The following is a 54,961-nucleotide window of genomic DNA, read 5'->3' on the forward strand; positions in this document are numbered from 1 at the left end:
GACAGAGTGACAAATGTCAGCCCTGCAGAGATCCACAAGAGATTGAGGTCAATATAGTTGAACCGCGCATAGGAATTAACCTGGATCGTGGCGAATTCACTTGGGTCTATCATGCGATAGATAAAGGAGCTCAACGAACGGAACAGCACTCCAAAGATGATCCCGGTGAGCACCATTCTCATAAGGTCTGTTCGATGTTGCCCTATCAAGGTGCCAAACAAGATAAGCGCTGCGCCGATGAGCAAAGAAATATGCGCAAAGAACACAAACTCCGACGGTAAGTGGTTGAACCCAGCAGCACCAATGGAAAACACCACCAAGGCAACAATCAAAGTGTAAAGGGCATCAAAACCCATGATCGACGGAGTTAGAATGTGATTGCGTGAGATGGTTTGAAACAACACCGTCGCCGTGGATACTGCCGCACCAACAATCAGCAGGGCTGCAAGTTTTCGCCCTCGAAACCACAACACGAAGTCCCAATTCCCCTTGGCTCCCAAAGTCATAAACAAGACACAGCTGAGAGCAAGGAGCATTGCGCAAATCAGCGTGGATCTAGCGCGCATGTTTTGGTCCTGAATATAGCAGCCAAAGAAACACACCCGCACCCAAAACACCTAAAATTGTGCCCACCGGAATTTCAAACGGATACCTCACAATACGCCCAACGATATCGGACGACAGCACAAGCATCGCGCCGCAAAGCGCAGTTAATGGCAGGGTGGCCCGCAAATTGTCGCCACACCGACGGCTAATGATATTCGGCACAATCAATCCAACAAAGGGGATGGCTCCAACTGTAATGACAGTTAGCGCAGAGACAACTGAAACGGCCAGTAGGCCGAGGATCATCACTTGATCGTAGTTGAGCCCCAGATTGACACTAGCCTCGCGTCCCAAACCTACGATCGCAAATTGGTCCGCAATCAAATACGTGAGAGCGGCGACAACGGCAGCGATCCACAGCAGTTCGTACCTCCCGCGCATGACACCACTAAAGTCACCGTTGAGCCAAGTATCGATGAATTGAAGCATATCCGCTTGGTAGGCAACAAAAGTCACGCCAGCCCCAATGATACCGCCGTATAAAATAGCGACCAGAGGCACCAACAGTGGTTGCGACGGTGGCAATCTTCGAACGATCAACAGAAACCCCAAGCTCGAAACCAATGCAGTCGCGGTTGCCAAACTCATTTTAACAAAAATCGAAGCTCCCGGGAGAAACAGCGTCACGACAAGAATCCCCAAGGCGGCCCCCTGCCCGGTGCCTGCGGTCATTGGTTCCACAAACCGATTACGCACCAGCATTTGCATGATCATGCCACAGACCGCCAAAGCGGCGCCGGCAATCAAAGTGGCGAAAGTGCGCGGTAGGCGACTATCGAGCACAAGACCAAGCGCGTCACGATCATGAAAAACTGTCTCTGGTCGCAGTGAAATCACTCCCACAAACACGGAAATGGCGGCCAGAACCAAGATTCCAACCGCCAAGAAAAGTGCTGTGGAATGCCTTTGCATTCGGTCTTAACCCGCCGCAAATACGCTAAGAATGACATCCAACGTGCGGTTCATGGACTGAATGCCTCCGCCAGAAATATAGATGTCTGCCGCATTCAGGTAGACAACATTGCCATTTTTCCACGCGGTTGTTTCTGCGACCAGTGGGTTGTCCAATGTGGTCGCTGCACTTTCGCCCGGACGGCCGATTGCGGCCAACCGATCTACAACAATCAAGATGTCCGGGTTCGCCTCTTTGATGAACTCAAATGAGATCGCTTCACCGTGGGTAGTCTGCTCCACGTCTTTAACAGCTTCTTCCAAACCAAGCTTTTCATGTAGCCAGCCAAAACGTCCACCGGCACCATAGGCGGAGATCTTTGGTCCGTTGGTCAATACGACCAACGCGGTGCCTTTTCCGTCCAGCGCGGTCTTTGCGAGTGCTAATTTTTGGGTAAATGCCTCTGCTAGCGCCTCTGCTTCGCTCTCCTTGCCAAAGATCGCTCCATAGGCCTCAAGACGGTCTAGACCCTGACCGACAGTGTCTTCCCAAATTGTCATGTCAATTGTCTGCGCCATGTCAGACATCGCCCTCATGTGCGTTGATGAGCGTCCACCCACGACGATCAAGTCCGGAGCCAAAGCGTTCACCGCTTCAAAATCGGGTTCAAAGATATTCCCGATAGTGGGAACGCCTGCCGTCACATCACTTAGGTAATCGACGTAGACGTTTTCCGGAACACCTGCCAGCTGCACCCCGAGCGCCGCGAGAGTGTCCAACGCTGCAATATCCAAGACCGCGACCTTCGTCGGGACTTCTGAGACATTTTCTTTGCCTACATAGGTGTCAATTTCTGCAGCCTGAAGCGTAGACGCACTTAGCGCCAGCGCGCAAAAAATCCGCTTAAACAATAACCTTCTCCTGTTTTGCGGCGTTTGGCTGGAAAACTGGCTGTACGCTATTTGATGCTTGATTATCCGCAGAAAATCGGCGAGTCCAGAGTAATGCAGTCTTTTAGTCGGGAACCCTTGAGGTGCGGACGCCTTTTGGCATTTTTATCAAGGACCATACGGCCAGATTTCTTGTGCGATTGAGCACGAATTCTGCCCACAAAGTTGAAGGCATCAGTTACGAAGCAAGTCTTAAATACGACGTCCCAATGCGTACCATTGGGATGTGTACAAACATCCTTAGGCATAAAATGACGAACGGGGCCGAAAAAGCCGGAACCTTAGTGCATATCAAAAACGTCATCGACGTGCATTTGGAACGCGATGCATTCCGCGAAGAGTTCAAAAACCTTTATTGGGCAAATTAGAAATCTCTAACAGCAATGCCCCAGCGATTATTGCCAGAGAGCTGACATGACCAACAACAGAGCTAAGATTACGACTCAAACGCCCAACGCAGCATTTTTTGACGACGATGATCCCAACATCGCTTACAGTCGTGTCTGGTTTTATGTCCTGAAGAGCCAGCGCAAGTTCTTTCTGAAATTCTCGCAGGTTCTCAAGGAAGCAGGGCTCGGCGATCCAGTTTGGTATGAAATCTTGTATGAGATTGATCAAGGCGGCGAAGGTGGGAAGCTGATGGGCAACCTCGAAGCCAAATTGCTTTTGCCACAATACGGCCTATCGCGGCACGTGAGCCGAATGGAAACAGCCGGCCTCATTCGCAGAAACTACATTACTGACGGCAGGCGCAAACAGGTTCTCTTTCTGACGGATGTTGGTGCCGCACGGATGAAAGAAGTTTGGCCCCTGTATCTGGACACTTTGAAATCAGAGATGGGGCCATTGCTGCACACCGACGAAGCCTATGACCTCGCTCGGTTTCTGTTGCGCCTTTTACGTTAATTCGCGCGAATGAGGCCCCACCTCCAAGCGAAGATGGAGCCAATGATATTCCTGATGTCTTCTTTAGAAACGCGCGATAGCTTCTATCATGACGCTTCTCCCAGACTCGGCCAAAGGTACAACCGTCGAATAGTCCTGCCCATATGTGGCCCGGTCGGCATATTGCGTGTCAAACAGGTTGTTGATTGAAGCGCGTAGGGTCAGGTTCTCCATGGTTTTGGGCGTGTATTCCGCAAAGATGTTAAATACCGTGTATCCCGGCAACGTCACATCAGAATCCACAAGCGCTTTGTCGTAATCAAGCGCCATATCAATACCGCCGCCAATCAAAAGATTTTGTTGCGGCAAGTATTGTTGCACCTGAAGGGCCGCAACGGTTCCCAATGGTGCACCGTAGTCTTGCAGATACCACGAACCATAGCCTATGCCGTCTCTTTCCACCTCGCTATGTGCCAAACTAATCCGCAGAGATCCATTGGTCCAACCATGCGTCAGCCCGAGATTCCAACCCTTGCTTTCAAAGTCGAAATTATCGCCACCGCTGCGTACATTGTCGATCTGCGTAAGGAAAACCTCACCGCCGACTTTGGTGCGCACGTTGCCCCAATCGAAGCCCAACGTATAATTGTTGGCCCGCGAGGCTTCTAAGTTGGAATAATCCCAAGCTGGCAACTCAAATAGGTAGTTGTCCTCCAACTGAATACCCCCAAATACATTCGACGCACCTGCACGAACCGACAACGCTTCGTTAATGTGATAGCGCACCGAAAGGTTGCCGCTTGCGCCGTTCACAGATTTACTGGATGCGGAATTGCTTGCGGCATCAAGACCTTCAAAACCTTGCCAATCATAGCGGAAACCAGTGGAAATTTCCCAATTTGCTCCAAGTTCAAATCGCGCTTGCGCAAAAACGCCAATGTTGTCGGCTTTCTCTGTCAAAGTCGTAGAACCGGTGCCGCGATACGTCGATTGGCGATCATAGAAATCCACACCGGCGACAATGGTGTTGGTAGGCGACAGATGGAATGTGTTTTGAACCTTGCCAGAAAGTGTCGAGCTGTCGCCCTCGCTTGCGAACGGATCTGGAACGTTTACCAGGCTTTCGGAGAAACCAATCACAACTTCCGGGTCCCAGTTTCCTTGATTGCGAGTGTCCTCATACCGCAATGAATAATTGTTGCGCTGCGTATCATAGAGCCGCGTTGGAGCTGGCGTGCGCCCTGGTACATCCCCAATATTGGCGCGATAAGGGCGCATGTCAGAGTCATTTATGCGCTGCGCGGAGAACTCTACACGGTGCTGATCGTGATCATCAAAGGCGAATTTTAGCAAACCAGACTCAAAATTCGCCGCGGTTCCCTCAACAATGTCACCATTTCCGTCTTTGTAGTCGTCACCTTGCGATGTTCGCAAGTACCCCAACACTTCAAAATTGCCAGAGGTCGCAGCAACAGTCGCAGAAGCGCCGATAGTACTTCCATTGCTGTCAAAGCTAAGGCGAGCGTCCCCACCAATTGACCGGCCTTCTGTGAGGATGTCCGCTGCATCAACGGTTTCCATAATCACCGCCCCCGCAACCGCATTTGGACCGGTATCAGCTGCCGCGATACCGGGGTCGGCACGCACAAACTTCAACATCCCGGGATCGAACACGTTGGCGGAGACATGGTGGAAGGCGCGGTTATTTTGCAAAATGCCATCCATCTGAACCGTCAGGTTCAACATATCGACACCATTCACAAAAATCTTCTGCGCCATAGGGATCGCGCCACCAACGGACACATTTGCCAGACCTGCGAACAAGTCTTTCACGCTGCCGGACCTAGCGCGCTCCAACTCCGCACCCGACACATAAACGGCGGTCGCGCGGTCTGCTGCACCTTCCTGTTCGTCCTGTGCCTCAATTGTAATGGTATCGAGTGAATAGTAGCCGTCTTCCAAATCTTGAGCGACGGAAACCGTCGCCGGAAGCACAGCGGCGAAACAAGAGCCCATAAGTTGGGCTCGACAACCAAATCGTAAAACAGACATGAGCGTAACCTTCTCCTTGTTGGCGTAGTAGCTCTGGCTGTCTCTATTGGAGAAATTCTGGCTGAGATCACCGCGTGGTAGCCACGCGCCCCTTGACATGCAAGTGCATATCTTGAACCGCCCGCAAATTACCCGACAATTTTACATAGTTACCCCCATATGTCGTAATTTTACTACAAAACCTGTGGATACGTCTGCGGCAAAGCCCTGTCCAATTGGGTTAAAACGCCCACTGCCAACGAAAGAAAATAGGTTGGGGCTCGACCAAGAAGTCAGCAAAATCAGAAAGTTGGTTTCTTGAAACCTTTCTTAAAGGACGAAAACATCTATAGCCGAGAAGAACAAACTGAGCAGAAAACTCAAAATTGCCTTATGAAATTTGGCACTCGAGACAGATCCGACCACCTGTGAGTGTCGTGCAGATCGTTGCATGTCCGTTCGAGACAGTGAGCGGTCACTGGACTTTACAAAGCACTCCTCCTGCCAATTGACGTATTTTCAGCTCAAACTCGGCTTAAGGCCTATCTCGGCCCAAAGCCGTCGTGTTGCGCAGCAGCCAATTCGCTTTCAGGCAGGTGCAATCTGCTTTCAGAGCACCTACCGAAAACGTTGGATTTCGTCCGTAGGACCTAGGCGATCTTAGCAAAACCCACCTTTCAAGAGATCTCCCCAACAGTAAGAAGCTTACTTGAACGTCTATTGTAGCCTGTCCTCACTTGATTTCCGGACCTGTCTGGATCAGCGAGTTTGACATTGGGACTTCCTTCGTTCTACCGAAGTTTGTCGACACAAGCGTGGCAGCCCTGAGACAGAACATTTTGGTTTTGTATTTGTTAACTGGCCTGCTGTATTTTAGATAAATTCGAACTGAAACAGGGACAGAGGCCTGTGACTGAACCCAGAACGCCTTTTCTTAGCATATTGGCAAAAATCCCTGGTGCTGATTTACGGCCGCAACAGTTTTCTGAAGATGCTGCGAAGCGGCTGAGACGTCAACAGATACGCGGCACCATTGAGCAAATGCGCATCATGTTGCTTTGTAATACTTTTTTCGCGCCAGCGCTGTCACTTCAAGTATGGAACAGTGGTCTCAATGGGGTGGTCATCGCTTGGACCATGTCGATCCTGATTTTTTCCTGGTCTCTTTTTTGGGTGTGGGGTCGCGAATACAAAACAGATGGAAACGCGCGCGACATGCGCCGCTTTGTGGCTCAAACTTTTGTCAATTCATCCTTTTGGGCCCTTGGTATGGCGCTTTTCTTTCCTGTCGTTGAAGGGGATCAAAAGGCGATCGTGGCCACCATTATGGCGGGGTCGCTTGCGCTCGGGACAGTTGGGTTTTCTCTGGCTCCCTCAGCCGCATTCACTTACCTCGCGGTCCAGACAATCTCAAACAGCCTTGTTGCTTTTTTCACCGGGATGCAGACCGGCTCTACCGCCGACTATTTAGTTTCATTTCTGTGTGTTGCGGCTGGGGTAAGTCTTTTGAATGTGGTGGTGGAACGTGGCAAATCCACAATCGAAGCATTTAGAAATCACGAAGACCTCAGTGAAAAGAGCGAAGTTATTGAACTTCTCCTCAAGGACTACGAAGAGCAAGCAACGCAATGGTTGTGGCAGACGGATGCAACGGGGAAAATCGTCAGATGTCCCGAGCCAATTTTGAACCTTCTCGGTGCCAAAAATGAGCGAAGCGCTCCCTTGGCCAAACTTCTCTCAGACAGGTCGGATACTGTTTCCAATCAGGATGTTATGCGGCTTAATCAAGCACTCTACGACCAAAAAGAATTTCACGACATACGGATTGCGCTTTTCGATCCAGATCTCAACCAAACGCGTTGGATTTTAGTGAAAGGTCGACCGCAATATAACTCCGATCTCTTCATTGGGTATCGAGGGATTTTTGCCGATGCTACCGTCATCGTCCAAGCGGAACGAAAGGTACAAGCAACAAACGACGAACTTCGGCGTGCTTTAGAACAGGCCCAAAGCGCTGACAAAGCCAAGTCAGAGTTTGTTGCAACGATGAGCCATGAAATTCGCACACCGATGAATGGTGTTCTTGGGATGTCTGACCTCTTGGCTGAAAGCGATTTAGACAGTCATCAAAAAGGTCTGTTGGAGATCATTCAGTCCTCAGGCCGGAGCCTTTTGTCTATTATCAATGACATCCTCGACTATTCAAAAATTGACAGCGGGCACCTCAATCTAAGATCCGAGCCGTTTTTGCTTTGCGATCTAGTCGACGATCCGGCCATACTTCTGGCGGCACAGGCGTCACAATCCGACGTTGAAATACTCACTCGTGTTGGAACCGATCTACCCAAACTGGCTGTTGGCGATTTACCTAGGTTAAAACAGGTTGTAACCAATCTTGTTGGGAATGCCGTGAAGTTCACACAGAACGGCAATATCTTCATTGACCTTCACAAAGTAAAAGACAGCGACGGTGGGTTTGTCATTCAGGTCGATGTTCAAGACACAGGCTGTGGAATCCCCGCATTAGACCTCAATGAAATCTTCGAAAAGTTCACTCAAGTGGATAGCTCGCTCACCCGCCCTCATGTGGGCACGGGCCTCGGACTTTCCATAAGCAAAGGGCTTGTAGCACTCATGCAGGGTGACATCTGGGTGGAGTCGCAAGTTGGCAAGGGATCAACGTTTTCTTTCAAAGTTCCGTTGGAGAGAGCAAAGGGCCACGACGCGCTTCGGACACTTCAACTGCCCCAGTGCGATACCGGAAAACACGTTCTTATTATCGATTCAAGCGAGAGAAGCGTCGAAACCAATGAAGAAAGACTGCGGTCCTGGCAATGCAATGTTGTTTCAGCACAGACGGGAGCCGGTGCCATTAAGTTACTGGATAGTCCGTCGCATTCGGCCACCACGTTTGACGTTGTTCTTGTCAACGATAACGTGTCCGATATCCCATTAGACGAGATCGTCGACAGGCTTCGCAAACATCCACGTTCAAAATCTTCGAAGCTTATACAGCTCAGTAAAATTTCAAAGATGCAGCATAATGAAGCCTGGGACAAAAACTGGGATGCGACCCTATCTAAACCGGTAGGGACGCTCCGACTTTTGAATTGCTTCATTTCTGATAGCTCCGACGCAGTAGACGAGGATGCAGAAATTAGGAAAGCCCCGTCCAATAAGCGTGTGCCAACTCGAAACTCGATCGAATCTGAGGGACAGAGTTGGACCGAAACAGGCCACCAGGACACCGCAGACATTCTGATTGTGGATGACAATGCAACGAACCTCAAGTTGCTGGAAATGATCATAAAGCGCATGGGTCACAAACACATTCAAGCCAAGGACGGAGAAAAGGCGGTTGCTGCTTTCGAAAGATACAGACCACGTCTTATTTTCATGGATGTCAGCATGCCAATCATGAACGGTTTGGAAGCAACGCAAGAAATCCGTTTGCTTGAACAAAAATACGACTGGGCTCCCTGTCATATCGTTGGTTTGACAGCGCATTCATTGGAAAGCGACAAGGAAGCCTGCTTGGCTCATGGCATGAATACCCACATGCCAAAACCAGTCTCGCTCGCAGATCTACGACGTACAGTGTCACAAATAGTAGTGCGTCCGTCCTAACAGTGCCGGTCTGCGAAGAGTTCTTTGTTTAGAGTTCCATTGTGCGTGTTTCACGAACGGGTACGATGACAATCTGACTGCATCTTACTCACGATTCCGGTGTGCAGTCTCGGTTCTTTGAAATTGACTGCAATACAGGCTGCAAAATTGTCCACGATCCTAAGATCGCACAAATCTCAACACTTGGAAGGGCGTGTCCGCTGACACCCTGTAGCGTGGCGGTTGTAGTGATCGAAAAAGGCTTCGATCTGGGCTTCGATATCGCCGGGCAGGAAGTAGTTCTCCAGCAGGATGCGGTTCTTCAAAGTCTGATGACGGACACCAAGGGCATAACCGACCCAAACGTTTTCCAAGCGTTTCTGGCGCAGAGTAATTGATCACATGGTGTGACAAGTTGCATGCTCAATCTCTTTTGTCAGCGGTCATTGAGCTCTGGAGAGTTTCAATGATCGCTTTGTCTCGCGATGCAGCCCAAAAGGGTGCGAAACCAATGCACGTCTTGTCGTGGGATAGTTTGACGGGTCTCTTCGATCAGTCTACAGTTTTACTGCAGGTGAAGAAAACTAAGAGATCTTGGCCTCGAAAACTCTGAAAACTAATTGATATTACATCGAATTACTACGAAACCGACTTCGCCAAACCCAATGCAATACTGTCGGAATTTTGAACAGTCAGCACCTTAAGGGCCACGGCACACTTTAACCGCATCTGCGAACGCAATTTTTGGTGTTCCTGAGTGTGGTCCAAGACTTTGATATTTAGATCCCTTCCGACAAATGGAAGCAATGAAGATCGCTGCCCCTCGGATGCACACAGGAGTAACACGCCAATCATAAATGCAATGTTTGAATACTTTGCGGTGCGTAGCGTGCTTGCTTGCGCAGTCGATCATCCGGTAGCCATCACCTCCACCCTAAAGGGGACATTTTTAGGCGAGGTTATTGACTGCACGACGGAGACGGTTGCTGAGAGTTTAGACAATCCCGAGCAGCAATACGACGCAGTTTGTTTTTACGGCAATGTCACCTGGCACAGTCTTCGCGCTATAGAGGCTGCACTGGCGCCCGTTTTTGCCAAAATGGAGAGCGAGAGAAGACGCTTACCAATTCTCGTTGTTGATGCCGGAGTGCCAGATGGTCCGCCAGACTGGTTGGCAGACGAAAGCCTGCCGGCACAGTTTCGACGGGGAATGGCAACAAGGGATGGTGTAAGGCTCGCCTTTGGTCGGCTTGTTGATGGTTATGCGTATTCGCAGCTGTGGGTGCCCGTTCCTACGGTCATTGGACTGGCAGTGCCAAATGAACAATGGAAAGAACTCGGCCCGCTGGCTGCAATGATCGAAAGTCTGTCTAGAGAATTAACCAATGCTGATCAGCGCGCCACCGAAGCCATAGCTTTGGCCTATCAAGCCTCGCTGGTCGAGGATACCGAAGAGGACATTGGATTTTCACCCAAAGATTTTGGCATCGTTTTGGCCAAGGATCTTTCCAGTGCTACCGCAAATGCGAGCGAGGCTGGTGTTGAGGCGGCCAGATTGGTCCGCCGCCCTGATGGGCGAGTGTTTCTTTTGGACTCCGGCAAGCGAAAACACATCAATTCTACACTAGTTGTCAAGATCTTAGCGCGCCAACTTGGCGCGGTTAGCTCCATCTCCCCAGAAGATCTGGAAGCCTATAAAAAAACCAGCTCTGTCACAGTGATCCGAGGGTCTAAAGGAAGCTACCAGATTGTTCTGAACAACAAGCGCATCATGTTGCGCGGCTTCCCAGTGGTTTCTTTTGCCGCGGAAGAAGATCTGGAAAACCTGGAGGTTTTGACAACGATAAGCCTGTCGAAAATAAGTTTCGACGACGAACTCGGAGGCCGTGAAATGCTCCGGCGCGCTATGAGCCGTGCTGCACTTCGGATTAAGTCAAGAGTCGCTTCTGTTTTCCGGTTTGGAGGTTGACCCATGGCTAATGTTCAATTGTCCGTCGTCGTTTTGACTTGGAATAACTTGCCGCTGACCCGTCGCTTTGTTGACAGCATCCGCCAACACACAACTTTGCCCTACGAGCTTATCATCGTTGATAACGGCTCTGACAGCGAAAGCGTTGACTACGGAAAAGATGTTGCAGATATTTTCATCAGTAATGTGCGAAACGAAGGTTTCGCTGTCGGCATGAACCAAGGAATGGCAGCGGCAAACGGAAAGTTCATCTCGTTTTGTAATAACGACACAGTTGTGCCCGAGAACTGGGATAAGTTGCTGGTTCAAACAGCTTCTTCACCGGACGTTGGAATAGTTTTTCCCGCACTCACCGCCGCTACCAACGCACGAACCGTACGAAGTCTACCGGGGCACGAATGCGAGCATATTGCACCCTTCTCTGCCCCCCCTTCCGGCGCTTTTCTTGTTATGTTGACTGAGGTTGCACGCGGGATCGGCGGTTGGGGTGAAGAATACGCGATCGCATCAGGAGAAGACGTTGATCTTGCGTTCAAGGTGTGGGTCAACGATCTGCAACTTGTTCTGGACACCCGTGTTCTTGTTGATCACGTAGACAAAGCGTCCAGCCGCAATCTCGATAACCAGCTCGAACTTTGGCGAAAAAATCGACAGGTTTTCCTTGAAAAATGGACGGGGTCACCCGACATTCCGCGCCTAGAAAGCTGCTCAACTTCGCGTCATGCGACCAACTTGGCCACAGCCAATTCTGCGGCTGGTTGGATGTCGCAATATTTCAGGATGCGGGAACACGCAGATAACCTAGCTTCCAAGGGGCTGCCGTCAAAAACATCCCAGGCCAAAACTGAGCAAAAGAAATTGATCGGCGCAAGCCAACCCGCTCAAGCCAAGAGCGCAGACTTTGCCGCTGAACAACTTAAGGGATTGTGGACAGGTTTTGAGCCGATCGTCGATACTGACGCGCTTCGCGTCACCTATTTTCTTCCAACTTTGCGAGTTGCTGGTGGTGTCTTAGGGGTCATGCAGCTTGTAAGTGAATTGCGGCTGCTCGGTGTGGATGCCTCTATCGTTGCGCTGGGTGACAAACATGAAGTTTATCAATGGCGCAACCTTCAACAACCCATCATCTACAAAGACGACGCTCATCTTCGGCAAGAACTTCCAGAGACTGACGTTCTCATCGCAACGCATTGGAGCACCGCACAAACGGTCCATGATCTTGTTCAAATGGGAAGGGCGCGGACATCAGCATATTTCTTACAGGACTATGAGGCCTGGTTCTTTGATGAAGACGACACCGCCAACCGACAAATTGTTCGAGATACCTATGATCTGATCCCGCATAAAATCGTAAAGTCCGATTGGTTGTCGGCGCTGCTTGAACAGGATGGACACCAGACACATAAGATCCCGCTGGGCGTGGATCTGGATTTTTTTTACCCGAGGACCGTTGAAAAGTCGGACCCGCCGACGGTCATCGCGATGGGGCGGCCCCGCACGCCGCGGCGTGGGTTTGCAACGCTGACAAAAGCATTTGAAATCGTCCACAAAGAATATCCAGAAGCAGAGTTTATTCTGTTTGGTGAAGATATCAGTTCTATGGCGCTGCCTTTCCCATTCCGATGCGAAGGGTTGTTGACCGATCAGGAAAGATTGGCTCGCCTATATTCAAGCGCGACAGTGCATCTGGACGCTTCGGATTTTCAGGCCTTCGGGAGACCTGCGCTTGAAGCAATGGCTTGCGGAACCGCAAATGTCCTTACAGATGTGGGAGGCGTGGGCGAATATGCGCGATCAGGCGAAAATTGCATTCTTGTTCCAGCGCGAGAACCAGAGAAAACTGCCAACGCGATACTCGAACTACTCAATAACACCCAACTGCGCAACTCGTTGATTCAAGATGGTCTTCAGACTGCTCTTGGATACTCTATGCACCGCGAAGCACGGGACACTCTAGCACTTTTTCGCCGGATATTGAATGATGCCGAGGAGCAGTCCTCTGGCGAAAGTTGATTTTATCTAAGACGTTACAAGAGGAAAGAAATGATTTGTGTTATCCCAAGCGCCAGAGAAGTACGGCTAGATTACCTCGAGCCTCTTATTGAAGCTGGATGTCGTTTTATTGTCGTTGATGACAGCCCTGGCAGCATCGAAATCGATCATCCACAGTTCAGCGTTTACAATCACGGCCACCAAGACCGCGATCTAGGTGAACTCGTTCATGCAATTCCGAGGGGAAATGGTGCCTGCCGGAATTATGGTTTTCTTATTGCATGGCGCCAGTCCGAGCCCGGCGAAATTATTGTGGCCCTTGATGATGATTGCCTTGTCGATAGTCACGACTGGGCAAGCGCCGCAGAGGCCTCCTTGTCGGACGCTGTGCGTCCGGTGGTTCAGACCGACAAACGTCACTGGAATGTTCTAGATCTCTACTCAGGAATCGAACCCGACGCCTACCCAAGAGGTTTCCCTTATAGCGAAAGGCTTGGGTACAAACCCTGTGATTTCGTAAAGCCAAGACAATCGAAACCGATGTTTAATCTCGGCCTTTGGCAAAACGTCTTTGACGTAAATGCAATCGACAAACTTGAAGGGCCTGAATATCGCCACCCTGACGCCCAGCTTCAGGAAGCTTCGGTGGTCGTTCCAAATGGATCGCTTGTTTCTGCCTGCTCGATGAATATGATTTTCCGCCGCGAACTCATTCCTGCGGTCTATCAGCTTCCTATGGCTGTCGACGTCATGCCGGGTTGGAAAATTGACCGATACGGCGATATTTGGGGCGGCTTCATCACAAAAATGCTCATGGACCTGCAAGGGCATGATTACACCGTGGGCGGGCCAATGATCACCCACTTAAAGGAAGGAAACAGCATTAGAAACATTTGGCAGGAACACATCTGCCACTTGGTAAATGACGAATTTATCGGATTGGTCGATGGATTTGCCGAGCTGGATCAACCTCAGAACGCAAGCTACCTCGAACTGGTTGCGCACTTCACTGATTATCTCTCCGCAACCAAAGGCAGCGCCCTTCTGGACGGCTACCTACAACATTTGACCCGCTGCATGGACGCATGGGTAAAGGCATTCGAAAAATGAAATGAAAAGCCGTGCAATGTACTCGAACCCACTATTTCACTACATGATTAAAGATATGGATATTTGCTGCAGCGACATCGTTGGAGGCGGCATACCTGCCGCCGACAACGACGCTGAAATATCCCAAACCATTGTGCAAGGTACATGAAGCGCGTTGATTATCACTGAGGTGCTATTGCATAGAGCTGTACGACAACTTTCGCCGTCCTTTTCGGACTGGCCGAAATCCGGAGTGCCTGCAACCAATGCACCTCAAAAACCAGCGCCAAATCAGGGACACCGAAAAACGCAAACCTTCTTTGGCTCCGCTCTTTCGAGGCTGAAACAGGAACGCGATGGCTGCGTCTGCGAGTTGCTCTACCGGCAAATCGATGGTGCTACCGCCCATACCAATCCATGCATAAAGGGACGCATATCAGAGGTCAGACGTATGACACGCTTCTTGAGCAATAGTATTCATGCCAGAAGCCGTATCTAGCCTGCAATTTGGCTGCCCTAAAATGAAACGGATGTTTGCGGCGGCGTCAACAAAACGTGTTTTCTGTTTTACTGCCGGCAACCAAATGGTTCCCCCGCCATCGGTCGGAATGGGCCTCACGATCTATCACACTCTTCCACTTCGAGAAGGTTTTGTGGGATGTTCTGATAGCAAACTGGTCGCAAAAACCGTCGAATGGAAAGTGTTCCGACCGAAGTGGCCCCAAAATTTGTTGATGCGGGGTACGGTCCGCCGTGAACCATTGCATCACTGACTTCGACCCCAGTCGGGAAGCCATTGACCAAAATACGGCCCGCTTTTCGCTCCAGTATCGGTAGCAATTTGCGTGCCAGAGCCGTGTCGCCGTCGTCAAGGTGTAGCGTGCACGTCAATTGCCCTGTGAGCTCCTTTGCAACGGCGATCACCTCGTCTTTGGTCTTGGCAAGCACAACGACACCTAGCGGCCCAAACACCTCTTCTTTCAAATCGTCATTCAGCAACCAGTTCTGAGCCGTGGTCGTAAAAAGCTGAGCTGCAGCCTCTCTTTGCGTGCAAGCTCCAAACAAAACCCGATTGACGTGAGGAGCTGCAGCGATTGCGTCACCTCCCTTTTGATAGGCCGAAGCAATTGCGTTTGTCAGCATGATTTGCGGTGGGGTGTCCTCAAGCTCGGTTTTTGCGGTCGAGACAAACGTCTGCACTTCTGGTCCGTCGATCAGAACCACCACTCCAGGATTTGTGCAAAACTGCCCAGCGCCCATGGTCAGCGATGCGGCCCACCCCTTGGCGATCTCCGCCGCACGCTGAGACAAGGCGTCCGGCAGGACAAGCATTGGATTGATCGAGCCAAGTTCGCCGAAAAAGGGAATGGGTTCCGGACGGGCCGCACAAATGTCAAACAACGCACGCCCCCCACGCAAAGATCCCGTGAACCCCACAGCTCTTATCAACGGATGCTTGACAAGGGCCTCACCGGCATCGAACCCGTACCCTTGCAGCAGGCCGAAAACGCCCGCATCAACACCACAGAACTTGATGGCTGCATCAATCGCTTGCGCCACGATATCTGACGTTCCCGGATGGGCTGGATGACCTTTGACGACCACCGGACAACCCGCTGCGAGAGCGGCGGCTGTGTCGCCCCCAGCGGTCGAGAAAGCCAGCGGAAAATTCGACGCTCCAAAAACTGCAACTGGTCCGATTGGACGCTGAATCATCCGCAATTCCGGCCGTGGTAACGGGATGCGGTCGGGCAATGCGACGTCGAGCCTGCGGTCTAAACAGTCGCCTGCCTCGATGTGATCGGCAAAGAGCTTGAGCTGCGCCGTGGTCCTGCCTCTTTCCCCCACAAGCCGCCCCTCAGGAAGGCCAGTCTCACGACATCCGATCTCGGTAATATGATCGCCACGCGCATCAATTTCGATCGCGATTTGGCGCAAAAATGCGGCCCGATCAGACGGAGAACTGTATCCGAATGTCCAAAACGCGTGCTCAGCTGCCTGCACGGCTTGATCAACCAGAACAGAGTCTGCCACAGCAAAAACATCCGGTTCACCGCTGGTAGGTTGGTTGGCAAATTGCGCAGAAGATTTAATCCATTGACCGGCAATAAGATGTCCCGATTTTAGCATGGTGTTTCCGATCTAATTTTAGAGCAAGTCCCGACGGGCAAGATTGTGCATCAACTCTCTGATGCCAAAGGTCCATTCGCGACAATGCGTCGACAGTTGAACAGTATTGCGCAGCGCGCCGAGGTGCTTTGAAGAGATGGACACCACATCGCCAATCTTATGTGTGAACCCTTCGTTTGGGGTGTCGCGGTCTTGAGTCGGGGCAAAGAGTGTCCCTAAAAACAGCATCAGCCCGTCAGGATACTGGTGATGACGACCCAAGGTTTGTTGCACGAGATTCAGAGGATCGCGGCTGATCTCCTTCATGGAAGAGTTGCCATGTAGGACATAACCATCCTCTGCCCCTGTAACCGTCATATTGAGTTCAGCTGCGCGCACATCATCAAGTGTAAAGCCAGTATCAAACAGTCGTATCATGGGCCCGATAGAACAGGACGCATTATTGTCCTTTGCCTTAGAGAGGAGCAATGCCGAGCGCCCTTCTATATCACGTAAATTAACATCATTGCCTAACGTAGCCCCAACGATCTTTCCCCTAGAAGACACCGCTAGCACAATTTCGGGCTCTGGATTGTTCCATCTTGAAATCGGATGTAGCCCAACCTCTGCACCATACCCGACAGATGACAGCGTTTGGGACTTCGAAAACACCTCGGCATCGGGCCCGATCCCGACTTCGAGGTATTGAGACCAAAGCCCTTCTTTGATCAGAGCCGCTTTAACCCGCTCCGCATCTTTCGAGCCAGCCTTGATGCTTTTCAGGTTTTTACCGATCAACGCACCAATTTTTTGACGAACGGCATTCGCTTTTTGCGGGTCGCCTGCAGCTTGTTCTTCAATCACCCGCTCGACCATGGAGCTGGCGAACGTCACGCCGCAGGCTTTGATGGACTGTAGATCACAGGGCGCAAGCAGGTGCGTTTGTGTCAAATCACCAACCGTCGCGTTCGTGAGGTCTTGCGTCGAGCCAATGATGGTACCGTGCGCCAACGTTACATGACTGACAGGATCATCCATTTCGCAGATGTCGCGGACCAAAGGGGCGGTATTCGACGTGATATCAACGACATCATCGCCACGAATTGTGACAACTGAGGGGCCCTGCACGTCTGCATTCCACACACGCCCAAGAAGAACACCATCTTTTGGAAAATCGGTCATATCGCTGCGTTACCTTTCTGTCTTTGGCTCAAAGTACACATCAATGACTGTCCCTTGGCAAATGGCGCCGTACCTTTTGATAAGTTGTTGCCAGCTCCAGACATCCACCGTCGGAGAGTTGCCCGACATTGGCGCGGTATATTTCTTGCCACGGTGTCTGATTGAACAAATCAGGCGGCGCCCAGCGCGCTTTGCGCTGCTGCCATTCCTCCGGATCTACAAGCGCGTTAAGCGTTCGGCTTTCCAGATCCATCCGAACCATGTCTCCGGTTCGCAGAAAGGCCAGACCGCCGCCAACCGCAGCCTCGGGTGACGCATTGAGCACTGACGGGCTTTCGGACGTGCCCGACTGTCGTCCGTCACCGACAGTTGGCAAATGTTTCACACCATCCTTAAGGAGCGCATCAGGTGGTTGCATGTTCACAACCTCTGCTGATCCGGGATACCCGATGCACCCTGCCCCGCGCATGAACAAAATGGTGTTTTCATCTATCTTGAGGTCAGGATCATTGACCGACGCATGATAGTGCTCCGGTCCATCAAAAACCACGGCCCTCGCATCAAACACGTTTTTTTGTCCAGGTTTGTTTAGGAAACGTCGGCGAAAGTCTTGTGAAATCACACTGGTTTTCATGAGTGCGGAAGAGAACAGGTTGCCGCTCAGGACCATGAAGCCCGCCTGTTCGCGCAAAGGTTTGCTAACGGGAGCAATGACATCGTGATCGAGGCTGCGCACACCTTCCAGCGTCGCCCCAAGCGTTTGACCCGACACAGTCATAACATCAATGTGCAGCAGGTCTGACACCTGCATTTCGCCCATCACGGCAGGAACACCGCCAGCACGATAAAATCGTTCTCCGAGGTGTTTTCCCGCGGGCTGCATATTCACCAAAAGTGGCAAGTCAAAGCCATACTTCTGCCAGTCCGTAACATCGAGTTCGACACCAATGTGGCGCGCGATTGCTTGGATGTGCGGCGGCGCATTTGTCGAACCGCCTATAGCTGTGGCAACTTTGATTGCGTTCTCAAACGCTTTACGTGTCATCACCTTAGAAGGGGTCAGATCCTCATGTACCATTGAGACAATCCGCTTGCCTGTCTCGAAAGCCATTTGCATTCGCTCGCGAAACGGAGCCGGGATTGCGGCGCAGCCGGGCAAGCTCATCCCCAAAACCTCGGCCAGTGCATTCATGGTGCTTGCAGTGCCCATTGTATTGCAATGCCCCAATGACGGAGCAGACGCGCAAGCGCGGCGAATGAATTCATCGTAGTCAATGATACCCTCGGCAAGCTGGCGACGGCTCTCCCAAATTATCGTGCCAGACCCCGCCAGTTCACCTTTCCACCATCCATCTAGCATCGGGCCGCCAGAGAGAACGATTGCAGGCAAATCGACTGTGGCGGCCCCCATCAACATTGCTGGCGTGGTCTTATCGCATCCAGTTGTTAAAACAACGCCATCCAAAGGGTAGCCATGCAAAACCTCGACCAACCCCAGGTAGGCTAGGTTACGATCCAACGCCGCCGTAGGGCGTTTGCCGTTTTCGTGAATGGGGTGGACGGGAAACTCCATGGGAATGCCACCGGCGTCCCGAATGCCGGCTTTGATCCGGTCCATCAAGAATACGTGGATCTTGTTACACGGGGTCAATTCTGAACCCGTCTGGGCAATCCCAATAATCGGGCGACCAGATTGTAGCTCTTCGCGCGTAAAATCGCTGTTTTGATAGCGTTCCAAATGCAACGCCGTCATGCCCGGGTTTTCACGGTTATCAAACCACTCCCGCGACCTCAGCCTGGCCTCGCCTGGCTTTTCTGGGCGGTTTTCCGTCATAAGATCAATCCCTTGTAAGGTAGGTGGCCATAGAATTTTCGGGAATTAGTGGCGTGCCTTGTTTTCGCGCCCGTACACCAAAAGCATGCTGACAATCACGACTCCGTAGATGATTTGGCGGAAGGCTTCGGGCATCTGCATGATCGACAGGACTGAGTTGAGGAACACGATCAATACGACGCCGATAAGTGTTCCTAGAAAACGCCCGCGCCCGCCTAGAATATGTGTTCCACCCAAAACAACGGCGGCGATGGCAGGCAGCAAAAATGGTGCCCCCATACCCTGATATGCTTTGGCAGAATATCCCGCGAGTAAAATGCCAGCCATCGAAGCGCAAAGTGAGGACGCAACAAATGCACCTATGATGACCCAATGTGTTCGGATGCCCGACAAGAAGGCCGCGCTCTCCTTTGCGCCCGTCGCGTAGATTGATTTTCCAAAGCCCGTGCGTGTCAAAATGATGGTGATCACGACCGACACAGCTCCCCAAACGAATACGGCTGCAGGTAAACCCGCAATTTTGTCGGCGGCCAAAAACCGCATCAAAGGCGTTGCTTCAGTTTGCGGAGCAAAACCGCCAGTATGAGCGATCATTAAACCACGCAGAACCGAGTCCACGCCGAGGGTGAAAATCATCGAAGGGATGCGGAGGTACGACACCCCCAACCCGTTGACCACCCCGACCACCAACCCGACACTGAGACCGGCGGGTATGGCCCAAGCGCCCCCGACCGTTGTCGCCATCATCGCGGCGGCAGTCAGCGTCCAAGGCAGGGACAAATCTATGTGACCCAACAAGATCACCATCATCATGCCCGCAGCACAAAGCCCAAGGAAGGAGCCGATTTGCAGCTGTTGTAGCAAGTAGGACATGGTGAGCATCGGGGCTGTCCCCTGCGTCGCCAATGTATACCCTGTGCCAATCAAAACAATGACGACGGTAAAGGCCGCAGCGATAGCGATTGGTCGGTTTTCCGGTGTCACCGAAATGAACGTACTCATCGAAACAACTCCAACTTGTTTTTGACTCGAAATGTGCGGATGGCCCCAATGCTTACAGCCGCCAAAAGCACAAGACCTTCGATCAGAGATTGCAAAAGCGGATCGATGGACAAAATGCGGAAGTAAAATGAGATAACGCGCAATATCCCGGCCCCAACCAAAGATCCAATCGCACCGCCAACCCCACCCAGTAGCGACGTGCCCCCCAAGACGACCGCTGCAATGGAGTTGAGCGTATAGGCACCTGCCTGATTGATGTCGGCGTTTCCTGAAGAGGTCTGGATGGCCAAATACAAACCCGCGCAGGATGCAAAAAAGCCTGCCAATGTGAAGGCCGCAATTTTTGCACGGGCCACAGGAAGCCCTGACATATACGCAGCGCTCTCGGCTGACCCTACTGCGTAGACCGTGCGGCCGGTAACTGTCCGTTTAAACGGCACCCAAACGCATACTCCCAACACAAACAGAATGACCAAAGGCACGGGCACATTCGCAATTGGCTGTAACCACGCAGCGTTCCCGTTGTCGGCAAAACCATAGGTTTCGGCAAAATCAAAAACCGCGTTGGTAAGAGCCCAGTTCAGATCACTGCTGATATCTCCCCCCGGAGAGGGGCGAACCAACAACGCCAGTCCGCTTGCTATGGCTCCTGTGGCCAATGTCGCGATGATGGGCTGAATGCGCCCAAAGACAACAATCAAACCATTCATCAGCCCAAAGGCCGTCCCTGCAGACAAGGTGACAATCATCCCGCCAACCATTTGTAGCGGTGACCCTGTCACAACATGCGATGCAATTGTATTCGTGAGCGTCATAACCGCGCCTACGGATAAGTCCAGACCTCCCATCAATACTGGAACGGTCTGTGCCATTGCGAGAAACCCGATAACCACGCTTTCATTGGCGTTTTGGATGAACACGCTGGTCGAAAATCCACGGGGATGGAGAATGTGGTAGCCAATAAACAGCACCGTAAAGAGCAGCAAAGCCCCTGTGAAACCGCGGTTCCGCCCGACCCATGATTTGAAACGGATCATCATGCCACTTCTTCCGATTGAATGTTGAGGGATGCTGCGACAATGGCTTGCTCGGTAAGCTGCGCGCCTTGCAGCTCACTAACCACAAGCCCGTCGTACATGATCGAGACCCGGTCGCAGCATCCGATCAATTCCGCATAATCTGTTGAATACAAAAGGATCGCTTTTCCCGCATTTGCGAGGTCACGGATCAGGCTGTAAATCTCTTGCTTGGTACCGACATCAATGCCTCGCGTCGGATCATTGAGTAAAATCACGTCTGGATTCAGCGCCAGCCATTTGGCAATTACAACCTTTTGTTGATTGCCCCCCGACAAAGTTTCCACAGCCACGGCCGGACTTGAGGTTTTGATTTGCAGCTTTGCAATTGCGTCGTCGATCTCGCGCGCTGCAAGGTTTGCATCTATCAATGCACCGCGAGACACGCCGGAATAGTTGGGCAACAAAAGGTTGTCCGCGATTGAAAGACTCAACATCAAGCCTTCGGTTTTTCGATCCTCCGGAACCAATGCCATTGCAGCGTTTTTGCATGCAGATGGTGATTTTGGAGAAAACGGCGTGCCTTTTAGATCAACGGCCCCTGTGACCCCTTTCAGAACGCCAAACAATGCGAGAAGAAGCTCTTTTTGCCCCTGTCCATCCAAGCCACCGAGCCCGACAATCTCACCCTTTCCAATGGATAAGTCGACGCCGGTCAGGCTGTTTTCCCAATGCAATTTTGACACAGAAAGTGCAGGGTCCGTAGCCCTTTCCCGTGCCGGTTTTGCTGGATACTGAGCGTCTATGTCCCTGCCAATCATCAGGTGAACGATCTCGTTTTCCGACAGATCCCCTTTGTCAAAACTCCTGATATGACTGCCATTTCGAAACACCGAAAGCCGATCGCAAAGCGCCTCGACCTCTTGCATGCGGTGGCTGATAAACAAGCTTGAAACGTTGTTGGCGGTGAGTTGGTCCAGCAGTTCATAAACAGTTTCCACGTCCCGACTGGTCAACGCCGAAGTTGCCTCATCCAAAATCAAGACCCGTGGGTCTTTGCTAATCGCCTTTGCGATCTCGACCATTTGGCGACGTGACAAGCTAAGGTCGCGGACACGGGCATCAGGATCTACGTCTTCGCATTTGATCCGCGCGAGCACTTCTTCGGCCATGCGCCGCTGCGCTGACCCGTCGATGAGTCCAAACCTGCGCGGAGGATTATCAATGAAAATATTCTCGGCCACAGACAGGTCAGGTATCAGCGAAAGCTCTTGAAAAATGCACACAATGCCGTCTTCTGTGGCCTCGGACGGAGACCGATACTGTACCGGTTCGCCATCCACCAACACCTGGCCCTCGCTTGGCGGCAGCACGCCGGATAATATCTTTATGAGTGTCGACTTGCCTGCGCCGTTTTCGCCCAAAATACCGTGCACCGACCCTGCACGGCAGGAAAAATCCACATCTTTTAAGGCAGTTATCCCACCGAAATAGCGAGATACATTGTCGAGGCGAACTATTTCAGAGGTTTCGTGCATTAGGTAAATTCTTTCAAAATGTGGTGGGGCGCAGCAATGCGGCGCCCCAACAATTCAGACGTCGATTAGTTCAAATCTGCTTCGTCCTGTGCCATAATGGCCGGACCGGAAATGTTGACGTCACAAGGTGGGAATTCGTTCACCGTGAAGAAGTTATCCGGCAGACCCGTCCAGAAATTCTTGCCATCCTCCAGCTGATCATAGGTGGCTGTCGGCAAAGGCACCGAAATCAGCTGCGGCATAACATTGCCTTCGAGTGCTGAAATCGCAGCCTTCATTGCGATGGCAACCAACCCTGGAGATTGACCAATCGAGATCCCTTTGAGGCCTGCATCTGCGTGCTCCGACATCAATTTGCGGAAACCGTTTTCTGCTTCGCCAGAAACCGGAACCATCGGATGGCCCGCGTCAAGCATTGCGCGCACAACACCGGTCGTGCCGCCTTGTGCAAGAACAGCGTCAAATTCACCGTGAACCGCGATTGCGTCCGCGACGACTTTTTGCGCGGTGCCATCATCCCAGTTTCCGACAACGCTAATGCGCTCCCAGTCTCCACCAGATTCGTCCAGCACCGTGTTGATACCAATAGAACGATCACGATCAACCGAGTTGCCCGCCAGACCACGCACTTCGAGAACTTTGCCCGACGTTTTGCCAATTGCAGCCAGTTCCGCCAGAACATGGGTCGCATAAGCACGGCCCATAGCAAGCTGGTCTTCGTTCACCTGCATGACCTTCTCGGTGTCCAACACGTTGTCAAAAGGCACCAAAACAACATCATTGCGATCAGCCAAGCGGATCACACGGTCAAAGCCATCTGGGCTAACGGCGATGGTGATAATCGCATCGTAACCTTGGTTGATAAAATCTTCGATCGCGCCAAGCTGTGCAGGGGCATCAGTGCCCGTTGACACAACCTTGAAATCCGAAATTTTGTCAGCAATCGTTGGATCCTGCGCAAATGCTTTTGCGGTTTTGATCATCTGAATGCGCCAAGTGTTGCCAACAAACCCATTCACGACCGCCACACGAAATGGACCTTCGCGTGCATCCCACTGCATATATGACGTGCTGTCATCCCACGGGGCAAAACAAGAAGGATTGGCGCCTGGGCCTTGGACTGATGTCGGTCCTGCGAACGCCGTGGACGCTGCGAACAGAGCGCTCACCGCCGCAGCCATTATTTTCACTTTATGTGTCATTAGGATCTCCCGTAGATTTCAGTTTGAAGTTTGTGCCAGCGACACTGGCTGTGATTTGGACGCTTGCCAGTGGACTGGGCGCCTTCTGTTATTTTGATGTTTCTGGGAATGGGTCGGTCTCGTTGAAATGAGCGTATCCGGCTTCAAGGTGCGTCTTCATCCGGTACTGATAAGCAATGCGGTCACGAGCCTCGATGGCATCGATGACCGCTTCATGCTCGTGGTACGTATCTGTCTCGAAAGTGCGCCGTGTTTTTCCGTTTTGAATGATTTTAAGGATCACCGGCTTCATCAAACCGTAGACATCCAAAATCGCCTTGTTTCGCAACACGCCGATCAAACGTGTGTGAAACAGGAAATCCTGCTCTGCTGCATTTTCGATCCCACTGGCCGTCAACAGCTTGGAATTTATGGCTCGCAGGTCTTCGATGTCCTTTTCAGTGATGTTCTCCAACACCTCCTCGACCGAGGAAACCTCGAGCAAACACCTAAAACCCTGAATATCGGAGAAGGTTTTTCGCGAGATGTCCATGACGTTGAACGAGAACATCTCCATTGCCGATGACATCCGATTGTCGACGATCGTTGCACCAATCTTTTGGCGCACCTTGACGACACCGTAGGCCTTCAGAATGCGCATCGCCTCGCGAACCGTATTGCGCGAAGCACCGAAAATTTCACAAAGCTCTTTTTCCGTTGGAAGTTGATCCCCGACGGTCAAACCACGTTCACTTATCAAATCGCGCATCTGCGCTACGACGTCATCAACGACGGACCGAGGTTCAATCTCTTCAATATCTGAAGTCGAGGCGGGCATAAAACTTCCTTCACAAGTGAGAGCCACATTTTGCTGATTCTGTTTGGAACTTAATTGTCCAACAAATACGAGTCAATACAGGCGAACTTCGCCGCATATTGACATATACGTGGATAATCTTGCATATTTGCCCAACAATTGACTTGCGAATTGGAGAGAGGTGGGCCAAGCCTTGTAAGGACGAAGGACAATTCTCCTTCGCCCATCCCCCAAGAAGTCGACAGACACCACCTGTCTGAAAGAGGAAACTAAACGAGGCCAACTTGGTGGCAGCAGGAGGCAATGAGGATACAGTGCAGATTTCGCGATTAGGTTCACGAAACAGAAATCGCGTACGCAGCACTTGGGTATTCGGCAGCTCGCAAGCCCCGCACTATGTGCATGCAGTTTTGCGGTTAACTGAATCCCCGCGAAGGAACCAAGCGCTCGAAAAGCGCAAAGATACCGTCTTCGCGATGCGTTCATTGCCCAGCGCGCCTACGTGTGAATCCAAGTCTCTCGCCTGTTTTGGGTCCTGAAATTTTTGGCAGAGCGGCTACCCTGCGCGTTTCAAAATTGAATTTACCAAACGGTGGGTTTTTCGGCATACTCATCATACCTGTTGACAATATGACGATGTGAGGAAAAGGTATCGGCCAATCGGCACGCGAAAAGCTGGCTGTGATTTTAGGGAGGACTACCAATGAACACGAACCGTCGTATTTTTATGTCTGGGCTCGCAGGGGTTGTAACACTCGCAAGCACAACATTGAGTTTTGCTCAGGGCAAGGGGCTGATCGCCATACTGACGCCAAGCCACGACAACCCCTTTTTCAAGGCGGAAGCTGTCGGTGCTGAAGCGCGCGCCATCGAGCTGGGCTATGACACTATTGTGCTCGTCCACGACGATGACCCAAACAAACAATCGGAGATGTTTGACACCGCTATTGCAAGGGGGGCTGTTGCGATCATTCTTGATAATGCAGGTGCTGATGCAACTGTCGCTGCTGTCCAGCGTGCCAAGGATGCGGGCATTCCCTCGTTTTTGATCGACCGTGAAATCAAGGAAACTGGCATTGCCGTCAGTCAGATTGTGTCCAACAATTATCAGGGCGCGCAACTGGGTGCCGAGGAGTTCGTGGCCATTATGGAAGAGGCCGGAAATTACGTAGAGCTTGTGGGGCGCGAGGCGGATACAAATGCAGGCATCCGGTCATCCGGATATCATGACATCATCGATCAATACCCCGACCTGGTCATGGTCGCACAGCAATCTGCGAACTGGTCCCAGACCGAAGCCTTTGAAAAAATGGAATCAATTTTGCAGGCCAACCCCGATATCAAAGGGGTGATTTGTGGAAACGATACAATGGCTATGGGCGCATGGGCTGCACTTGAAGCGGCTGGCCGCGACGACGTCATTGTTGTCGGCTTCGATGGGTCCAACGATGTACGAGACAGCATCCTTGCAGGGGGCATAAAAGCGACTGTTCTTCAACCAGCATACCGCCAAGCTCAAATTGCGGTGGAACAAGCTGACCAATACATCAACACCGGCACAACCGGTCTTGAGGAAAAACAGCTAATGGACTGCGTATTGATCAATGCGGACAATGCCGCCCGCCTGGAGACATTCCAACTATCGGCATAACCCAAAAAGACCATAGAGAACCCGGCGAACGCGTCGGGTTCTTTCACTTCCGAACGAGGGCCATATGCGTCGATCATTCATTTTCACTACCATTCCATTTGGTGCGTTGGTCGCTCTAACAGTTCTGACGGGCTGCAAAGTTGTCAAAAATGTCGATCCAAACAGTGAGAGCGAGATTGAAGCCGCTCTGACAGATGCCGAGCGGATGGCAATCTATGCCCGCGAGATTTGGGAAACAGACGTACTTCCAACCGTGTCAAAGCACGTGGTTCCCCTTGCGGAATTGCGCTCAGCTTTGGCTGACGATGTGGATGCTGCAGGTATGGCGTTTGGATTGCGCCCGGAAGGAGAAGCCAATCCATGGAACTTTGCAATCTCAGGAACGGGGATAATCCTAACGGCTAAGACGGCAAGCCGTGCGGCGAAATTGCACGTCGATACAGATGAAGATGGCCAAGCCGACGTAACAATCCAGTTGGGGCCGATCGTACGAGGAACGTCTTTAAGAGATGCGATGCCATTTCTGCTTTTCAGTAACTTCCGCGACCAAATCGAATTCGCCAAGCTGGCCGGTGGATTGAACGCCATGGCTCATGAACGTCTGACAATACCTGAAGGGGACTTAACGGCGCAGCCAGTAAAATTTGAGGGCGTATTCACGTTCAAAGACATCTCGAAAGAGATAGAACTCGTCCCGACAACACTCACGTTTGGGGAAGAGTGATGGCGCATTCTATTGGACTTTCGATACGAAATGGCACCAAAATTTACCCAGGAACAGTCGCCCTAAATGCGGTGGATTTCGACCTGCGCATGGGGGCGGTCAACGTGCTTGTCGGAGAAAACGGCGCAGGGAAATCCACCATGATGAAAGTCATTTCAGGTGTGGAACAGCTTACGACCGGCCAAATTCTGATCGACGACGAGCCTGTTGTATTAAAAACAACAGAGGCAGCGCGCCGTTACGGAATTGGCATAGTTTTTCAGGAGCTCAACCTGTTTCCAAATCTGACGGTTGCAGAAAACATCTTTATCGCCCGCGAAAAGACGCGTGGCCGCATAGATATCGATAAAACCGAGCAGCGTGCACAAACCCGTGCGCTCATGGAGCGGTTGGAGCAAGACATAGATCCGGACGACATGGTTGGTGATTTACGCGTCGGGCAGCAACAAATTGTCGAGATCGCCAAGTCTTTGGCCCATGATGCTAAAATCCTGATCCTTGATGAGCCAACTTCGGCTCTGTCCTCTGCGGAGGTTGAGATCTTGTTTCGTGTCATCTCGGATCTCAAAGCCAATGGGGTCGGCATCGTCTATATCTCCCACCGCCTCGAAGAATTGATCAAAATCGGCGACTACGTCACGGTTCTACGAGATGGGGTCATTACGGGCGCACGCTCAATGAACGGTGTCGATGTCGATTGGATTGTGCACAATATGATTGGCGGGAACGGTAAGGATTTTGCCAAGGAGATCGAACACCCTTTTGGCGATGAAGTGTTTCGGGCCGAACATGTGTCTCTTGGCTCGCAAGCCGGTGGACTCTTGGTTGATGACGTTTCCCTGTCGCTGAACAGCGGCGAAATCCTTGGCGTTTACGGATTGATGGGGGCCGGCAGGTCCGAGTTTTTGGAATGCGTCATGGGGCGTCATCCGCATGCCAAGGGTCAGTTCTTTGTGGATGGCGTGGCTTTGAAGCGATCTGGCGTCGCGAGCAGGATTGAGCACGGCCTCGCTCTCATTCCTGAGGACAGAAAGCATGACGGGTTGGTCGAAATTTTGTCCATCCGCGAAAACATAACCCTTTCCAGCCTGAAACAATTTACGCGCGGGATCTTTATGAGTCTGAGCAAGGAGCGCGACGCAGTTGCGGACTTTGTCAAACGCATGACGATTAAAGTCGCGTCGTCAGAACACGCAGTCTCGTCCCTTTCAGGCGGCAATCAGCAAAAAGTGGTTATCTCAAAAGCATTGATGACCCGTCCCAAAGTTCTGTTGATGGATGAACCTTCACGCGGAATCGACATAGGTGCCAAAGCCGAAGTGTTCCGCGTCATGCGACAGTTGGCGTACGAAGGTTTGGCGATCATTTTCGTAACCTCTGATCTAGACGAAGTGATGTCACTGTCTGACCGAATTCTGGTGATGTCTAACGGACGTGTCACCGGTGAGTTTAGCCGCGAAACCGCAACAAACCGGGCGCTCGTAGCAGCCTCGGGTGTTGGCCACACCACTGCCCCGCGCCACAAGGAGCCAGCGTAATGACTGACCACGCAATGCCCGTCCCAAAGGCATCAAGCCAAAACATGCTTCTAATAGTGTTGAAGGCCAGAACCTTCATCGCGCTCATTTTGGTGTTCAGCTTTTTCGCTCTTAACGCACCTAACTTTTTGTCCACTGCCAATATGATCATTATGTCTAAACACGTCGCACTAAACGCGTTTTTGGCCATCGGCATGACATTTGTGATCGTGTCGGGCGGGATCGATTTATCAGTCGGCTCCATTGTCGGGCTTTGCGGTATGGTCGCCGGCTATCTGGTTTTGAACGGAATTGATATTGGGCTCGGTTGGTCCATTCAATTCAACACCTTTGAGATTTGTTTGTTGGTCATCGGCGTCGGCGTCTGTATCGGCGCCTTAAACGGCTTCTTGATAACCAAGCTAAACGTGGCTCCCTTTATTGCCACTTTGGGTACACTTTATGTCGCGCGCGGTGCCGCAATGCTAAGCTCGGACGGTCGTACTTTTCCAAACCTCAACGGAAACCCAGAATACGGATCAGACACTTTCCGGTGGATTGGCGCTGGCGAGATCTTGGGCATTCCCGTCTCAATCGTCATGCTTATCGCCGTCGGACTACTGGCCGCCTATATTGCCGCAAGGACCCCGCTTGGGCGTCATATCTACGCGGTGGGCGGCAATGAACGGGCCGCAGCGTTGTCAGGTATCAAAGTCAATCAGACAAAATACTTTGTCTATATCTTTTCCGGTTTCTGTGCGGCACTAGTTGGACTTATTATTTCTTCGCAGCTGGTTGCCGCACACCCTGCGACGGGAAACACGTTCGAGCTGAATGCCATTGCCGCCGCCGTTTTGGGAGGCACCTCGATGTCAGGGGGACGTGGCCGCATCGGTGGCACAATTATTGGCGCTTTTGTCATTGGGGTTCTGTCCGACGGGCTGGTGATGATGGGTGTTTCATCGTTCTGGCAAACGGTTATCAAAGGCGTGGTTATCATTGCTGCTGTGGTCATTGATCAAGCCCAGCAAAAGGTACAGGCCCGCGTTGCACTTCAAGCGCAGTCTGCGATTGAAACCTAGGAGGGCATCGACATGAAGGGCGCAGTAATTGGATGCGGGTTTTTCGCACAAAATCAGTTGCAAGCTTGGCGTGACATTGATGGCGTGGAGATTGTGGCAATCTGCGATCTGGATGCAGAGAGAACGAAACAGTGCGCCGCCGCCTTTGGCATTTCACGAACCTATCAAGACGCTGAGAAAATGCTGGCAGATGGCGGATTTGATTTCGTTGATATCGCGACCACAGTCGGCTCTCACCGCGCGCTGGTCGAAAGCGCAGCAGCGCACAACGTCCACATTGTCTGCCAGAAGCCTTTCGCTGAAAACCTGGAAGATGCCCGCGCAATGGTCAACGCGGCTCATCGCGCAGGCAAGACCCTGATGGTGCACGAGAACTTTCGCTGGCAATCCCCCATACTGGCCGCCTTGCAAGTCGTCCGATTGGGAAAAATCGGCGAGCCATTTTTTGGCCGTGTCAGCTTTAGGTCGGGCTATGACGTGTTCTCCGGCCAACCCTATCTGGCCGAGGGCGAACGCTTTATCATCGAAGATCTTGGCATCCATATTCTTGACATAAGCCGCGCCTTCTTTGGGGATGCCAAACACATTGCCGCAACGACACGTCGTATCAATACACGCATAAAGGGTGAGGATGTTGCAACTATGCTGATCACTCACAAAGGCGGCGCGACAAGTGTGGTTGATTGCTCCTATGCGACCCGTCGAATGCCTGAAACCTTCCCCCAAACGCTGTTGGAAATCGACGGATCCAAAGGCACTTTGCGGCTGGATGCCGACTACAAACTCATCGTACAAACCGACAAGGAAGCGGTGATTGATGTCTCTCCACCTGTGTTGGCTTGGGCGCAAAAACCATGGCACAATATTCAAGAAAGCGTGCTCACGATACAACAGCACTTTGTTGACTGTATTGCATCCGGTGTAGAACCTGAGACCTCGGGGGCGGACAATCTAAAAACCCTCACCCTAGTCGAGGCCGCCTATTTGTCCGCGGCGCAGGGTCGGACCGTGCCAGTGTCAGACCTATGACAAGAAACGCAGACCTTTACGGGACAAATCAACCACCTCTTGAACGCCACCACCACCATATGGGCCCATGGACGTTCTCGACGGAGGACGGCGCAGTTCGTCACATCAAAATACATGACATCGAGGCCATTCGATGTATCGCATTTTTGGTCAGAGATCGTGACTGGGGCACGCTTACCCCGCTCATTTCTAACGAGGTGATGATCCAATCCGAGGCCAATCTGCGCTTGTCATATGATGCTGAATTCACCACGTCCGATGCGCGGCTCAAGGTTCACATCTCACTCGAAACGACCGAACATAAGTTTACGGTGAGGGCCCAAGGCCTCTCCGAAGGCCGCTTTGAAACAAGCCGCGCCGGCTTCACCGTCCTGCACCCGATCACAGATGTGGCAGGGCGCCCGGTGAGCGTTGCACACAGCGATGGTACAATCGAGCACAGCTGCTTTCCCGATGAAATAGTGCCATGGCAACCATTTCAAGACATCACCGCCCTTACACATTCCGTCGGGTTAACCAAGGTCGCTTGCACGTTCCAGGGCGACACTTTTGAAATGGAAGATCAACGCCAATGGGGAGACGCCTCGTTCAAAACCTACAATCGTCCACTGGCGATGCCCTGGCCATACATCATTGAAGACGGCGCGCGGATTGATCAATCAGTGACGCTGACGTGGGAGGCAGACACAACCAAGCCTGCAACACCTTCCGAAGCGCTACCAGAGTCGGCGATGCCTCCGAGCACCTTCCCCGAAATGGCGTTGGTCATCACGCCCAACGACGCGCTCCGCCTGTCAAATCGACCTGACGACATAGGCCCGGTCAATCCTCAAAGACTGCTGTGCCAGTTTGATGCAACCCTTGGTAACACCGAAGCACAATTTGAAGCGTTCTGCACCGCACAGGACGTCTGTTCTGGTCAGCTTTTTGACCTTGAAATGGTATGCAAGTTTGATGGGGCGCCAGCTACAGAACTTGAGGCGCTTGCCATTCAAATGAAACGCAGCGGTTTTGACCCTGCGAGCATCCTTATCTGTCCGGCGGTGGATCTTCAGTCAACGCCACCCGGATCAAAATGGCCAGATTGCCCCCCTTTAGAAGATATCCACAGGGCCGCGGCGCATGCCTTCCCGGATACCTATCGTGGTGGCGGAATGGTAAGCTTTTTCCCCGAACTCAATCGCAAGCGCCCGCCTGTAGAAATGCTGAGTTTTGTCAGCCACGGGTTGTGTCCCATTGTACACGCCGCCGATGATTTGTCCGTCATGGGGACACTAGAGGCCATCCCACATATTACGCGATCTGCTCGCGCCATCATTGGTGATCTGGACTATCGTATTGGTCCTTCAACAATCGCCATGCGGCATAACCCGTATGGCAACCGGACGCTTCCAAATCCCAATCAGCAACGCGTTGCGATGGCGAACGATGACCCACGCCACAAAGCCAAATTTGGAGCCGCATATACGATGGGCCTGGCGGCGGCGTTAGCTCCGGCAAATGTTGCAATCTGGACACCCGCAGCGCTCTATGGCCCCCGAGGGATTGTCAGCGAACGCAAGGCGTGGCCGATTGTCGAGGTCTTGCGCTCTTTGGCTCTTATGGCACGACAGCCCGTCAAATCCTCTCAGATTGGTCAGGGCCTCGCCCAACTTCAGGTGGCGGACACGGAGTTCTTAGCGAACCTTACATGTGAGCAGCAAGGTGACCTTGGTCCGTTTGAGTGGAGGGTTAAATTACCGTGAAGTCACTCTTTTACGGCCGAAGAAAAATTGGATTTTGATCGATTTAGGTGATCTTCCATGGCGCTGGCAGCGGCTGCTTCTTCGTTGGACCGCAAACAATCGACAATGGCGGCATGTTCAATCAGGGTTGTCTCTTCGCGGCCAGACCAAAGCAACAAGGACGAATGATATTCAAACAGCCACGTCAGCATCATTTCGGTAATTGATTGGATCAATGGGTTTGCGCTAATCGCGGCAAGACGCGTGTGAAACGCAACGTCCGATTTCATAAATGCCTCGGCATCGCCAAGATGGGCCCGCTGTGCTTCTATCAGGGTTGCAAGGTCATCTGCGTCTTTGGATGTGCATTTTTGAGCGGCAATGCGCACGGTCCCCAGTTCAAGTATGAAGCGCACTTGTTTCAGGTGCTCGACGTTGGCAGGTTCTTTGGATAACAAAAGCTTTGCAATATCATCCACTTGCTTGAAGGCAACGCCTGCAGTCAGCGCGTTCACACGGCTTCGCCCGCCATGTGTTATCGTAATGAGCCCCTTGCCCTGCATGGCTTGCAGAGCCTCTCGCACAGCGGGACGTCCGACCCCAAAACGCTCCATCAATGCTCGCTCGGATGGGACAACATCACCTGCTGAAAGTTCACCACCAGCAATCATTTCGCGCAGACGTTCAAACACCTGATCTGAAAGTTTCATGCGAACGATTTTGCTTTCGGTGTCTTCCATTCTGGGCATCCGTCGTTATCGGCGGCCTTGCCACCAGTTGAAACTTATCAACTGGTGCTACAAGAGAACAAGAAATGCAAGTCTAGGTGATGCGCTCGATGCTGGCTGCGATTTCGTCAGGCTCAAACACGCGCTTCCAATCGTCTCGCATGAGCGCAGTCTTACCAAACTCAATGGCTTTGTTGCAGGCATCCGAGAAAACGCCTTCGACTTCTCCAAAAATGACTGCACCCAAAATGTTCATGTGACCTAACAAAAAGTCTCGCGCCGCGTCCTCGGGCACGCCGCGCGCCACCACTTCATCCATGGCATCCTTCATAACATCCAGAAGCGAGGCGCAGACCGTTTCTGACAAGCCAGGTTCAAGCAATGCCATTTGTTCGACGGTCACGCGATGGGACCGCGCAACAGGCGCGAAGATGGTCTTCCCAACTTTTTCTCCCAGCGCATAGTCGCTTTCTGGCCCCTGCATTATCGCATTAACAATGCCTTGCTGGGCTGCCACCCCTCCAAAATAGTCTTTGCGGCCCGCCATAGTCTCTTCGTTGTTGAAGATAGGTGGATGGCAGGGGTGACTTACAAAATAAGTCACGTCAGAACGGTCCGGCAAATGCCCCGCAAATGGCGCGGCAGCATCAAGGCATACAACCATTGCGCCCGAAGGCACGCGATCAATAATGGATTCACTGACGGATTTTATCGCTGTGTCAGGCACAGCCAGCACGACAATATCCACATCAGCCAAGGCGGCGTCCGCATCCTGACACTCAATTCCCAGTTCGGATTTCAAACGAGCACGACCTGCCGATGAAACCTCAACGTGCACAGTCTCAAAGTCCGACCCGGCAAGGTTTTTGGACAGCCGCAGGCCCATTTTTCCTCCAGCTCCGAACAACGCAATTTTCGACACGCGACACCTCCAAAGATGATTTTTGGGCTCCTAGAACCTCAGTTGACAGCTGGTATGATAAGTTACTAAGCATACCAATATGTCAAGCGCCGAGTCACATTGCAGGCGTGTAGAAAAGGACCTGGAATTGAATTTCGCTTCTAGTCGACTGTTGATTGCGTGGTACGGTGATGACTTCACGGGAGCCGCCGCCGTAATGGAAGTGCTGGCTTTTGCTAAAATTCCGACGATGCTCTTTCTAGAGTTTCCGTCTCCCGAACAACTGGCTCGCTTCCCAGATTTGAAGGCCATTGGGATCGCATCAACAGCGCGCACTTGGTCACCTCAAGAAATGGACGCCGCGCTTCCCAACGCATTTCGTTCTCTGAAGGCATTAAACGCGGAAATCACACACTACAAAATTTGTTCGACTTTGGATTCGTCGCCAGAAACAGGGTCTATCGGACGTGCGATCGAAATCGGGGCGAAGATTTGGGCGCCCGAGATGGTTCCTGTGCTTGTCGCAGCGCCGCAAATGCGTCGATACCAAGTGTTTGGCCAGCTTTTTGCAGGGCACGGAGATCATGTTTACCGACTTGACCAGCACCCAGTGATGGCAAACCACCCCGTCACCCCGATGACGCAACCCGATGTCGCACTCCACATCTCCGCCCAATCAAATCAGGTTCAGGCCGCGGCACGGTCACTGGAGCATGACGTCGACAACGATGCGTTTTCCTCGCCGGCGCAATTTGGCAAAATCCAAGTTCGGACCATCGATTGCATAGATGAGACAACCGAAGCCCGCGCAGGTCGAATGCTATGGCGCAACCGCAATGAGAACCCCTTTGTTGTCGGCTCTCAGGGCATCGAATATGCACTTATCCGCCATTGGCGCGACACCGGCCAGCTTGGTCAAAGCACACCACCGAAATCTGTAGGAAACGCCCAAGGGATGGTTATTGTCTCCGGATCAGTCTCCGCCACAACCGGCGCACAGATCAAGTGGGCCCGCAGCAATGGGTTTGCTTGTATTCGCTTTGATGCCTCAAAGGTCTGTGAGACCCAAGACACTCTTTTTCTCGAGATAAAGCGCGTTGTGAATGACGCTCTAAAAGTCCTCTCCGACGGCCAAGCACCTTTGATATTTTCGGCTCAAGGTCCAGATGATGCGGCCGTTGCAGCGCTTGCAAAGGCAGCGGCCGATTTCGGCCTGTACATGGGCGAAGTCAACAAGCGTATCGGACAAGCCTTAGGCGAAGTTTTGACAAGTGTTTTGGCCCGAAGCGGTGTTCGTCGAGCCGTTATTTCCGGCGGTGACACATCCGGCTTTGTAACGCAGAAACTTGGTATTTTTGCCCTTTCGGCGTTGGCCCCTACCATCCCCGGTGCGTCGCTATATTTGGCCCACTCGGACGGCCCTATGGATGGGCTTGAGCTGGCGTTGAAAGGCGGACAAATGGGTAGCTTGGATTATTTTGGCTGGATCAGAGATGGTGGCGGAACAAGATGACACGTATCACAGCAACTTACGATATCGAGACACCATCCGGGCTGGCGCACGCCGCAGCGGTTTTGGCAGGCGAACAATCAACCGGCACTTTTGTGCGTCTCGCAAGCGAAACCGATGAGTTGCGAGACCGATCCGGAGCACGCGTCGACAAAATCGTGCCAACAGGGAGCTCGGCCACCCCGTCCCTTCCCTGCCGCAAGCCCGGAAAGGTCTTTGATCGTGGCCTGGTCACCATTAGCTGGCCCTTGGGAAACTTTGGCACATCCCTACCAACATTGATGTCAACGCTGGCTGGCAACTTGTTTGAGTTGGCTGAGCTCTCTGCCGTCCGGTTGGTTGATGTCGATTTGCCAGTAGAATTCACGCACGATCACCCGGGACCACAATTCGGTGCCGCTGGGACCCGCCAATTTATGGGCAATCACACCGGCCCGCTCATTGGGACAATCATCAAACCCAGCATCGGCTTCACGCCGCAAGAAACTGCAGATCTTGTACACACCCTAGTAAAGGCCGGCATCGATTTCATCAAAGATGATGAGTTGCAGGCCAACGGTCCAAACTGCCCATTTGAGGCGCGTCTTGATGCTGTGATGCCGGTCATTCACGAGCACGCTGACAAGACAGGAAAAAAGGTTTTGTATGCTGTGAACATCACAGACGAGATCGATCAAATGTGGCGCAACCTCGACAAAATGGATGCCGTCGGTGCGACCTGTGCCATGGTTTGTATGCAATCCATCGGTTTGACCGGCCTTCGCGCGGTGCGTGATCACAGCAACGTTTTGGTACATGGCCATCGGGCTGGTTGGGGGCTTTTATCGCGCTCACCGGATATCGGGATCGACTTTTCAGTGATGCAAAAACTCTGGCGGCTGGCCGGCGCAGATCATCTGCATGTCAATGGATTGGCGAGTAAATTCACGGAGCCCGATGAGGTTGTCGCCAAAGCCGCGAAATCGGTGCAGCACCCGGTTTCGGACTGGGGCGGACCAGAACACACGGCCATGCCAGTGTTTTCATCGGGCCAAACCATTTGGCAACTTGAGCCAGCGCGCGACCTCCTCGGCAATGATAATTTCATCTTTTGCGCGGGCGGCGGGCTCATGAGCCATCCGGACGGTGTGGCCGCTGGCGTTGCAAGCCTAAGAGATGCAGGCAAGGCAGCGGCGCTTGGTGTATCTATAGAGGCGTTTTCAGCACACAGCGTCGCGCTAAAGCGCGCGATGAAGCACTTCCCCAAACCTCACTTTGAGTTCTGATAAAAGAAAATTGCATTCGCTTCCTGAGCCTTCTTCCAAGACCTGTTCTGAACCTTTAACATCAATGAACACTGGATGGCCGCGGATGAACCTTTCTGCGCTTTCGTTCCTTGCACAAAGCTGAACTTGCTGATGCTGCCGCATCCGGATTTTGATGGGACCACGGTAAATGGGCGCTATGCGGATGTGTTGGTCGAGATCGATTTCAGTTTCAGGCACTCCGTCGCAGCATCACCAAACACGGGAAAGAAGACGCGAAGACTGTAATTTGCGGAGCAACAACGGGCTGGGGCACTCTCCCTTGGAAAGGCACAAGAGCCATACGCAACACAACTCAGCGCTCCAGCATTACTGGAGCGCTGACAAGCCTGCACCGTGCCATGCCTCAGCGTGTCCTACTCACGCTGTTGGCCTGCCAATAGACATATGGTGGCGCGTTTCGAATTTGGCACAATACAGTCAAACTGACTTCTATTCGGACAATTCTAACGGCCCAACTCTTTAAACAATAGAAGGAGCCAACGCATATAGCCGCATCAAGGGCCCAACCCCTTTTGGATCATCAGTGATTATGTCCTCGGAAATGTAGTACTCTGCGGTCCCATCACGGTACCGCCCTTCGAACGTGCCGAGCCCCGCGACATGACAAATGTCGACCATTCGCAGCGTGTTTCCTTCGTCTGACGCCACACTACGTTTGATGACCTTTTCTCGAATTTCAGCCCCTGGGCCATCCCATAGCCCTAACAACTGCCCCTTCAATAAGGCATACGCAAACATTGCGGAGGCGGAGGTTTCTTCCCAATTCCCTGCCAGTCTTGGCTGATCTATAACCTGCAACCATAGACCGCTTGGTTGTCGCAACTCCGCAATCTGGTTCAACAAACGGCTGGTGTCTTGCCGAAATGGATTAAATTTCTGATGTCCGACCAGCTCAGCGATGTCAACGAGTGCCATTGCCAGCCACCCAACAGCCCGCGCCCAGTGCGCAGAATTGACCCCAGTCTTCGGTGAAGCCCATTGTTGGACACGAGCCTCGTCAAAGGCATGTGCATAAAGGCGTGTTTCCGGAATGTAGGTAATCTCAAGCGCTGTGCGCAGCTGCTGAAGAGCATCATCAATCAAACCCGGGGCTCCAACGCGTTGAGCGTAAGCGATTTGGAAAGGCAGGCCCATGTAGAGGCCGTCTAACCAAATTTGCCACGGGTAGCGAAGTTTGTGCCAATAGACGCCCGACTTTGTCCGGGGCTGCGTTTGCAACTGTTTCGCAAGCAGCCCAGCCCGCTCCAACCATTTCTCATCACCACTCACTTCATGAAGGTAAAGCAACGCTCTACCCGAAAAAATGTTGTCGATGTTGTAGTCGCTCATGTGATAGCCCGCGAGGCCTACCCCTGTTCCAACTTGTGGCGCGATCAGGCGCTCAATATGAGCAAGCCAACGTGGGTCCCCAGAAGCCCGATGCAATGCCTCAAGCCCAAAGTAAATCAGCCCGTCCTCGTAGCACCAAGCGCCCCCTTTGTAGGGAATGTGTTGCGCAGCGAGAGTATCAAAATATTGCGCTAGCATCTCGCGGTATCCTCGTGCGTTTGGGTGGAAAAATTATCGGTTGTGACGGTCGCGTGTTCGACTAACAACGGCACCCCTAGTACCGCTTCGACATCTGAAGCCATGAGCGGTACCGCTGGCGATGCCTGCCCATCAAAACAGACGTGATAGTTTGTTAGAGAGACCCCCGTGATTGGGGATTCCGGCAACCCCAATAAGGCTGCCCCTGCAGTCGCAGCGTTATTGGCCGTCACGTCCTCAAGTGTGATGTCTTTGATCTTTGGAGTCGTCGCATTGACCGGCGAAAGCGCCCGAGACTGCACCCACTCTTCATGCCCATCGGGATCGCAAAAATAGTGGGCGTTAATCGCAAATGGTGTCGGAACACGATCCATCACAACGTTTTTGAGATGAACGTCTGAAACCCGACCGCCTCGCCCACGCCGTGTCTTGATACGCAGGCCCCTGTCGGTCCGTCGAAAGTCGCAGTGTTCCACCCGTGTGTTCGTGATGTTTCCGGACATTTCAGACCCCAAAACGACCGCACCATGACCAAATTCCATGAGACAGTGCGCGATCGTGACATCCGATGTTGGTGCAAGGTGGCTATTGTCATCTGGCAGGCGCTTGCCCGCTTTGATTGCGATACAGTCATCGCCGACAGAAAAATGGACTGCGGAAATATCCACGCGACAGCAGCTTTCCGGGTTCAGTCCATCTGTGTTGGGACTTTCAGACGGGTTCTGAATTGAGAGATTGGAGAAAGATGTGTCGACGCAATGGAACGGATGCACTGTCCATGATGGAGAGTTCCGAACCGTTACGCCGGCCATGACGACACTGTTACAATGCGCCAGAAAGACAGTCCGAGGCCGGCGCGCGCCGTTTCGGGTCTCTTTTGGCCAAGACCACCAATCCCCGCGATCTCCACCGCCGTCGATGGTCCCTTTGCCGGTTATTCTAAGCTGTTCGCTGTCAATGGCTGTAATAAAGCCAGCGTAGCTGTCGGCCGGTGCCCCTTCCCATGTTCCTAAAACTCGCCCTGATCCGTTACGCGCTGGCAAAATTTCCCAATTGTCGCGGCTGGATATCGCTGCCAGTGTCGCCCCTTCGGAAAGGTGCAAGGTCATGTGAGATTTTAGAAAAATTGGACCGGAACAGAACACCCCCTTCGGCACAATCAACGCGCCACCTGCCGGTACGGCGTCAATTGCTGCCTGAAAGGCGAATTGGTTGTCTTCCGCGCTTGGATCTGCACCAAAGTCCCTAGGATCAATGGCCTTTGTACATTGTAGTGTGGAGAACCGAATATCTGCATCCCCGACCGTGAGGAAGTATTCGGAATCTGGCGTTAGTCTATCCAGATACAGCCCTGCAGCGGTGGTTTTGCCACTTTGCACGGTTGCACCGGTGCCATCTGTCAACAGCCAGTCCATTGCCTGTTCAAGATAAAAACGGCTTTCGCCAGAAACGATCAACATCGATGCGGAATAGGCACATCGACCAAGGACGCGAAGCGCAGTCATAAGAAAACCCTGAAAGGTGAAGTAGGCGCCGCAAAACGCGGCGCCCAAGGTGAATTGGCCTTTAGCCGGAGATATCCGCCAATGCCTCTTCGATGGCATACATCATCTCGTCTGCTGCGGTTGCCGCATCGATCTCGCCATAAGCGAAGAGTTCGAGATTGTCCTGAAGCGCAGAACGCACTGTCGGAAACTCCATCATTGGGTGGATGGCAGGGCCTTCGGCGGCAATCACCTTAGCCTGTGCATCAATCTGCTGTTCCTTGATGGCGTCTGCGGACAGCAGCTGGCTACGCGCTGCGGTTGAGGCCGGAACCCCGCGCGTGGAACCAAGCGCTGCGACACCTTCTTCTTCGTTCAGAAGACAGTTCACAATCTGTGCCGCCGCGTCTTGGTTAGGTGAGTTGGCAGAAATCGAGAACACCATGGAAGCCTTGCGATACACACCAGGGGTCTTTTGACCGTCTTGGTTCAAAAGACCATGGTAAACAACTTCTTGCCCGTCCTCTAGCGGGTTGGTGATCTTAAAGTAGGTCGAGTCCCACTGATAGGTTCCAGCGATCGTACCGTCGGCCCAGAGCGGGTTTTCGTGTACCTTGATGTTGCCAGCCGCAGCCACCTCTTTCCACGGTTGGACCACATGATTGTCGACGAGCTTCTGGTAGAAGTTCACAGCGTCAGTGAACTCTTCTTTCGTCCATGCCAACTCGTTAGTTTCTGGATCAATCATGGCCTTGCCAGTCTTCTGGGTGCCGTAGATGGTCATCACCAACGCCGCATCGAGTTTGGATGCTTCAAACGGGTAGAACGCGTCGCCCAACTTTTCTTGGAAAACCGGACCAGCAGCGAGCAGATCTTCCCAAGTGTTCGGAACATCGAGGCCCGCTTTTGCGTAAGTGGTCTTGTTGAACACAAACAAACGCCCGGTGGTTGAGATCGGCAGACCGTTGAGCTTGCCTTTCATGGTGCCCGCATCCAGCTGATCAGCATCCCAGTTGGACAGATCGATGGTTCCCGAGAATTGGTTGAGATCGGCAAGGCCAGTCCCGTCAGTCGAATAAATCGACAGCCAAGGCCAGTTGACCTGCATGATATCGGCTTCCGTCCCACCTGCAATTTGAGTGGTGAGTTTTTCGTAGTGCCCAGACCAGCCGGTAAACTCTGGCTTAATTGTATGGCCATGTTTTTCGCCGCAGACCTTAAGCGCAGCCTGTGTCGCTTCGTGGCGACTGTCTCCGCCCCACCAACTCATGCGTAGCTCGGCGGATTGCGCCATGCCACACATTGCGGTTGTGGCCAGTGCAAAGCCCAAAATTGCTGTAGTTTTCATAGTTGTCTCCTCCCTGACAAAGATCTCAATCCGACGCCAAAGACCGGCTCTCGCCGCTATCCGCGTCAAAAAGATGGATATGCGATCCGATCGGTCTGAGACCAACGCGATCGCCCCGCTTCAGCGCTTTGTTGAAACGCTCCGACGGGATCACAGCCACAAAGTTTGCGGTGCCGACTCTGGCGTGCAAAACGATTTCGTGCCCCATGAATTCGAGATTTGTGATTTCTGCAGAAAACGTGTTGGTTTCTGCTTCCGGCAACACCTCAAGGTGCTGCGGACGAATGCCCAAAGTAACCGGACCTTCGAGCACGTCAACGCGCCCGTCTAAGCCCTCCGTAATTCTAACGGACTGTCCATCCAGCGTGAGGGTGATGCCTTCACCTTGTGTCAGCACCGATGGCACCAGGTTCATTTCCGGCATGCCAATAAAGCCGGCCACAAAGGCATTTGCCGGTCTGTCATAGAGTGTTTCCGGGTCCGCCACCTGCATGATGTGCCCGTCTTTCATCACACAAATACGGTCCCCCATGGTCATAGCTTCGACCTGATCGTGGGTGACGTAGACAACCGTGGCGGGACGCCCCTCATCTCGCAAACGTTTATGCAAATCGGTGATACGGACACGCATGGAAGCGCGCAGTTTTGCATCCAGATTGGACAGCGGCTCATCAAACAAAAACACTTCAGGCTGTTTGATCAAAGCGCGGCCAAGCGCGACACGCTGTGCTTGGCCACCAGACAGCTGCTTTGGCAACCGATCGAGCAACTCTTCAATCTCTAGGATACCGGAAACCTCAGCAGTGGAACTCGCGATCTTTTCTTTAGGCTCGCGCTTGAGCTTCAAGCCGAAAGAGAGATTTTTTCGCACTTTCATATGCGGATAGAGCGCATAGTTTTGAAACACCATGGCGATGCCGCGTTTGCCAGGCACCAAGTCATTCACCACGTTATCGCCGATCTGAATTTCCCCACCAGTGATGGTTTCGAGACCGGCAATCATGCGCAAGGTGGTGGATTTGGCACAGCCGGACGGACCGACCAGAACCATGAATTCGCCTTCGGCAACATCCAAGTCAATGCCATGTACGGCTTTGAATCCATTGCCATAGGTTTTTTCAACCGTTTTGAGTTTTAGTTCGGCCATCAGCCCTTCACTCCCCCAGTGGAAATCCCTTCAATGAAGTATTTCTGCGCAAGGAAGAAAACCGTGAGTGATGGGATCAAAGTTAGTACCGACATTGCGAGGATCTGGTTCCAAGCAAAGGCTTCCGTGGTGTCGATGCTGAGCTTAAGAGCAAGGGACACCGGGTATTTTTCGACCGAAGAAATGTAGATCAGCGGTCCAAGGAAATCGTTCATCGTCCACATAAACTGGAACAGGCAAACAGAGATGATAGCGGGCGCAAGAAGCGGCACGACAATGTAGATCAGTGTCTGCAGCGAGTTGGCGCCATCCACACGAGCTGCCTCTTCCATATCGCGAGGAATGGCCCGCAGGAACTGCACCACCATGAAGACAAAGAACGCATCCCCCGCCAGCGCAGATGGCACCCATAGAGGGAGGAAACTATCAAGCCAGCCAATGTCGCGGAACAAGAGATACTGAGGGATCCGTGTCACCACATTGGGCAGCAACAAAGTTGCAATCACCGTGGCGAACAGAATGCGCTTTCCAGGGAACTCAAAGCGGGCAAAGCCGTAGGCGACAAGCGTGCAGGACACTGCGGTGCCGATCACCTTTGGTATGATGATCCAGAGCGAGTTCAGGAAGAAATGCCCGAATGTGTAGGGCGTCGAGGTTTTCCAACCGTCTATATACCCCTGCAAGGTCGGCTCTTTAGGCCAAAAAGACGGGCTGGAAAACATCTCCGCATTGGTCTTGAAGGACGCCCCGATCATCCAGATCAAAGGGTACACCATCAGCAAACCGATGCCCGCCAAAAGGCTGTAGCGCAGTGTTGCGCTGAGACGGGCGCGGCGATTGATTTGGCGCTGCAAAGCGGAAATCTGGGGCTTTTCGGCCGAAGTTTTGGCTGTTTCAGTGACGCTGACCATGGCTCAATTCCTCTTGTCGCCGGCGTAGTAGACCCATTTCTTTGACGTCCAGAAGGCAATCAGGGTCAGAACCATGATGATTGTGAAAAGCACCCAAGAGATGGCAGAGGCATAGCCCATATCAAAATTCTTGAAAGCTTCGTCGTAGATGTAGAGCGGCAGCAGGTAAGTCGACTTCAGTGGGCCACCCTCGGTAATGATGTAGGGGCCATTGAATTCCTGAAAGGCCTGCACTGTCTGCATAATCAGGTTGAAGAAGATCACCGGCGTGATGAGCGGCAGGGTGATGTTGCGGAACGTCTGCCACGCACTGGCTCCGTCAATGGCCGCAGCTTCATAAAGAGATTTGTCCACGGACTGCAGCGCCGCCAGAAAAATCACCATTGCCGATCCAAACTGCCACACCCGCAACAAGGTGATGGTGAACAGTGCATTTCCTGGATCGCCGAACCAATTGATCGGTTCACCGCCAAAATATGTGACCACCATGTTCAAAAGACCGGTGCTCGCAAAGATGTAGCGCCACAGCACGGCAATCGCGATTGATCCGCCCAGAATGGAGGGCACATAGTAGGCCGTGCGGAAGAAGTTGATGCCTTTCAATCTGTAGTTCAGCACCACCGCAATGAAGAGCGCGAAGGCCAATTTGAACGGCACCGTCGTGAACACGTAGATCAGCGTCACCTTGAGAGATTTGTCAAAGGTGCGGTCTCGCGTGAACAGCTTTTCGTAGTTTTTTGTGCCGATCCATTCCGGGCTCGATAAGAGATCGTAGTCCGTGAAACTTAGGTAAAAGGACGCCACGAAAGGAAAGGCGATAAACAACACCAATCCGATAACATACGGGGCGACGAACCACAGCCCAACATATTTGCTTTCTCCACCCATCATGCTGCCTTTCTTAGGTAGTCAGGCAACCAAGGTGCCGTTGCAGATCGCATTTGGTCAAACATCTCGCGCATTTTCTCTAAAGGAAGATCGCGGACCAGCGGGTCGGATTGGAAAAGTGCAAAGATTTGCGCCGCGTCTTCGTTGTTCAACGCCGAAATCAGCTCTGACTGGCGAGTAGCATGATCGCACATAATCGCGTTCAGACCTTCGGGCAATGAGCCTGCGCAGACCGGAGACATCCCGGTGCCATCAAAAATGGCGTTGGTTTCAACAATGTGGCCTAACGGCAGACCGTCAATCTGGCCAATATTGGGTAGGTTCACATTGCTCACGAACGGCACACCTGTGCTGAGTGCAACGATTTGATCCAGCAAAGACTCGTCGGAACGGGTCACAATCGGAGCAGTTGTGCCGTCAACCAGCTTTGTTACTTTGCTCAGTTTCTCTTTTCTATCTTTTATCCGGTAGCTGACCGGTGTCAGCGCAAATCCCCAGCTTTCGGGGTCATTCAAATAGTCTCTAACCGGTAGGAATTCCGCCAGATGCCGATCACCCGCCGCAGCCGGGATACCAAAGCGACGGAACAGATCAAAGGACACGAGATTGCGGGTGCCAAAGTAGCGATCATGTTCAGGTGTTTTTCCCGCTTCGACCTGCAACCAACCACTGCGCTCAAATTCCGATGCGAAGGCGCGGTAGGCCGGCATCATATCCTGCCCAGCCAACGCCATTTGGTCCACAAAAGTGAAGTGATTGATTCCTTTGACCCGCACCTGAACCTGACGGTGGTCAAACACAGACTTACCGGCCTCCCGATTGGCAATCCAAGCCACTTGACGGCGGATCTTTGTCACCTCATGACATTCGCCCCATGCCTTGATCTCAGGATAAGCCGCATACAACGCACCGGTACAAACCGACATTGGGTTCGTCAGATTGCACACAAAGGCGTCTGGCGCAAAGAGGCGAATGGCTCGTGCAATATCCATCATCATGGGAGCAGCGCGCAGTGCGCGGAACAATCCGCCCGGCCCCACCGTATCGCCGACTGCCTGAGGAACACCAAAACTTGCAGGAATGCCGACATCCTGCGCCATATCCTCAAATGCGCCTGGCAGTATCGATATCACCACCAAATCCGCGCCATCTAAGGCCTCAGATATCTCCTTGTGCGCACTGTACTTCGCGGGCTCGCCAGCGGAAACACTCGCAAAGCGCTTGCCGATCTCGGCATTTCTACACGCCGCCTCAAAATCGGTATCGAAAAGACGCACCTCAGCCGCCAATCGGCTGTCAGACGCTAAGTCGCCCATCAAGCTGATAGCCCAATTCAGTGACCCACCGCCAACATAGGCGATCCGAACAGACGTATTTTGAACGGAAATGTGCATCTTTTATCGCGAGCACACGTCGACCAAGGTCGAGTGACTCGCAAAACCTCCCATTTTGCCGCAAGAACACTGCTTCAGAGTTCAGTTTCACGGTTTCACACAGCTATATTTCAATAGAGCTTTCTAAAGAATGCTGCTAAATTGACAAAATGATGGACAAAAACGAACATTCTCTATTGAGTCATATTCCGCCGTCTTCTTTGGCGCTCAAACTCGCCCGTCCGACCATCAAAATGCTGCACCATCCCAGTTGGCGTATCGACAAGCTCAATCCGACCCATGACCTCATTATTTGTCTGAGTGGCGGCGGCAATTACCTTGTGGGGGATATGCAGGAAAGCATCCGCCTTCGTGCTGGGGACGCCATGTTGATCCCCGCATACACACGGTTTCAAGGGACGCACTATGGTGGCGATGGCGTCTTCACTGGGATTGCGCAACACTTTTCTCTAACGCTTTTCGACCGTGACGACCTGATCACGCGCATGACACTCAAACGCACAGTTCGGCTATCGGCTTGGTCGGTTCTGGCTCCGCTGGTTCAGCACTTTCGCGCCACAGCACCGCACGGCCGCACCACCCTAGCGCAACATCACCAATTCATGGTGTTCCTGTTAGCATTTCTTGAAGAAGCCTTTGTGGACTGGCGAACTGAAGCAGACATGCAAGACAAACAAGACCAGCTTTCGGTGCAGATCATGCGGGTAGCCTCACGACTTTCGGCAGATGTACTGGGAGCAAAAACCGAAGAAGTCCTCGAAGATGTGCCTTATAATCAGGAGTACTTCCGACGCGCGTTTCGGGATCGTATTGGCCACACCCCTCAGAAGTTTCGCGAACTTAAACGGATGGAGTTTGCTGCGGGGCGTTTAGGAATGGGGGTGTCGGTGAAAGCGGTGGCGGCAGAACTTGGATATGCTGATCCATACTTTTTCAGCCGCATGTTCAAACGCTACCTTGGCACAAGTCCCTCAAGCTACAAGCCCGGCGGGGAACACGGTGGCATACTCCCAACCGGTTGAAGCAACATCGCCGCCCCGATTGACCATGGCACAAATTTGTCGTCTCAAAAACCAACCGCCTCGCTTTGGTGAGAACACCGCTGGCTGGTTGCACGTTGACCTCAAAGGTTTCCGAGCCTTGTTTGGTATCAGCCCAGCCAGTTCTGGCGATATCCCCGCAATTGATGTCCATATCGGATGCCTGTGGTCGAAAAACTGATTGTTGCGCGCCGCCAGCTTTGGAAATGGTGCCGAGAAATTTTCAAGTTTTGTGGTCACCCTTGAGGCCTTGTTGCCCGGAAAGGGCGTGGTGTCCATCAAGCCTCAATTCATGCCGTATAGCGCTCCCGAGACGGGATTGGCAGTGATATCCATCACTGCGGCCCCATAGCAGCCTGACCGTCAAAGCTGAAAGGGATGCTTCGAGTCTGATTGCCTATTCAGCTCCGGCGGCATTTCCCAGTTTTTCTTGGCAAATCGATCGATTTTTGCCCTGTCCCGGTTCCGATAAAGGTACCAATACTGTCAAAACGGGCAGAGCTTGAACCGCATTGCCGTTTGGCACAAGCAAGCATTGCAGCCGCCACACGCTCCTCAATGGCACAGGTTATGAAATCGATCTCTATGTGTCTCTCAGCCAGCAGCAGGCACAGACCGCCCTAGTAGTATCGATGTACGTCGAGGCCTCGCGGCAAAACGATTTTGCCAAAACGCAACCCCGGTTTGGGTGGCATTGTGTTATGCCGAGGATCGCTCCAACTCACTTAGAGCGATTGCCTCATGTTCCAAAATTTCTTTCAGCGTATCTAACCTCAAAGGCTTGAATATGCTTTGCCCTACATTCAGGTTCTTGCCTTTTGCAATTGTGTTTGCGGCATTGATGGAACTTACGGGTCCACCAGTCATAAACCGGATTCGCAAAACATGTTCCAATGACGAAATCTTAGAAATGGTTTGAATTCCATCGAGCTCGGGCATGTTTACGTCCAACAGCATCAATGCCACGCTTCGTGTCACCGGCACGTTTTCTAAAAAGTCTTTTCCATCCGAAAAAATATCAACGGTCCAGCCCATGCGACGCGCTGAGGTAGCCACATACTCCGCGAAATCGGTGTTGTCATCGGCGATGTACAAGTGTGGCATTTTTCCAGTCTTCGTGAGCGTTCTTCTAGCGACTGACTTTAGCAAGAGTTCTTCGACAAGCAAGTTTTTCGAATGATTCTAGCCTTGCAGTTGCAAAACTCTATGTTTTCGCCTTGCCCAATGCCTGTTCAATTGCGGAAAGAAGATGTTGCCGACTGACCGGCTTCATTAATCTGATGTCATCGGATCTCAGACCATTGCCATGAACTGTCGACTCTCTCGCGTAACCTGACATGAAAATTGCAGGCAAATCGGGGCGTATCGCTCTCAATGCGCGCGCCAAGGTAGTGCCCTGTAGATTCCCAGGCATAACGATGTCTGTAATCAACAAGTCAAAATGGCTGTCTTCGCTAAAAATCGCAGCGGCTTGATCTCCTGACGACGCAGCAACAATCTCGTATCCTGCGCGGCAGAGGGTTTTCTGAAGCATTTCCAAGATTTGGGTTTCATCTTCGACGAGAAGCAAGCGCGCGCCCTTGGTTGGCTCAGGGTTTGATGCATGGGATATGGGGGCTGCCGCATCAGCCTCTCCCATATACGCTGGAAAATAGAGTTTAATCGTAGTCCCCACCCCAGTCTCTGAGTAAGCGGCAACCTTTCCCTTGGACTGACGCATAAACCCATGAACCATGGCCAGCCCCAACCCAGTGCCTTTACCTGGCTCCTTGGTGGTAAAAAATGGCTCAAACACCGTCTCCAGATCGGATTTTGAGATGCCTACCCCGTTGTCGCTTACAGCCAACAAGACATATCGACCCGGCTCAATGTCGTCGGTCTGGTCACCGATGTAGTCTTCGTCAATTCGCACATTGGAGGTTTCAATCGTAATTTTGCCACCATCTGGCAACGCATCTCTTGCATTGACCAATAGGTTCAGAATTGCACTAGCGACCGAACTCTCGTCGACCTTTGTTTTCCACAAACCGGTCTTTAAATAGGTCTCGACGTCACAATTGTTCGGAATAGCCCTACTCATCCAGCTGCTGGAAGTACGCACAACCTCGTTCAGATCGAGTATCTTGGGCTTCAGTGGCGATTGTCTGGAAAACGCGAGCATATTGCGTGTGAGATCGGCACCTTTTTCCGATGCATTGATGGCTTTGTCGATCAATGCCACTGCTTCGCCGTCTGGTTGGTCGTCTTTCAGAAGTTCTAAGTTCCCCAAGATAACTGCGAGGATATTGTTGAAATCGTGTGCGACGCCAGCTGTGAGCTGTCCTACGCTTTTTTGCCTCTGGGCCTGTTGGGCAAGCTCTGTTTGTTTACGTGCGTCATTTTCGGCAGCGACTTCCCGCGTGATATCAACTGCAATGCAATGCCAGTGAATTTCCCCTCCAGAAGCAGGCAGCGGTCGCGCACTTGCCTGAAACCAATTGACTGCGCCTTCGGAGGAGGTTGTCATGAAACGAAGGTTGAGCGGCAACATGGTGCGTTTTGATTCAAGTAGTGCCGCTTCAATTTCCGTTTTGGTCTTGGCGTCAAGCAAGCTCAGCAGGATTTGGATATCTGTCTCAATGTCTTTGGGATCTATCCCCCAGAACACCTGACTTCCTTCGCTAACGCTGCGCATTTCATACTTGCGGTTTGAGTTTAAAACCAAAGTGAAAATGACCGCTGGTAAGGATTGCGCAATTGATTGCCAATGCGCCTCCAGTTCCCTTTTCCTCGCTTCACTTTCTTCTCGAAGACGATTTTCTTCGCGCAGTTCTTTCAAGGCTTTCTTCCAATGCTGCCTTTGTAGATCCGCCACCCAAATGCCCCATATGGCGCAAACAACCATCCCAAACGCGGCCACTGCCCAATTGAGTGGTGATTGATGGAATGTCTCCAAATCGAGAACGGAAGTTCTGCCGGCAAACAAATAGAAATACGCAACGATCAACAGTGATGCTACAGCAAAAACAAGGGTCGTAACCCCAAGCCAAATCCCCCAAATGACCGCGTTAACAATTGGTAGAACGACGAGCCCCAATAGCGAAGGCGACGCCAAGCCTTCCTGATAGATGCCGATCGCTGCGGTTAGGAAAAGGACCGCAGTTGTGATCCACATATTTGCTTGAAATGACAAGCGATGGCGAAAGAGCAGAGCACCGCAAATTACAATGCCCAATCCCCATTGTGTGAGGGCTGACAGGTGCCAACCAGTGGCACTCATACGGAGTGGCAAAATGACCAACACAATTGGCGTGTACATCAAGAGCAGACCGAACAGGTATCGCTCCACTAACTTGGATCGAGTGTCCTCAAGTCGGGCATGCCTCAAAAAGACTGGATTTTTGGTTGGTCTGGCCAAGGACTGTGCCCGCCTCTATCGCTCTCGTGAAGGCTAGTGCAATAAGCCGGTTGGGTCCACGCTTCTGAGGGCAAGGCATCTGAGCACAAACCCAAATTGAGTTCGAAAACGGTGATCCAACACTATCGTTAGGACCCGAAAGTTTGAGCCGCTACCTCTGTTTGGACCACTTGGTGGAAGATTTTATGAAGATTTACGTTGAGAGCAGTCACCCGGCCTGCTCGACGCTACGTGGTGAACCAAGGTCTGTGGTCCGGTTCAGCGCGATCATTCGAAGACATCCTTTGCGCCTGCTGATCGCGGCGGGACTGCGTCATCTTGCTGTAAATAGCCCACGACAATGGGCGTATGGCCAAGGGCGGCATCTGGGCCTCTGCAGTAGTAGAAACCGTCCGTTTTCTGTCCGCAGCCCTCGTGCAACTTACAGCGTCATGCGTCGCGCAACATGTCGACAAAAGCAGTCACTTTGACGGGGCGGAATTTGGCGGCGGGGAAAACTGCGAATATGCCGCCTTCGGGCAGGGTCCATTGCGGCAAAATCTGGATCAGCTTGCCCTTCTTCAAATCGTTGCGCACCAAATAGTCGGGCAAAATCGCAACCCCTGCCCCGCCTTTGACCGCTTCCAGAATTGCAGGCGCGCTGTCGATGGCCAGAGCGTTTGCCAATTTCACAGACACGCTTTGCTTTGCGTCCTTTTCAAACGTCCAATGCAAAGGATCAGACAGAGACAGGTTTGCGATGAAATCCAGCGACGTCAGATCATCGGGCTGTGAGATAGCGTCAAGCCGTGCCTTATCTTTGGCCGCCCCCACCAACAGCTGTCGAAAGCCGCCGATTTTACGGGCAATCAAACCAGAATCGCGCAGCCAGCCCACACGAATGGCCAGATCGAGATCACCCGACATCAGATCGCTGTGGCTGTCACCAAGGTGCAATTCAACTTTGCACTCTGGGTAAGTGCACCGAAAATCGGCGACCACGGGGGTCACAATAACGGTGCCATAGTCATGGGGGGCGGTCATGCGCAAAGTGCCCAAAGGCCTGTCTGACAGTTGCGACAACTCGCTAAACGCATCATCCGCATCATGCAGGATGGATGCGCAGCGGGTGTAAAATGCCAGCCCCGCTTCGGTTGTGCTGACTTTGCGTGTGTTGCGGACCAACAAGGTTGTTGTCAACTCTTGTTCCAATTGGGTCACTTGCGCGCTGACCACAGCCTTGGTCACTCCCAACCGTTCAGCGGCCCGTGTAAACGATCCGGTTTCCACAACGGCCGCGAAATAGGCCAGCCTGTTCAGATTGCGTGCTTTTGACATTCTGCAACTGTTAGCTTTTGACAAACACATTGTCAAAATCGTTCGCCTTATCATTTGCAATCAGAAGGCGCATATACTCTGCAAAGGAGACGACACATGACACAGACCGTTACTTTGAAATACCTCTTCGATCCGTTGTGCGGCTGGTGCTATGGTGCCTCGGCCTCGATCAAAGCTCTGGCGAAACACCCAAAAATTGATCTACAGCCCATGGCGACTGGTCTGTTTTCAGGCAGAGGCGCGAAGCCGATGAAAAGCTTTGCAGCGCAGGCTTGGGCTATGGATCAACGCATTGGCGCGCTCAGCGGTCAGCCGTTCAGCGAAGACTATCGCACCAATGTGCTGGGCGCTGAGGATGCTTTGCTCGACTCAACAGTCGCGACACGTGCTGTAGGCGCAGTTGCCGCAAGCGCCCCAGATCAGGTGATTGAGGCCCTCGCAGCCATTCAGTCAGCGCGATACAAGGACGGCAAAGACGTGACTGCGACCGTTGTTGTTGCAGGTATTTTGACCGACCTAGGTCTAACAGATGCCAGCGCGCGCCTTTTGGCGGCAGACGACGCCCTGTTGAAACAGGTAAACACACACACAGCTGCGGCCCGCGATCTGATGAACGCCTACAGCCTGCAAGGCGTTCCTTCCCTGATCGCAAACGTCAACGGTGAGCTGGGCATCTTGGACGCAAGTGCTCTGTATTCTGGAACTGCCGACATCTTGGCCGCTCTCAAGCTGGCTTAACCTACTTAAGAAGGATTTCGAAAATGAACCGTAGAACAGCCCTAAAAATTACCGCAGCCGCTGGTGTTGCCGCCCTTGTCGCGCCGAAAGTGTCGCTTGCAAACGAAGACGGCCTGAGCTGGACGCACTTCCCTGCCGGGGGAAACGGCTTTTATCGCGCGCCTGTCTTGGTGTCCGGCCCGTCCGAAGCCATCCTGATTGATGGCGGCTTTACGCTCTCAGACGGCCAAGCCTTGGCCGACGCGATCAAATCCACAGGCAAAACACTGACCACAATCTATATCAGCCAAAGCGACCCTGATTTCTACTTTAGCCTGCGCCCCATCGTAGAGGCCTTTCCTGAGGCGCGCGTCATTGCGGCCAGCGAAACCGTTGCTGCGATCAACGCGAATGTCGCCAAGAAGGTTGAAACATGGTCTCCACAGCTTGGAGAAAACGGCCCGCAATCTGTTGATGATGTGGTCATGCCCGAAGTTGACGACAGCACGACCTTGACCGTGGATGGCTATGTGCTCGACGTCGTTCCCGCGACAGGCCTCGCCAATCGCCGCTACATCTGGAGCGCAGATCTGCAGGCCGTGCTTGGTGGTGTGATGGTCTTTTCCGGCACACATGTTTGGCTGGCGGACACGCAAACCAAAGAAGAGCGCGCCGCATGGATTGCCACCTTGGACGCAATCATCGCACGCGCACCTGAGGTCGTGGTGCCGGGTCACATGACACCTGACGCGCCGCTCGGCCTTGAAGCTGTCGCTTTCACCAAAGCCTATCTTTTGGCGGTAGAAGACGCGCTGGCAAAAGCCACGACGTCCGAAGAGCTGCATGCAGCGATGACAGCACGCTATCCAGAACTGGGCATGGGCGTGGCCTTGGACATCGGCGCAAAGGTTCTGACAGGTGAGATGAAATGGGGCTAGATCGCACGCAAATCCATTTCGGATAGGTGTTCCCGTCTCAATAGTGCCGGTCCTACCGGGCCGGCGCCAATCCAAACCGGAGGCGAGCTGTGATCGTATCAAAGCTTGCCGCCAGATCCGAGGTCATGGACGCAACCGCCACCAATTGCCGTTTTGGTTCGCACCGCCGACCTCCACCCCACCAAAGTGCGGCCCCAAAAGGCGCAGCGTTCCCTTGACCTCTGCTCTCAGAGAGAGGTCCGGTGCCACCATTTTGTGTTTAGAATAAGAACCCATCGATTTTCAGTTGAAGGCGTGATCCACGTTTGGGCTCTTCCGGCTGACGGATGCGCAGATGTCAGGTGTTGATCTGGATTATCTTTCTCAATCACAAAACTTACGGAACCGCCGCGCACCCCGGCCGCGGCTATGGCCCACAAACCACCCTCTACAATTGTTGGAAACGATGGAGCGACAAGAGCATCTTCGCGCCGATGGTGGCTGATCTGGCCGCCAGGCATGGCGAACAGAAGACCGTGGTGTGCCTATCAGGTTTTGCAGGACCCTGTGCCGAGCACCGGAGACAACGCCTCGAAGGGCCCACCGAACGTCGATTGGCGCCGCGGGGATCGCGGCTGTGACGCCTATTGGTTCAGGGAAGTATTCCGAGACAAAGAGATACGCGCATCTATCTGAGGGCGAAAGCAACAAAAGACGTCAGTCAACGACGCACGCGGCGCTACAAACGCCGCAGCTGCGTACAGTCGTCCAGATCATAGTCGCCATTATCGGGCTCGGGAGCCGTGTCTCGTGCCAACTGCTCTTGAAAGAACGCATCCACTTCATCTTGTGGAATTTCATAAGTTTCCTGAAACTGTGTTCCGTCTGGGCCAATGTGAGTGTGGTGAACTATAGCGAAATCACCTTTTTTTTCCGATCACGGAGAAGACTTCGACATTCTTGGAACCATCAGCATTTTCGGACACAATCCCGGTGTGGGAGGTGGTCTGCGTATAGTCAGTGCCGCGATAACTGGACGCAACATCGTACAGGCGGTCACCAATCTTCTCACCTGTCCAAGAGCCAAACGCTACAGCAAATGGACCACCCTCAAACGTTATCGCGCCACCAATTACTGCTCGGGTAGTTTGAAAATAGTCCCTCGTCGTTATTCCGCCGCCTGATTGCGCAGCAATGTCTAAAATTGAAGTTAGGGCGAATTCAACTGATTGGTTCGGCACCGTAGAGGAGATCACTGCATTAGCTACCCCTATCGCATCTTGAAGAACCTCAATTTCACCTTCGTCGTTAACTCGAATAGTATTTGTCATTTATTTCTCAAAAGCTTGAAGAATTGGAAAGCTAAGTAAAACGGCCCCAGATACACAGCTAATCTAAGAAATCGGTCGCCTACTCCATCATCCAATCCAGGGATCGGTATAAAGTAAAAAATTAACACCGCTGCGTACCCGATAAGGTCAATTCGCAACTGTTCTTTGGTGTTAAGATTTTTGTAGGAAAACTTCGACATTTTAAACAAGCCTTTCCGCATTCCAATTCAGCAGCCTGTGGTCATATGATTGGGTCCTGAAGGTGGCTATCGACTGGACGCCCCGGAGCGCCGGGCCTCTTTGTGAGCAGGCTAAGATCAAATCAGCTATTTCCGATTGCCTTTTGGGTAGCATGCCTTCAAAAAAGTACTCGATGAAGTTGAATTTTCCACAAGCCTCTACTCTCCAGAAACGGTCATTTTTGTCACCTTCTATCTACGCGCGAACAATCAAGCTGTTAATCGTGCCAGAAACCTATGCCAAAACATTTGGAGTTTTGAAAGATTTTTGCCAATTGATCTTCAGTCATGACGTGCACTCACTTGCTGCGTTGTGAACAAAGTTGACATTAGGCGGCGCCAAGTCAATCTGAAGGTGTATTTTCCGGCAACGCTACGACCTATGAACTCGAACACGTTTCCCATCCGCCACATACAAGACCTACCCACCGC

42 protein-coding genes (1 of these 42 cut by a window edge) are annotated in these 54,961 nt (G+C 52.4%); 17 read left to right on the forward strand and 25 right to left on the reverse strand.

The genetic code is table 11. From position 1 onward, the window contains the following. The 3 genes in view from ABWV47_RS05865 to ABWV47_RS05875 are tightly spaced (at most 6 nt apart) and all read right to left on the reverse strand, a layout consistent with a single transcriptional unit that may run on beyond the window. Positions 1 to 566: the 5' portion of an iron chelate uptake ABC transporter family permease subunit gene (locus ABWV47_RS05865; protein ID WP_353309411.1), read on the reverse strand. 379 nt of this gene lie to the left of the window's left edge; the window shows 566 of its 945 coding nt (coding positions 1-566); the start codon lies at positions 564 to 566; its stop codon lies off the left edge, out of view. Beyond that, positions 556 to 1,518 carry an ABC transporter permease gene (locus ABWV47_RS05870; protein WP_353309413.1) on the reverse strand — a complete coding sequence of 321 codons (963 nt, stop codon included), beginning with the start codon at positions 1,516 to 1,518 and terminating at the stop codon, positions 556 to 558. Before ABWV47_RS05870 ends, ABWV47_RS05865 begins: the two co-directional genes overlap by 11 nt. A 6-nt stretch (positions 1,519 to 1,524) precedes the next feature. Beyond that, entirely contained in the window at positions 1,525 to 2,409 is an 885-nt protein-coding gene (locus ABWV47_RS05875) for a siderophore ABC transporter substrate-binding protein (protein WP_353309416.1), read from the reverse strand. Positions 2,410 to 2,862: 453 nt separating this feature from the next. On the opposite strand from ABWV47_RS05875, the gene ABWV47_RS05880 reads away from it, so the two are divergent. Continuing rightward, a complete protein-coding gene (locus ABWV47_RS05880) occupies positions 2,863 to 3,354 on the forward strand; it encodes a MarR family winged helix-turn-helix transcriptional regulator (RefSeq protein ID WP_353309419.1) in 492 nt (163 codons plus the stop codon). Positions 3,355 to 3,417: 63 nt separating this feature from the next. Here the strand turns inward: ABWV47_RS05880 and ABWV47_RS05885 are convergent, their stop codons facing one another. Then, positions 3,418 to 5,385 carry a TonB-dependent receptor plug domain-containing protein gene (locus ABWV47_RS05885; protein ID WP_353309422.1) on the reverse strand — a complete coding sequence of 656 codons (1,968 nt, stop codon included), beginning with the start codon at positions 5,383 to 5,385 and terminating at the stop codon, positions 3,418 to 3,420. Positions 5,386 to 6,273: 888 nt separating this feature from the next. On the opposite strand from ABWV47_RS05885, the gene ABWV47_RS05890 reads away from it, so the two are divergent. From ABWV47_RS05890 to ABWV47_RS05910, 5 genes are all read left to right on the forward strand, one after another. Beyond that, positions 6,274 to 8,991 (forward strand): ATP-binding protein, encoded by a 2,718-nt coding sequence (locus ABWV47_RS05890; protein ID WP_353309424.1) that lies wholly within the window; start codon positions 6,274 to 6,276, stop codon positions 8,989 to 8,991. Between the two features lie 215 nt (positions 8,992 to 9,206). Beyond that, on the forward strand, positions 9,207 to 9,368 hold the full coding sequence (locus ABWV47_RS05895; RefSeq protein WP_353309610.1) for a hypothetical protein: 162 nt from the start codon (positions 9,207 to 9,209) through the stop codon (positions 9,366 to 9,368). A gap of 464 nt (positions 9,369 to 9,832) precedes the next feature. Further along, the gene (locus ABWV47_RS05900; protein WP_353309427.1) at positions 9,833 to 10,939 is read left to right on the forward strand and encodes a hypothetical protein; all 1,107 of its coding nucleotides are present in this window, start codon (positions 9,833 to 9,835) and stop codon (positions 10,937 to 10,939) included. Between the two features lie 3 nt (positions 10,940 to 10,942). Continuing rightward, on the forward strand, positions 10,943 to 12,952 hold the full coding sequence (locus ABWV47_RS05905; protein ID WP_353309429.1) for a glycosyltransferase: 2,010 nt from the start codon (positions 10,943 to 10,945) through the stop codon (positions 12,950 to 12,952). 30 nt (positions 12,953 to 12,982) lie between these two features. Beyond that, entirely contained in the window at positions 12,983 to 14,041 is a 1,059-nt protein-coding gene (locus tag ABWV47_RS05910) for a hypothetical protein (protein ID WP_353309432.1), read from the forward strand. A gap of 594 nt (positions 14,042 to 14,635) precedes the next feature. Here the strand turns inward: ABWV47_RS05910 and ABWV47_RS05915 are convergent. The 8 genes from ABWV47_RS05915 to ABWV47_RS05950 form a co-directional block, all read right to left on the reverse strand. Further along, positions 14,636 to 16,150, reverse strand: a complete 1,515-nt coding sequence (locus ABWV47_RS05915) for an aldehyde dehydrogenase (NADP(+)) (RefSeq protein WP_353309434.1) — start codon at positions 16,148 to 16,150, stop codon at positions 14,636 to 14,638. Between the two features lie 18 nt (positions 16,151 to 16,168). Then, positions 16,169 to 17,311, reverse strand: coding sequence for a fumarylacetoacetate hydrolase family protein (locus ABWV47_RS05920; protein WP_353309436.1), 1,143 nt, complete (start codon positions 17,309 to 17,311; stop codon positions 16,169 to 16,171). A 40-nt stretch (positions 17,312 to 17,351) separates the two neighbouring features. Beyond that, positions 17,352 to 19,145 carry an IlvD/Edd family dehydratase gene (locus ABWV47_RS05925; RefSeq protein WP_353309439.1) on the reverse strand — a complete coding sequence of 598 codons (1,794 nt, stop codon included), beginning with the start codon at positions 19,143 to 19,145 and terminating at the stop codon, positions 17,352 to 17,354. Between the two features lie 45 nt (positions 19,146 to 19,190). Further along, entirely contained in the window at positions 19,191 to 20,147 is a 957-nt protein-coding gene (locus tag ABWV47_RS05930) for an ABC transporter permease (RefSeq protein WP_353309441.1), read from the reverse strand. After that, positions 20,144 to 21,184 (reverse strand): ABC transporter permease, encoded by a 1,041-nt coding sequence (locus ABWV47_RS05935; protein ID WP_353309443.1) that lies wholly within the window; start codon positions 21,182 to 21,184, stop codon positions 20,144 to 20,146. The genes ABWV47_RS05930 and ABWV47_RS05935 overlap by 4 nt, the downstream gene beginning before the upstream one ends. Beyond that, a complete protein-coding gene (locus ABWV47_RS05940; RefSeq protein ID WP_353309445.1) occupies positions 21,184 to 22,701 on the reverse strand; it encodes a sugar ABC transporter ATP-binding protein in 1,518 nt (505 codons plus the stop codon). The genes ABWV47_RS05935 and ABWV47_RS05940 overlap by 1 nt, the downstream gene beginning before the upstream one ends. Positions 22,702 to 22,766: 65 nt before the next feature. Continuing rightward, positions 22,767 to 23,903 (reverse strand): sugar ABC transporter substrate-binding protein, encoded by a 1,137-nt coding sequence (locus ABWV47_RS05945; RefSeq protein ID WP_353309448.1) that lies wholly within the window; start codon positions 23,901 to 23,903, stop codon positions 22,767 to 22,769. Between the two features lie 88 nt (positions 23,904 to 23,991). Further along, on the reverse strand, positions 23,992 to 24,720 hold the full coding sequence (locus ABWV47_RS05950) for a FadR/GntR family transcriptional regulator (RefSeq protein WP_353309451.1): 729 nt from the start codon (positions 24,718 to 24,720) through the stop codon (positions 23,992 to 23,994). A gap of 682 nt (positions 24,721 to 25,402) precedes the next feature. Here ABWV47_RS05950 and ABWV47_RS05955 point away from each other — a divergent pair. The 6 genes from ABWV47_RS05955 to ABWV47_RS05980 all read left to right on the forward strand — a co-directional run bounded on the left by ABWV47_RS05955 (position 25,403) and on the right by ABWV47_RS05980 (position 32,447). Next, entirely contained in the window at positions 25,403 to 26,350 is a 948-nt protein-coding gene (locus ABWV47_RS05955; protein ID WP_353309454.1) for a D-ribose ABC transporter substrate-binding protein, read from the forward strand. 64 nt (positions 26,351 to 26,414) lie between these two features. Further along, entirely contained in the window at positions 26,415 to 27,074 is a 660-nt protein-coding gene (locus tag ABWV47_RS05960; RefSeq protein ID WP_353309456.1) for a DUF2291 family protein, read from the forward strand. Beyond that, the gene (locus ABWV47_RS05965) at positions 27,074 to 28,612 is read left to right on the forward strand and encodes a sugar ABC transporter ATP-binding protein (RefSeq protein ID WP_353309459.1); all 1,539 of its coding nucleotides are present in this window, start codon (positions 27,074 to 27,076) and stop codon (positions 28,610 to 28,612) included. The genes ABWV47_RS05960 and ABWV47_RS05965 overlap by 1 nt, the downstream gene beginning before the upstream one ends. Further along, positions 28,612 to 29,673, forward strand: coding sequence for an ABC transporter permease (locus ABWV47_RS05970; RefSeq protein ID WP_353309462.1), 1,062 nt, complete (start codon positions 28,612 to 28,614; stop codon positions 29,671 to 29,673). Before ABWV47_RS05965 ends, ABWV47_RS05970 begins: the two co-directional genes overlap by 1 nt. Positions 29,674 to 29,685: 12 nt before the next feature. Beyond that, positions 29,686 to 30,702 carry a Gfo/Idh/MocA family protein gene (locus ABWV47_RS05975; RefSeq protein ID WP_353309465.1) on the forward strand — a complete coding sequence of 339 codons (1,017 nt, stop codon included), beginning with the start codon at positions 29,686 to 29,688 and terminating at the stop codon, positions 30,700 to 30,702. Beyond that, positions 30,699 to 32,447: a D-apionate lactonase family protein gene (locus ABWV47_RS05980; protein WP_502959681.1), complete on the forward strand. Its 1,749-nt coding sequence runs from the start codon at positions 30,699 to 30,701 to the stop codon at positions 32,445 to 32,447. The genes ABWV47_RS05975 and ABWV47_RS05980 overlap by 4 nt, the downstream gene beginning before the upstream one ends. A gap of 2 nt (positions 32,448 to 32,449) precedes the next feature. Here the strand turns inward: ABWV47_RS05980 and nanR are convergent, their stop codons facing one another. Both nanR and ABWV47_RS05990 read right to left on the reverse strand, forming a co-directional pair. After that, positions 32,450 to 33,166: a transcriptional regulator NanR gene (gene nanR / locus ABWV47_RS05985; RefSeq protein WP_353309469.1), complete on the reverse strand. Its 717-nt coding sequence runs from the start codon at positions 33,164 to 33,166 to the stop codon at positions 32,450 to 32,452. Positions 33,167 to 33,248: 82 nt separating this feature from the next. After that, positions 33,249 to 34,076, reverse strand: coding sequence for a phosphogluconate dehydrogenase C-terminal domain-containing protein (locus tag ABWV47_RS05990; protein ID WP_353309472.1), 828 nt, complete (start codon positions 34,074 to 34,076; stop codon positions 33,249 to 33,251). A gap of 127 nt (positions 34,077 to 34,203) precedes the next feature. Between ABWV47_RS05990 and ABWV47_RS05995 the strand changes: the two genes are divergently transcribed. Together ABWV47_RS05995 and ABWV47_RS06000 are read left to right on the forward strand one after the other, a co-directional pair. After that, entirely contained in the window at positions 34,204 to 35,568 is a 1,365-nt protein-coding gene (locus ABWV47_RS05995) for a four-carbon acid sugar kinase family protein (protein ID WP_353309474.1), read from the forward strand. After that, on the forward strand, positions 35,565 to 36,830 hold the full coding sequence (locus ABWV47_RS06000) for a ribulose-bisphosphate carboxylase large subunit family protein (RefSeq protein WP_353309476.1): 1,266 nt from the start codon (positions 35,565 to 35,567) through the stop codon (positions 36,828 to 36,830). Before ABWV47_RS05995 ends, ABWV47_RS06000 begins: the two co-directional genes overlap by 4 nt. A gap of 501 nt (positions 36,831 to 37,331) precedes the next feature. Here the strand turns inward: ABWV47_RS06000 and ABWV47_RS06005 are convergent. The 7 genes from ABWV47_RS06005 to ABWV47_RS06035 form a co-directional block, all read right to left on the reverse strand. Then, on the reverse strand, positions 37,332 to 38,399 hold the full coding sequence (locus ABWV47_RS06005) for a glycoside hydrolase family 88/105 protein (protein WP_353309478.1): 1,068 nt from the start codon (positions 38,397 to 38,399) through the stop codon (positions 37,332 to 37,334). Beyond that, positions 38,393 to 39,904 carry a polygalacturonase PglA gene (gene pglA / locus ABWV47_RS06010; protein WP_353309481.1) on the reverse strand — a complete coding sequence of 504 codons (1,512 nt, stop codon included), beginning with the start codon at positions 39,902 to 39,904 and terminating at the stop codon, positions 38,393 to 38,395. The genes ABWV47_RS06005 and pglA overlap by 7 nt, the downstream gene beginning before the upstream one ends. Positions 39,905 to 39,965: 61 nt before the next feature. Next, the gene (locus ABWV47_RS06015; RefSeq protein ID WP_353309483.1) at positions 39,966 to 41,231 is read right to left on the reverse strand and encodes an ABC transporter substrate-binding protein; all 1,266 of its coding nucleotides are present in this window, start codon (positions 41,229 to 41,231) and stop codon (positions 39,966 to 39,968) included. A 25-nt stretch (positions 41,232 to 41,256) separates the two neighbouring features. Beyond that, on the reverse strand, positions 41,257 to 42,378 hold the full coding sequence (locus tag ABWV47_RS06020) for an ABC transporter ATP-binding protein (RefSeq protein ID WP_353309486.1): 1,122 nt from the start codon (positions 42,376 to 42,378) through the stop codon (positions 41,257 to 41,259). Beyond that, positions 42,378 to 43,289 (reverse strand): carbohydrate ABC transporter permease, encoded by a 912-nt coding sequence (locus ABWV47_RS06025; protein ID WP_353309488.1) that lies wholly within the window; start codon positions 43,287 to 43,289, stop codon positions 42,378 to 42,380. The genes ABWV47_RS06020 and ABWV47_RS06025 overlap by 1 nt, the downstream gene beginning before the upstream one ends. A gap of 3 nt (positions 43,290 to 43,292) precedes the next feature. Next, a complete protein-coding gene (locus tag ABWV47_RS06030; RefSeq protein WP_353309491.1) occupies positions 43,293 to 44,180 on the reverse strand; it encodes a carbohydrate ABC transporter permease in 888 nt (295 codons plus the stop codon). Beyond that, positions 44,177 to 45,571 carry a family 4 glycosyl hydrolase gene (locus ABWV47_RS06035; RefSeq protein WP_353309494.1) on the reverse strand — a complete coding sequence of 465 codons (1,395 nt, stop codon included), beginning with the start codon at positions 45,569 to 45,571 and terminating at the stop codon, positions 44,177 to 44,179. Before ABWV47_RS06035 ends, ABWV47_RS06030 begins: the two co-directional genes overlap by 4 nt. Before the next feature lie 152 nt (positions 45,572 to 45,723). On the opposite strand from ABWV47_RS06035, the gene ABWV47_RS06040 reads away from it, so the two are divergent. Further along, positions 45,724 to 46,593, forward strand: coding sequence for a helix-turn-helix domain-containing protein (locus tag ABWV47_RS06040; protein WP_353309496.1), 870 nt, complete (start codon positions 45,724 to 45,726; stop codon positions 46,591 to 46,593). A gap of 717 nt (positions 46,594 to 47,310) precedes the next feature. On the opposite strand, the gene ABWV47_RS06045 is transcribed toward ABWV47_RS06040, so the two are convergent. The 3 genes from ABWV47_RS06045 to ABWV47_RS06055 form a co-directional block, all read right to left on the reverse strand. Then, complete coding sequence (locus ABWV47_RS06045) at positions 47,311 to 47,778, reverse strand: response regulator (protein ID WP_353309499.1); 468 nt, start codon at positions 47,776 to 47,778, stop codon at positions 47,311 to 47,313. Between the two features lie 37 nt (positions 47,779 to 47,815). After that, the gene (locus ABWV47_RS06050) at positions 47,816 to 49,825 is read right to left on the reverse strand and encodes an ATP-binding protein (RefSeq protein WP_353309501.1); all 2,010 of its coding nucleotides are present in this window, start codon (positions 49,823 to 49,825) and stop codon (positions 47,816 to 47,818) included. A 612-nt stretch (positions 49,826 to 50,437) separates the two neighbouring features. Continuing rightward, complete coding sequence (locus tag ABWV47_RS06055; protein WP_353309503.1) at positions 50,438 to 51,325, reverse strand: LysR family transcriptional regulator; 888 nt, start codon at positions 51,323 to 51,325, stop codon at positions 50,438 to 50,440. Positions 51,326 to 51,421: 96 nt separating this feature from the next. Between ABWV47_RS06055 and ABWV47_RS06060 the strand changes: the two genes are divergently transcribed. Continuing rightward, positions 51,422 to 52,063, forward strand: a complete 642-nt coding sequence (locus ABWV47_RS06060) for a DsbA family protein (protein ID WP_353309506.1) — start codon at positions 51,422 to 51,424, stop codon at positions 52,061 to 52,063. 23 nt (positions 52,064 to 52,086) lie between these two features. Then, positions 52,087 to 52,980: an MBL fold metallo-hydrolase gene (locus ABWV47_RS06065; protein WP_353309509.1), complete on the forward strand. Its 894-nt coding sequence runs from the start codon at positions 52,087 to 52,089 to the stop codon at positions 52,978 to 52,980. 899 nt (positions 52,981 to 53,879) lie between these two features. On the opposite strand, the gene ABWV47_RS06070 is transcribed toward ABWV47_RS06065, so the two are convergent. Continuing rightward, positions 53,880 to 54,290, reverse strand: coding sequence for a hypothetical protein (locus tag ABWV47_RS06070; RefSeq protein ID WP_353309511.1), 411 nt, complete (start codon positions 54,288 to 54,290; stop codon positions 53,880 to 53,882). Positions 54,291 to 54,961: the final 671 nt, after the last annotated feature.

Origin of the sequence: Shimia sp. NS0008-38b (assembly GCF_040370365.1) — a bacterium.
GTDB lineage: Bacteria > Pseudomonadota > Alphaproteobacteria > Rhodobacterales > Rhodobacteraceae > Shimia.

What these genes read in the sequence shown, in the direction of transcription:
- ABWV47_RS05870 (WP_353309413.1), bottom strand. Translation starts at nt 1,518, where the DNA reads ATGCAAAGGCATTCCACAGCACTTTTCTTGGCGGTTGGAATCTTGGTT.
- ABWV47_RS05880 (WP_353309419.1), top strand. Translation starts at nt 2,863, where the DNA reads ATGACCAACAACAGAGCTAAGATTACGACTCAAACGCCCAACGCAGCA.
- ABWV47_RS05885 (WP_353309422.1), bottom strand. Translation starts at nt 5,385, where the DNA reads ATGTCTGTTTTACGATTTGGTTGTCGAGCCCAACTTATGGGCTCTTGT.
- ABWV47_RS05900 (WP_353309427.1), top strand. Translation starts at nt 9,833, where the DNA reads ATGTTTGAATACTTTGCGGTGCGTAGCGTGCTTGCTTGCGCAGTCGAT.
- ABWV47_RS05905 (WP_353309429.1), top strand. Translation starts at nt 10,943, where the DNA reads ATGGCTAATGTTCAATTGTCCGTCGTCGTTTTGACTTGGAATAACTTG.
- ABWV47_RS05910 (WP_353309432.1), top strand. Translation starts at nt 12,983, where the DNA reads ATGATTTGTGTTATCCCAAGCGCCAGAGAAGTACGGCTAGATTACCTC.
- ABWV47_RS05915 (WP_353309434.1), bottom strand. Translation starts at nt 16,150, where the DNA reads ATGCTAAAATCGGGACATCTTATTGCCGGTCAATGGATTAAATCTTCT.
- ABWV47_RS05920 (WP_353309436.1), bottom strand. Translation starts at nt 17,311, where the DNA reads ATGACCGATTTTCCAAAAGATGGTGTTCTTCTTGGGCGTGTGTGGAAT.
- ABWV47_RS05925 (WP_353309439.1), bottom strand. Translation starts at nt 19,145, where the DNA reads ATGACGGAAAACCGCCCAGAAAAGCCAGGCGAGGCCAGGCTGAGGTCG.
- ABWV47_RS05930 (WP_353309441.1), bottom strand. Translation starts at nt 20,147, where the DNA reads ATGAGTACGTTCATTTCGGTGACACCGGAAAACCGACCAATCGCTATC.
- ABWV47_RS05935 (WP_353309443.1), bottom strand. Translation starts at nt 21,184, where the DNA reads ATGATCCGTTTCAAATCATGGGTCGGGCGGAACCGCGGTTTCACAGGG.
- ABWV47_RS05940 (WP_353309445.1), bottom strand. Translation starts at nt 22,701, where the DNA reads ATGCACGAAACCTCTGAAATAGTTCGCCTCGACAATGTATCTCGCTAT.
- ABWV47_RS05945 (WP_353309448.1), bottom strand. Translation starts at nt 23,903, where the DNA reads ATGACACATAAAGTGAAAATAATGGCTGCGGCGGTGAGCGCTCTGTTC.
- ABWV47_RS05950 (WP_353309451.1), bottom strand. Translation starts at nt 24,720, where the DNA reads ATGCCCGCCTCGACTTCAGATATTGAAGAGATTGAACCTCGGTCCGTC.
- ABWV47_RS05955 (WP_353309454.1), top strand. Translation starts at nt 25,403, where the DNA reads ATGAACACGAACCGTCGTATTTTTATGTCTGGGCTCGCAGGGGTTGTA.
- ABWV47_RS05960 (WP_353309456.1), top strand. Translation starts at nt 26,415, where the DNA reads ATGCGTCGATCATTCATTTTCACTACCATTCCATTTGGTGCGTTGGTC.
- ABWV47_RS05965 (WP_353309459.1), top strand. Translation starts at nt 27,074, where the DNA reads ATGGCGCATTCTATTGGACTTTCGATACGAAATGGCACCAAAATTTAC.
- ABWV47_RS05970 (WP_353309462.1), top strand. Translation starts at nt 28,612, where the DNA reads ATGACTGACCACGCAATGCCCGTCCCAAAGGCATCAAGCCAAAACATG.
- ABWV47_RS05975 (WP_353309465.1), top strand. Translation starts at nt 29,686, where the DNA reads ATGAAGGGCGCAGTAATTGGATGCGGGTTTTTCGCACAAAATCAGTTG.
- ABWV47_RS05980 (WP_502959681.1), top strand. Translation starts at nt 30,699, where the DNA reads ATGACAAGAAACGCAGACCTTTACGGGACAAATCAACCACCTCTTGAA.
- nanR (WP_353309469.1), bottom strand. Translation starts at nt 33,166, where the DNA reads ATGGAAGACACCGAAAGCAAAATCGTTCGCATGAAACTTTCAGATCAG.
- ABWV47_RS06000 (WP_353309476.1), top strand. Translation starts at nt 35,565, where the DNA reads ATGACACGTATCACAGCAACTTACGATATCGAGACACCATCCGGGCTG.
- ABWV47_RS06005 (WP_353309478.1), bottom strand. Translation starts at nt 38,399, where the DNA reads ATGCTAGCGCAATATTTTGATACTCTCGCTGCGCAACACATTCCCTAC.
- pglA (WP_353309481.1), bottom strand. Translation starts at nt 39,904, where the DNA reads ATGACTGCGCTTCGCGTCCTTGGTCGATGTGCCTATTCCGCATCGATG.
- ABWV47_RS06015 (WP_353309483.1), bottom strand. Translation starts at nt 41,231, where the DNA reads ATGAAAACTACAGCAATTTTGGGCTTTGCACTGGCCACAACCGCAATG.
- ABWV47_RS06020 (WP_353309486.1), bottom strand. Translation starts at nt 42,378, where the DNA reads ATGGCCGAACTAAAACTCAAAACGGTTGAAAAAACCTATGGCAATGGA.
- ABWV47_RS06025 (WP_353309488.1), bottom strand. Translation starts at nt 43,289, where the DNA reads ATGGTCAGCGTCACTGAAACAGCCAAAACTTCGGCCGAAAAGCCCCAG.
- ABWV47_RS06030 (WP_353309491.1), bottom strand. Translation starts at nt 44,180, where the DNA reads ATGATGGGTGGAGAAAGCAAATATGTTGGGCTGTGGTTCGTCGCCCCG.
- ABWV47_RS06035 (WP_353309494.1), bottom strand. Translation starts at nt 45,571, where the DNA reads ATGCACATTTCCGTTCAAAATACGTCTGTTCGGATCGCCTATGTTGGC.
- ABWV47_RS06040 (WP_353309496.1), top strand. Translation starts at nt 45,724, where the DNA reads ATGGACAAAAACGAACATTCTCTATTGAGTCATATTCCGCCGTCTTCT.
- ABWV47_RS06055 (WP_353309503.1), bottom strand. Translation starts at nt 51,325, where the DNA reads ATGTCAAAAGCACGCAATCTGAACAGGCTGGCCTATTTCGCGGCCGTT.
- ABWV47_RS06060 (WP_353309506.1), top strand. Translation starts at nt 51,422, where the DNA reads ATGACACAGACCGTTACTTTGAAATACCTCTTCGATCCGTTGTGCGGC.
- ABWV47_RS06065 (WP_353309509.1), top strand. Translation starts at nt 52,087, where the DNA reads ATGAACCGTAGAACAGCCCTAAAAATTACCGCAGCCGCTGGTGTTGCC.
- ABWV47_RS06070 (WP_353309511.1), bottom strand. Translation starts at nt 54,290, where the DNA reads ATGACAAATACTATTCGAGTTAACGACGAAGGTGAAATTGAGGTTCTT.